Source organism: Paraburkholderia sp. Cpub6 (assembly GCF_014201065.1).
In the GTDB taxonomy this organism is placed as follows: domain Bacteria; phylum Pseudomonadota; class Gammaproteobacteria; order Burkholderiales; family Burkholderiaceae; genus Paraburkholderia; species Paraburkholderia tuberum.
On record NZ_JACHDM010000020.1, the window covers coordinates 1 to 57,671 of the forward strand.

Consider the following 57,671-nt stretch of genomic DNA (forward strand, 5'->3'; position numbering starts at 1 on the left):
GACGAATACTTCGTGTCGCGCAAGCTGTACCCGAACGTCGACTTCTACTCGGGCATCGTGCAGCGCGCGCTGGGCATTCCGACGTCGATGTTCACGTGTATCTTCGCGATGGCGCGTACGGTCGGCTGGATCGCGCAGTGGAACGAAATGATCGCCGATCCCGAGCAGAAGATTGGCCGTCCGCGTCAGCTGTTCATCGGCGAGACGCTGCGTGAAGCGAAGCCGATCGCACAGCGCTGATCGCTGATCGAGCTCGATACGCGCGCTTCGCAGCGGCATTCGTGCCGTGCAAAAAGCGCGAAATCCGAGTGAATAAAACGCCTCGACGGGTTGACCGTTGGGGCGTTTCTGTTTCTGCGGCCGCCGCGGGTCGAGGCATGCGGCGCATTGGCGTCGCCGGTGGCCGATGCTTGCCGGGTAACACCGATACAGGTATCGACACTACCAGCCAACCCCATGTTTTTTATCGGTTTTTTCGCCGTCTATGCAGCCCATCGCGGTGCGCAGCGTGGCATAATCGATCGACACAGTCAGCCCGCAGTCATTACTACCCCGCATACCATGGCACAGACTCTCTACGACAAATTGTGGAACACGCACGTGGTCCACACGGAAGACGACGGCACCACGATTCTCTACATCGACCGTCACCTGCTGCATGAAGTGACCAGCCCGCAGGCGTTCGAAGGCCTGAAGATGGCCGAGCGTCCGGTGTGGCGCATCAGCGCGAACCTGGCCGTGTCCGACCACAACGTGCCGACCACGGACCGCAGCCACGGCATCGCCGATCCGGTGTCGAAGCTGCAGGTCGACACGCTCGACGCCAACTGCGACGCCTTCGGCATCACACAGTTCAAGATGAACGACCTGCGTCAGGGCATCGTTCACATCATCGGGCCGGAACAGGGCGCCACGCTGCCGGGTATGACGATCGTCTGCGGCGACTCGCACACGTCCACGCACGGCGCGTTCGGCGCGCTCGCGCACGGCATCGGCACGTCGGAAGTCGAGCACGTGCTGGCCACGCAAACGCTGCTGCAGAAGAAGAGCAAGAACATGCTCGTGAAGGTCGAGGGCCAATTGCCGCGCGGCTGTACCGCGAAGGACATCGTGCTCGCGATCATCGGCAAGATCGGCACCGCGGGCGGCACCGGCTACGCGATCGAATTCGGCGGCTCGACGATCCGTTCGCTGACAATGGAAGGCCGCATGACGGTCTGCAACATGGCGATCGAAGCCGGCGCGCGCGCCGGCATGGTCGCCGTCGACGACACCACGGTCGAATACCTGAAAGGCCGTCCGTTCTCGCCGCAGGGCGTCGAGTGGGATCACGCGGTCGAGTACTGGAAGCAGTTCAAGTCGGACGACGGAGCGCATTTCGATCGCGTGGTCGAGTTGAACGCCGCCGAAATCGTGCCGCAGGTCACCTGGGGCACGTCGCCGGAAATGGTCACGCCGATCGACGGCCGCGTGCCGGATCCGGAGCGCGAAAAGGACCCGGTCAAGCGCGACGCGATGGAGCGCGCGCTCAAGTACATGGCGCTCGAGCCGAACGCGCCGATCGAGTCGATCAAGCCGGATAAAATCTTCATCGGGTCGTGCACCAACGCGCGCATCGAAGACATTCGCGCCGCGGCTTACGTCGTGAAGAAGCTTGGCCGTCGCGTCGCGCCGAACATCCGTCTGGCGATGGTCGTGCCGGGTTCGGGTCTCGTGAAGGCGCAGGCAGAGCGTGAAGGCCTCGACAAGGTCTTTACCGAGGCCGGTTTCGAATGGCGCGAGCCGGGCTGCTCGATGTGTCTGGCAATGAACGCCGACCGGCTCGAGCCGGGCGAGCGTTGCGCGTCCACGTCGAACCGCAATTTCGAAGGTCGTCAGGGCGCTGGTGGCCGCACGCACCTCGTGAGCCCCGCAATGGCCGCGGCTGCGGCCATCGAAGGGCATTTCGTCGACATTCGCAAGCTCGGATAAATCGCATGATGAAGAACATGAATCGCATCACTCTATTGCGCCGCTTCGCACTCGGCACGTTCGCCGGGCTCCTGCTCGGTCTAGCCGGCTGCAACACGGTGCACGGATTCGGCCAGGACATGTCGCACCTCGGCAATTCGATCAGCAATCACGCTGAGAAATAAGCGGTTTTTGATTTTTGCCGGCGATACGGCGCGGGGGTTCCAGCCGCCAGTCGCATCGCCCGGTCCTGAACAGGCGCAAGCGTCATGGATAAATTCATCGTACACACCGGCGTCGTGGCGCCGCTCGATCGCGAGAACGTCGACACGGACGCGATCATTCCGAAGCAGTTCCTGAAGTCGATCAAGCGCACGGGTTTCGGTCCGAATGCGTTCGACGAATGGCGCTACCTCGACCACGGCGAACCGGGTCAAGACAACTCGAAGCGTCCGCTGAACCCGGATTTCGTGCTGAATCAGCCGCGCTACCAGGGCGCCTCGGTGCTGCTCGCGCGCAAGAATTTTGGCTGCGGCAGCTCGCGCGAACACGCGCCCTGGGCGTTGCAGCAATACGGCTTTCGCGCGCTGATCGCGCCGAGCTTCGCGGACATCTTCTACAACAACTGCTTCAAGAACGGCGTGCTGCCGATCGTGCTGACCGAACAGCAGGTCGATCATCTGTTCAACGAGACGTATGCGTTCAACGGCTTTGAGCTGACGATCGACCTCGAAGCGCAAGTCGTGCGCACGGCCGACGGCGGCACCGAATATCCGTTCGAAGTCGCGGCGTTCCGCAAGTATTGTCTGCTGAACGGTTTCGACGACATCGGCCTCACGCTGCGTCACGCGGACAAGATCCGCCAATTCGAAGCGGAGCGTCTCGCGAAGCAACCGTGGCTGAACAATCGCCTCGTCCGTTAAGCGAAACCGTGAGGGCGTTAGGGGCGTGAAGTCCGCGCGCCAATGTCGGTTTGCGCCAGGAAATCCGAAAAAAATCATCAAGGAATTCGCATGAAGATCGCAGTGTTGCCGGGCGACGGCATCGGTCCCGAAATCGTCAAGGAGGCCGTCAAGGTCCTGAACGTGCTCGGCGAGAAGTTCGAACTCGAAGAAGCGCCGGTCGGCGGCGCGGGCTACGAAGCGAAGGGCCACCCGCTGCCGGACTCGACGCTCGCGCTCGCGAAGGAAGCCGACGCGATCCTGTTCGGCGCGGTCGGCGACTGGAAGTACGACAAGCTCGAACGCGCGCTGCGCCCTGAGCAGGCGATTCTCGGTCTGCGCAAGCACCTGGAACTTTTCGCGAACTTCCGTCCGGCGATCTGCTACCCGCAACTGACGGGCGCGTCGTCGCTGAAGGAAGAGATCGTTTCGGGTCTCGACATCCTGATCGTGCGCGAACTGAACGGCGACATCTACTTCGGCGCGCCGCGCGGCGTGCGTACGTCGCCGGACGGCCTGTTCGCCGGCGCAAAGGAAGGCTTCGACACGATGCGCTATTCGGAACCCGAAGTGCGCCGCATCGCGCACGTCGCATTCCAGGCGGCGCAAAAGCGCGGCAAGAAGCTCACCTCGGTCGATAAAGCCAACGTGCTCGAAACGTCGCAGTTCTGGAAGGACGTGATGATCGACGTGTCGAAGGAATACGCGGACGTCGAACTGTCGCACATGTACGTCGACAACGCCGCGATGCAGCTCGTGAAGGCGCCGAAGTCGTTCGACGTGATCGTGACCGGCAACATGTTCGGCGACATCCTGTCCGACGAGGCGGCCATGCTGACCGGCTCGATCGGCATGCTGCCGTCGGCATCGCTCGACAAGAACAACAAGGGCTTGTACGAGCCGTCGCACGGCTCCGCGCCGGATATCGCCGGCAAGGGCGTTGCCAATCCGCTCGCCACGATCCTGTCGGCCGCGATGATGCTGCGCTATTCGCTGAACAAGGCGGGGCAGGCCGATCGCATCGAAACCGCGGTGAAGAAGGTGCTCGAACAGGGCTATCGCACCGGCGACATTCTCACGCCGGGGTGCAAGCAGGTCGGCACCGCCGCGATGGGCGATGCCGTCGTGGCCGCGCTGTAAAACGCGTGCACCGCATGCGCTCGCAGAGCGAGGGCATGCGGTGGTCAGGTCAACAATACTGGCCTTTTAAAAGCGCGAATCGGGCCTTTAAATAGGCCGATTTGCACGTCATACGGCGAAGAACGCCGCCAGTTTTTCGTTTTCGTGTATATTATTGCGATGGCTCAGATCTCCCAAATCTCCTCGATTTCCAAAATGCACGGCACAACGGCCCGTGCGATCGAGTTCGCCATTACCATCAAAACCATTACCCCGAAAACGATCACGAAGCGCTGATCGTCCGTCGTGCCCGCCCATCTTCCCCGCGCGGTCACTGCGGGCAAAGACGCGGGGAAGTTTCCATTCGAAGGGTATGAAGTCATGAACGTAGGTCTCGTAGGTTGGCGCGGCATGGTCGGCAGCGTCCTGATGCAACGTATGCAGCAGGAAGGCGATTTCGACTTGATCGAACCGGTGTTTTTCAGCACCAGCAACGCGGGCGGCAACGCGCCTTCGTTCGCCAAAAACGAGACCAAGCTCAAAGATGCGACAAGCATCGACGACCTGAAGAAGTGCGACGCGATCATTTCCTGCCAGGGCGGTGACTACACGAACGAAGTGTTCCCGAAGCTGCGCGCGGCGGGCTGGAACGGCTACTGGATCGACGCGGCATCGTCGCTGCGCATGAAGGACGACGCGGTCATCATTCTCGATCCGGTCAACCTCGACGTGATCAAGAACGCGCTCGTCAAAGGCCAGAAGAATTTCATCGGCGGTAACTGCACGGTCAGCCTGATGCTGATGGCATTGGGCGGCCTGTTCCGCGAAAACCTCGTCGACTGGATGACGGCCATGACTTATCAGGCCGCATCCGGCGCGGGCGCGCAGAACATGCGCGAATTGCTGTCGCAAATGGGCACGCTGCACGGCGCGGTGAAGAACGAACTGGCAGACCCGGCTTCGGCGATTCTCGACATCGACCGCCGCGTGCTCGAAGCGATGAACAGCGACAGCATGCCGACCGACCACTTCGGCGTACCGCTCGCGGGCTCGCTGATTCCGTGGATCGACAAGGATCTCGGCAACGGCATGTCGAAGGAAGAGTGGAAGGGCGGCGCGGAAACCAACAAGATCCTCGGCAAGCCGGCCATGGGCACGCCGGGTTCGATTCCCGTCGATGGTCTGTGCGTGCGGATCGGCGCAATGCGCTGCCATTCGCAAGCGCTCACGATCAAGCTGACCAAGGACGTGCCGCTCGACGAAGTGAACAGCATCCTCGCGTCGGGCAACGACTGGGTCAAGGTTGTGCCGAACGAACGCGAAGCGTCGATGCGCGATCTGTCCCCGGCGGTTGTCACCGGTACGCTGACGGTGCCGGTCGGCCGCGTGCGCAAGCTCGCGATGGGCGGCGAGTATCTGTCGGCCTTCACGGTCGGCGATCAGCTGCTGTGGGGCGCGGCTGAACCGCTGCGTCGTATGCTTCGCATTGTGCTCGACAAGTAAAGTAAACTACGCGCTCACGACGCGTAGACAACTCAAGAAGCGTCGCGCTTGCGCGGCGCTTTTTCATTGTGTGCTCCGATCATCTTGTCTCTTTCCACTCGCAAAAAAGGCTGCGCGCTGACGCGCCCAGGAGTCCCGATGAACTTTCGACGCTCCGCTCTTCGGGCTATGTCCATTCGTCACGAGAAGGTGCGATTCAGCAGCCGTCCGGCGGCGATGGCCGCTTGTGCCACTTTCGCCCTTGCGCTGCTCGGCGGTAGCGCGGGCAATGCGCTTGCCGCGCCGGCTAGTGCCACGAGCGCGCCGGATGCCGCTTCCGCTGTCAGTTCCACTACCGCTGTCGTTGCTGTCGCTGCGGGCTCTCAGTACACCGTACACGCAGGGCAGTCGCTGAACGATGTCGCGATCGCTATTACGCAGTCGCATGACCGGGCGGTACTCGCGCGCGCTACGCACGCATTGTTCGACACGAATCCGGCCGCGTTCATGAATCACGATCCGAGCCGGATGCGTGTAGGAGCGGTGTTGATCGTGCCGGCGCTCGATGCGTCGGGGGCCTTGGCGGTTTCGTCGACCGGGGCCGCGGCAGGGGCGTCGGAGTCCACGGCGGCTGCGCCCGCTTCCGCGCCGACTGCCGCGCCGGCCGCGGCGGCTGCCGCCAGCACGGCGAGTGCAGTCGCGCAGGTCAACGCCGCCGCCGCGAGTGCGGCCAGCGCGGCGGCTCAAGCGACGACGCCAGCCGCATCCACGGTTTCCGGCGCGGCCAGCGCGGCGGTATCGACCGGCGCGGCGGCGGGCGGTGCGGTTTCGTCCGCGCCAGTGGCCGGTTCGGCGCCGGTGGCGACGAGTGGCGCGCGGGAATGGGGCGGATCGATTCAATCGGCGGCGAGCGCGCCCGCCGGACAAGCGCCGTCGGCAGCGACCGCGACTGCACCGGCGGCCGCGGCCGCGCAGGCGGCTTCGCAGCCGCATCCGCAGGTGTCGAGTCTGCAGCAATTGCTGGCGCTGAAAAACCGCGTGCTGATGGAGTTGCAGAAGCACGGTATCGGCGGGGCGCCCGTCGCTTCAGGCCCAACGCCGACGAGCGCTGCGCAGCCGGCACCGGCAGGTTCCGCGGCGACTGTGGCCGTGGCGCCGGAGCACGCGAATGTGACGACGTCGCCGTCGAATGAGGGCGGCATCTCTCAGCGCGATTTGAGCATCGCGGCGGCCGTGGGCGCGGCACTGATCGTTCTGCTCGCTGCTCTGCGCATGGGTCGCCGCAAGCGCGATAAAGAGGCCGCGGCACGGGCTGTCGAGGCAACTGATGCAGAAATGGCGAGACCCGCGCGTGAGGCCGATTCGCGCAATGGCAGCGCGGCGGCGGGGCAGGCCGCGGTCACGGAAGGATCGGACGCGCAAGATCAAGAGGTTGCACGGCAGGCCGCAGCAGCAGAGCATGCGGCTGCGGAACGTGCGGCAGCCGAACAGGCAGCGGCCGAAAGCGCGGCTGCGGAGCGGGTAGCAGCGGAGCGCGCGGTGGCCGAGGAGGCGGCGGCCAAGCGCGCCGCAGCGGAACGTGCGGCTGCGGAACGTGCAGCAGCCGAGCAAGCCGCAGCAGAAAGCGCGGCAGCCGAACGTGCAGCAGTCGAGCAAGCCGCAGCGGAAAGTGCAGCAGCCGAACAGGCGGCAGCGGAGCGAGCCGCAGCAGAGCGAGCAGCGGCCGGAGAACACGCCGCGGCGGAACGCGCAGCAGCGGAACAAGCAGCAGCCGAACAAGCAGCAGCCGAACAAGCAGCAGCACGCGTCGCCGCCGAACATGCGGAAGCGGAACGCATCGCAGCAGAACGCAGCGCATCCGAGCGCGCCGCAGAAGAACAGGCGGCACAGCAAGCAGGCACGCCCGAACCTACTGCACCAACGGCGCTACTCGCCAGCATCCCGCTACCCAGCCAAAGCGAACTGTCCAGCGAACCACCGGCGGTCGCACCCGCCCATGACGAGACGCTGCGCTCCGCCGCGACGGCCGCCAATCTCGCCGCCGCGGCAGAACTCGGCGCCGACGCGTTGCAGCTGGGACCGCTCGAACCGGTTGGCGCCGCGGCGCAGGACGAGAACGCGCATCGCCTGCCATGGGACGAGGAACCCACAGAAAGTCCGACCGCAGAGAAAACGACAGGCACGACGACAACCCCGAGCCCAAGCGCCGCGGAACCGCCCTCGACAGCGTCGCACACCGCGACGGCCGAACCGCAGTCCCCCTTGAACGTTCCACCCCCAGTAATCGATTTCACGCAACATCAGATCGAACCGCGCGCCACTACGTCGTTCGGTCAGCCGTTCAGCGACATCCCCGTGCCGACGGAACCCGCGCCGTCCGCATCGACCGAGTTCCCGCGCGACGCCGTCGACGCGTTCGGCAGCCTCAACATGCCGCTGCCGCCGCGCATCGAAGTGCCCACCGTCGGCGAAGCGGAGCCTTCCACGTCGCTTTCGACGCAACCGGTCGCATCGCCCGACACGACCGCGCAGCAGGCCTTCGGCGTCCATGGCGCGGACGACGACGCCCCGCACATCGCCGACCAGATCGCCGCCGGCACAGCCGGCCACGGCGCCGTCGCGGGCCTCGGCGCGGCCGGCTTCGGCGCGCTGAAGCTCGACTTCGACCTCGAGTTGCCGCCGAGCCCGGCTCAGCCATTGCCGGCCTTCACACCGGCCGATCTCGGCCGCATCGCGCGCAACAAGCTGGAGTTGGCCTCCGAGTACATCGAGCTCGGCGATCTGGCGGGCGCCCGCGCGCTCATCAACGAAGTGATCGAAGCAAACGATCCAGCCACGCGCACTGAAGCCCGCGCGTTGCTTTCGACTCTCGCACCGCTGTCGTGAAGCGCATCGCATTAGGCGTGCAATACGACGGCGCCGCGTTCACTGGATGGCAGTCGCAGCCGCATGGCAACACGGTACAGGACGAGCTCGAACGGGCGCTGCGCGAATTCATGCGCACGCCCGTGCAGACGGTGGTCGCCGGCCGCACCGACCGCGGTGTGCATGGCTTGGGTCAGGTCGTGCATTTCGACACCGACCTCGATCGCCTCGACATCTCCTGGGTGCGCGGCCCGAACGCGTTTCTGCCGAAGACGATCGGCGTGCAATGGGCCAAGCCGATGCCCGACGATTTTCACGCGCGGTTTTCGGCATTCGAGCGGACCTATTACTACGTGCTGTACGTAAGTCCGGTTCGCTCGCCGATGCTCACGACGCGCGCCGGCTGGGTGCACACGCCACTCGACGTCGACGCGATGCGCTCGGCCGCCGAGCACCTGATCGGCGAGCATGACTTTTCGGCGTTTCGTTCGTCGCAATGCCAGTCGAAGACGCCGTTCAAGCACCTGTACCAGATCGACGTCAAACGACAGGGTAACTTCGTGCATTTCCGCTTCCGCGCGAACGCGTTCCTGCATCACATGGTGCGCAACGTGATGGGCTGTTTGATCGAAATCGGCAGCGGCCGCCGCCCGGCCGCGTGGATGGCCGACGTGCTCGCGAGCCGTAGCCGCGATTGCGCGGCGCCGACCTTCATGCCCGACGGCTTGTACCTCGCGCAAGTGGGCTATCCTGAGCAATTCGGCGTGCCCGACCCGGCGACGGGCAGCGTGCCGTGGAGCAGCGTATGGACCGAGCAACCGGAAACATGAAAGCGGCAGAGAACCCCGCCATTCAGACCAACGCCACCGCCTTGCAAGGCGTGCCACATCGCACGCGCATCAAGCTGTGCGGACTATCGAAGCCCGTCGACATTGCACACGCGATCGACCTCGGCGCCGACGCGATCGGCCTCGTGTTCTATCCGCCGAGCCCGCGCTCGGTGAGCGTCGCGCAAGCGGTCGAACTCGTGCACGAGGTGCCGCCGTTCGTGTCGGTCGTCGGTCTGTTCGTCAACGCGACGCCGGAATGGGTTCACGAAGTCGCGAGCAACGTGAACCTGACGCTGTTGCAGTTCCACGGCGACGAGACGCCTGAGCGGTGCGAGGCGCTCGCCGGCGTTGCGGGTTTGCCTTGGTTGCGCGCGTTGCGTGTTGCGGCGGATACTCGAGCGGCCGATTTGGTAGAATCGGCATTCAACTATTCAGCAGCCAGTGGTCTTCTGTTCGACACCCATGTCGAAGGCTACGGCGGCGGTGGGAAGGTTTTCGATTGGTCACTTATTCCAGCAGAACTCGCGCATCGGGCCGTTTTGAGTGGTGGGTTGAACGCGCAAAACGTCAGTGATGCGATCCATCGCGTGCGCCCGTACGCGGTCGATGTCTCGAGCGGCATCGAAGTAGCGGGCGCCCGGGGCGTGAAGGATCACGCCCGGATGGAGGCGTTCGTACGCGCGGTGCGCGCTGCGGACGCTGAATGATTCAGGCTCGCGGGCGCTTTCCGATGAAAGCCGCGAGCCATCCTGAGAAGAGTGATCACCATGTACAACTTGCCTGACGAAAGAGGCCACTTCGGCCAATTTGGTGGTGTGTTCGTCGCCGAAACGCTGTTTTCCGCACTCAACGAGTTGCGTGAAGCGTACGAGAAATATCAGAAAGACCCGGAGTTCGTCGCCGAATACGAGCGCGAATTGAAGTATTTCGTGGGTCGCCCGTCCCCGATTTATCACGCCCAGCGCTGGAGCGAATTGCTCGGCGGCGCGCAGGTTTATCTGAAGCGTGAAGACCTGAATCACACGGGGGCGCACAAGATCAACAACGTGATCGGCCAGGCGCTGCTCGCGAAGCGCATGGGCAAGCCGCGCGTGATCGCGGAAACCGGCGCCGGTCAGCACGGCGTGGCCACGGCGACAATCTGCGCGCGCTTCGGTATGGAGTGCGTGGTGTACATGGGCGCCGAGGACGTGCGCCGCCAGGCCGCGAACGTTTATCGCATGAAACTGCTCGGCGCGACGGTCGTGCCGGTCGAATCGGGGTCGCGCACGCTGAAGGACGCGCTGAATGAAGCGATGCGCGACTGGGTCACCAACGTCGAAAACACGTTCTACATCATCGGCACGGTTGCGGGTCCGCATCCGTACCCGATGATGGTGCGCGACTTCCAGCGTGTGATCGGCGACGAATGCCGCGTGCAGATGCCAGAACTCGCTGGCCGTCAGCCGGACGCCGTCATCGCGTGTGTTGGCGGCGGTTCCAATGCGATGGGGATCTTTTACCCGTATATCGACGATAGTTCCGTGCAGTTGATCGGCGTCGAAGCGGCCGGCGACGGCCTCGAAACGGGTCGTCACGCGGCATCGCTCATCGGCGGTAGTCCCGGCGTGCTGCACGGTAACCGCACGTATCTGCTGCAGGACGAAGACGGCCAGATCATCGAGACGCATTCGGTGTCGGCAGGCCTCGACTACCCGGGCGTCGGCCCCGAGCACGCGTGGCTAAAAGAGAGCAATCGCGCCCAATACGTAGGCATCACCGACGAGGAAGCCCTGAAGGCGTTCCACGATTGCTGCCGCATCGAGGGCATTATTCCTGCGCTGGAGTCGAGCCACGCGCTCGCTTACGCTACGAAACTCGCGCCGACCTTGTCGAAAGACAAGATTCTGCTGGTCAACCTGTCGGGCCGCGGCGACAAGGACATGCACACGGTCGCTGAGCGATCGGGTATCCAGTTCTGAGCCGCGACGATGCGCGACGAGTTCGACGAGCCGCAGCCGGCGATTGAATCCACGAATCCGGCCGCCGAAGTCCCGGCGGCCGCGGCATCCGCACCGCTGCTGGCGCAGGTACCGGCCGGCATTCAGCTGTTAAACCGCGATTTTCTAACCGATGTAGCGAACATTCCCGATGAGTCGATCGACCTGATCGTCTGTGATCCGCCTTATGGGTTGGGGAAGGACTATGGCAACGACTCGGACATGCGCACGGGCGAGGAATTTCTCGTCTGGACGCGCGGCTGGCTCGAGCTCGCTGTACCGAAGCTCAAGCCAACAGGGTCGCTCTATATTTTCTGCACCTGGCAATACGCGCCGGAAATCTTCAGTTTCCTGAAGACGAAACTCACGATGGTCAACGAAATCATCTGGGACCGGCGCGTGCCGAGTATGGGCGGCACCACGCGCCGCTTCACGTCAGTGCATGACAACATCGGTTTTTTCGCGGTGTCGAAGGACTACTTCTTCGATCTCGATCCCGTCCGCATCCCGTACGATGCAGTCACGAAGAAGGCGCGTTCGCGAAAGTTGTTCGAAGGAAGCAAGTGGTTGGAGCTTGGCTATAATCCGAAGGATGTCTGGTCGGTATCGCGTCTGCATCGGCAGCATGCCGAGCGCGTTGCGCATCCAACCCAGAAACCTCTGGAAATCGTCGAGCGGATGGTACTGTCCAGCTGCCCGATGGGCGGCCGCGTGCTCGACCCATTCATGGGCAGCGGCACCACCGCAGTCGCTTGCGTCCGTCATCAGCGCGAATTCGTCGGCTATGAGATCAACGAGAGCTATTGTGCGATAGCGCGCGAGCGCGTCAGCGCCGCCGCTACGCCTGCTGCGCCCCGTCGGACCCGAGCCAGGCCAAAAGTGCAGCCGTCGACCGAAGTGCAGTGAAAAGCGCGAGATACGTCGCTAAGTTCGCTGAAAAGCGCGCGGCAATGGGCGCGCAATAGCCCTAATTCGAGAGTACTTCCATGTCCCGTATCAAGAACACGTTTGCCGCGCTGTCCGCCCAAGGTAAGAAAGGCCTGATCCCGTTCATGACCGCTGGCGACCCGGACCCGGCTCGCACGGTCGAGTTCATGCACGCCCTCGCCGCCGGCGGCGCCGATGTGATCGAACTAGGCGTGCCGTTTTCCGACCCAATGGCAGACGGTCCTGTCATTCAGCAGTCGTCTGAACGCGCGCTCGCGAAGGGCGTGTCGCTACGCCATGTGCTGGCCGACGTCAAACGCTTCCGTGAAGCCGACGACAAAACCCCGGTCGTGCTGATGGGCTATGCGAATCCGATCGAGCGAATGGGCGCCGAGGCCTTCGCGAAAGCCGCGAAGGAAGCTGGTGTCGATGGCGTGCTGGTGGTCGACTATCCGCCTGAAGAGTGCGCAAACTTCGCGGAACAGATGCAATCTGCCGGGATCGATCCGATCTTTTTGCTCGCGCCGACTTCAACCGACGAACGTATCGCCGAAGTCGGCCGCATCGCCAGCGGCTACGTCTACTATGTGTCGCTGAAAGGGGTCACCGGCGCCGCAAATCTGGACGTTTCCAGCATCGCGAGTAAAATCCCGGCCATCAAGTCGCGCGTCCCCCTGCCGGTGGGCGTCGGTTTCGGCATTCGCGACGCGCAAACGGCGCGTGCGGTGGGCGAGGTGGCCGATGCCGTCGTGATCGGCAGCCGTATCGTTCAATTGCTCGAACAGGCAGCGCCCGACGCCGCTGCCGAGACGCTCACGCGTTTCGTTGCCGAGGTGCGCGAGGCGCTCGATAGCGTCGCGACTGCCCGATAACAGTTATTTTTTGTCGCGGTAACGTGAGCGGCGGGCTCGTCCCGCCGTTCGCGCGACTGCTGACCCAGAAGGATTCCCTATGAGCTGGCTCGATAAGCTGCTGCCGCCGAAAATCAAACAAACCGACCCGAAAAACCGCAAGGGAATTCCGGAAGGCCTGTGGATCAAGTGCCCGTCGTGCGAAGCCGTGCTGTATCGCAACGACGTCGAGGCCAATCTGCATGTTTGCCCCAAGTGCGACCATCACATGCGCATCGGCGCACGTGAGCGGCTCGACAGCCTGCTCGATCCGGAAGGCCGCTACGAAATCGGCCAGGAAATCGTTCCGGTCGACGCGCTGAAGTTCAAAGATAGCCGCAAGTACCCTGAGCGCATTAAAGAGGCGATGGACGAAACCGACGAGACCGACGCAATGGTCGTGATGGGCGGCGCGATTCACACGCTGCCGGTCGTCGTGGCGAACTTCGAGTTCTCGTTTATGGGCGGCTCGATGGGTTCGGTGGTCGGCGAGCGTTTCGCGCGCGGCGCGCAGAACGCGCTCGAACAGAAAGTGCCGTTCATCTGCTTCACCGCTTCGGGCGGCGCGCGGATGCAGGAAAGCTTGCTGTCGTTGATGCAGATGGCAAAGACCACCGCGATGCTCACGAAGCTGGCGGAAGCCAGGCTGCCATTCATCTCGGTGCTGACCGACCCGACGATGGGCGGCGTGTCCGCGAGTTTCGCATTCCTCGGCGACGTCGTGATCGCCGAACCGAAGGCGCTGATCGGCTTTGCTGGTCCGCGCGTGATCGAACAGACCGTGCGCGAGAAACTGCCGGAAGGCTTCCAACGCGCCGAGTTTCTGCTGCAAAAGGGCGCGATCGACATGATCGTCGATCGTCGCAAGCTGCGCGAAGAGATCGCGCAATTGCTGGCGCTGTTGAGCCATCAGCCGGCGGACGCGGTCGCGTAAAAGCCGGGCAGCACCGCATTTGCCGCTCTTTCGCCGCGCTGTCGAAGACGCCGCGGAGCCAGAGAAGCAATCAAAAAATAGCGCGCCGCGTGAGCAATCAAGCGGCGCGCTGTCATTTCCAGGATAATTACCGTCGCCTGCGATGCGGCAGCGGTCGAAGCAGAAGCTGGCGCGGCTCAAGGCGCGGGTTTGTGCGCATAAACCGCGCAACGGCCTAGGCCCATGACCGGCGCCCGCGACCCTCGACCGCAACCGCCCGACCAGCACCCTTCGCAGCACTGCAGAACCGAACTACCGCGACTCACTCAAGATTCACCCGATGACGACATTCCCCACTCTCGACGCGTGGCTCACGCACCTTGAATCCGCGCATCCGGTCGGCATCGACATGGGTTTGGGCCGAATCTCCCAGGTGCGTGATGCGATGCAGCTATCGTTTGCGTGCCCGATCATCACGGTCGGCGGCACGAACGGCAAAGGCTCGACCTGCGCGATTCTCGAAGCGATCCTGCTGCGCGCGGGCTATACGGTCGGCTGCCACACGTCGCCGCATCTGCTGTCGTTCAACGAGCGCGCGCGCATCAACGGGGCAATGGCAAGCGACGCAGATCTGCTGCCGCACTTCGAAGCCGTCGAGGCCGCGCGCCAGAGCCTCGCCAAACCGGTCACGCTGACCTACTTCGAATTCACGACGCTCGCAATCATGAGCCTGTTCGCGTCGCGCGGCCTCGACGCGGTGATTTTCGAAGTTGGCCTCGGTGGCCGTCTCGACGCGGTCAATATCCTCGACACCGACTGCGCGATCATCACGAGCATCGATATTGACCACACCGACTATCTCGGCGACACGCGCGAAAAAATCGCGTTCGAAAAAGCCGGTATCTTCCGTCCGGGCAAGCCCGCGATTTGCGCGGACCCGGTGCCGCCGCAATCGTTGATCGATCACGCGGAAAAGATCGGGGCGCAATTGTGGTTGTTCGGCCGCGATTTCCGTTACGAAGGCCAGGCCGGCAGCGAGCGACAGCAGTGGAGTTATGTCGGCCCGACGCTGCGGCGCTCGGCGCTCGCGTATCCATCGCTGCGCGGCGCGAATCAGCTGATCAACACGTCGGCGGCGCTGGCTGGGCTCGAAGCTTTGCGCGACCGACTGCCGGTGTCCGCGCAGGACATCCGGCTCGGCATCGCCAACGTGGATCTTCCGGGCCGTTTCCAGGTGCTGCCGGGCAAGCCGTCCATCGTGCTCGACGTCGGCCACAATCCGCATGCCGCCGCGGTGCTCGGGCAGAACCTCGGCAACATGGGCTTTTTCCCGTACACGTACGCGGTGTTCGGCGCGATGCGCGACAAGGACATCGCCGGCGTGCTAAGTCATCTGAAAGGCGAGATCGATCACTGGTGCGTGACCGATCTGCCGACCCCGCGCGCCGCGTCCGCGCAAGAGCTGGAAACCGTGTTGCGCGAGCTCGGTGTGGAAGACGGCGCTGACAGCAGCGTCATGCGTTATGCGACGCCGGCGCAGGCTTTCCAGGACGCGCTAAAACGTGCGTCAGAGAATGATAGAATCGTCGTTTTCGGCAGTTTCTATACGGTAGCGGGTGTGATGGCCTACCGGAAATCGCAGCAACACTGAGCGGGCACCAGGCTCGAACCAAGCGATTCATGGGAATTTTCTCGTTCGGCAAGAAAGACGACGCGCCCAGCCGGCGCGGCGCAAACACCAGTTCCAATCGGGCCACCCGGGGTGAACGCGTCGAGCGGCGCACCCGCCGCACCGAGCGCACCGTCGATGCAGATGCAATGCTGCTCGACCCCACGCTGCCGGAAAAGCAGCGCGCGCGCCGCCGGCTCGTCGGCGCAATCGCACTGGTTGTCGCGGCGGTGATCATCCTGCCGATGGTGTTGGACTCGCACCCCAAGCCCGTCACCGACGACATCTCGATCGACATTCCGAACCGGCCCGCGCCGAAGCTCTCCAGATCCACCGCCAACGAAGACGTGCAGGCCGGCGTCGCGCTGGACAATCCGCCGGCCGCCGACACGGGCGTGGCTGCGTCTGGCCTCGCGCCGGCAACGAGCGCGGCGACCACGGCGGCAGCCTCGGCCTCCGCCGCCAAATCGTCGCAATCGACGCAATCGACGCAATCGACCGCAGCGAAACAAGGCGCGACCCCCTCCGCCGCAACTGGCGCTGTTACCGCCGCGACGCCGAAGTCCGCCGCGAAGCCGCAAACGCAATCGCTCGCAGCCAACACCGCGCCTGCTGTCCCCGCCAAGCAGACGAAGGCACCCGCCACCACACCGTCGGCGTCGACCGACGACGAAGCGAACACGGCCACCGCCAGCGCCGACGCGAACTCCGGCACGCCGGCCTCGCCGCCGGGCAACCGTTTCGCGGTGCAGCTCGGCGCCTTCTCGAACGAAGCGAACGCGCGCAATTGGGCCGCGAAGTTGAAAGCGGCAGGCGTGCCCACATATACGGAACATAGGAAGCAAGCCGACGGCTCGACGCTGACATTGCTGCGTGCAGGCCCGTTCGCCGACCGCGCCGCGGCCACCGCCGCTGTCGCGAAGGTCCGCGAGGCGGGCCTCGTGTCGGGCTCGAACGGCGGCGGAGCACAGTAAGCGAGCGATGTTCACTGCCTTCGACTACGCTGTAATGGCGGTGATCGGTTTGTCGGCGCTGCGAGGCGCCTGGCGCGGTTTGCTGTCGGAAGTGTTTGGTTTGATCGGCTGGGTCGCGGCGTTTTTCATCGCTTGCGAGTTCGTGGGCTACGTGGTCCCGTATATCCCGTCTACCTGGCCGGGCGGCGCGTTGACGCAGTGGCTGCTGGCTTTTTCGCTCGTGGTGATCGGCGTAGTGCTGGTCACGAGCGTGGTGAGCGCGCTGCTCAGCCGCCTCGTGCAGGTCACGGGACTGGGTGGTGCGGACCGCTCGCTCGGTTTGATGTTCGGCCTCGTGCGTGGGGTCGTTCTGGTGCTGATTCTGGTCGCCCTCGCAGGCTTGACCGAACTGCCCAAAGAGGAATTCTGGCGCAACGCGCTGCTTCGTCCGTATGCGGTTGCGGGCGTACGCGCAATGAAACCGCTGCTCCCCGAGGCGCTCGCCGCTTACGTCCATGTGGACGATTCGGGCGCGCCGAGCAATGCGCAACAGGACTCCGGCGCATACCGGCTGCCTTGACGTCGTAGCGCGTGCCGTCGCATGAAAGCGCGGGCGCGGTCGCAGGCACCGGTCGCCATCACGAATTTCGTACCTTTGAAGGACATGCCATGTGCGGCATCGTAGGCGTAGTTTCCCATTCCCCGGTCAACCAGCTGATCTATGACAGCCTGCTGCTTCTGCAGCATCGCGGTCAGGACGCCGCCGGCATCGCGACGGCGAACGGCAGCAATTTCCACATGCACAAGGCCAACGGCATGGTGCGCGACGTGTTCCGCACGCGCAACATGCGCAGCCTGCCGGGCACGACGGGCATCGGCCAGGTCCGTTACCCGACCGCCGGTTCGGCGTCGAGCGAAGAAGAAGCGCAGCCGTTCTACGTGAACGCGCCGTTCGGCATCATCCTCGCGCATAACGGCAACCTCACCAACTGGCAGCAGCTGAAAGATGAGATGTTCCGCATCGATCGCCGCCACGTGAACACCAATTCCGATACCGAAGTGCTGCTCAACGTGCTCGCGCACGAGCTGCAACTGTCGAGCTCGGGTCTGCAGCTCGATCCGGCCGCGCTGTTCAAGGCGGTGTCGGGCGTGCATCGCCGGGTGCGCGGCTCGTATGCGATCGTCGCGTTGATCGCTGGCTACGGCCTGCTTGGTCTCCGCGACCCGTTCGGCATCCGTCCGCTGTGCCTCGGCAAACGGGAAACGGCTGACGGCGTCGAGTGGATGCTGGCGTCGGAATCGGTGGCGATCGAAGGTGTCGGTTTCGAATTCGTGCGCGACGTGCAGCCGGGCGAGGCGATTTTCATCGACGCCGAAGGCCAGCTGCATTCGCAGCAATGCGCGACGACCACGAGCCTGAACCCCTGCATCTTCGAACTCGTGTATCTGGCGCGTCCGGATTCGGTGCTCGACGGCGTGCCGGTCTACAACGTGCGTCTGCGCATGGGCGACTACCTCGCCGAGAAGATCAGGCGCGAGCTGCCCGACGTCGCAATCGACGTGGTGATGCCGATTCCCGATTCGTCGCGCCCGGCCGCGATGCAGGTCGCGAAGAAGCTCGGCGTCGAGTATCGCGAGGGCTTCTTCAAGAACCGCTATGTAGGCCGTACCTTCATCATGCCGGGGCAGGCGGTGCGCAAGAAGTCGGTGCGCCAGAAGCTGAACGCGATGAACATCGAGTTCAAGGGCAAGAACGTGCTGATCGTCGACGACTCAATCGTGCGCGGCACGACGTCGCATGAAATCGTGCAGATGGCGCGCGATGCGGGCGCGAACAAGGTGATTTTCGCGTCGGCGGCGCCGCCGGTGAAATTCCCGAACGTCTACGGCATCGATATGCCGACGCGCGGCGAACTGGTCGCGCACGGCCGCTCGGACGAGGAAGTTGCGCGCATGATCGGCGCGGACCACCTCGTGTATCAGGACGTCGATGCGCTGAAGCAGGCGGTGCGCGATATCAATCCGGCGCTGAAGGAGTTCGAGGCTTCGTGCTTCGACGGCAACTACGTGACCGGCGACATCACGACCGAATACCTCGACCGCATCGAAAGCGCGCGTCTCGCGCCGTCGTCGCAATCGGATCGCGATGCCGCGAGCGAAGCGATCGACGGTGGCGGCCCGGCGCGTTCGCAGCTGCATCTGCAACTGTCGGTGGGTTGAGCGTACACACCGCGCCCCGAGCGCATTAACATGTTGGCTTGCGTCGATTTGATCTCAGCTTGCGGACGCGGGGCCACCCGAAACAGCTAAAGCGAAGGGCGGAACGCGACAGTCGTCCGCCCTGGCTCCAGCCTCCCCGCACATGAAGCCCGCTTATAGCCCGCTTATGCCGACGCAAAAGCGGGCTTTTTTGTTGCTGCCTTATTTAGCCACGGAAGCAGCCACGGAAACCTGGAGACCAGAACCAACATGGAAGACTTCCACAACTTTGACTTCGACACGCTGGCCGTTCGCTCGGGCACCGTGCGCAGCGATTTCAACGAGCACTCGGAAGCGATCTTCCTGACCTCGAGCTTCGTGTTTGCGAGCGCCGCGGACGCCGCCGAACGCTTCAGGAACTCCGAGGACTATTTCACGTACTCGCGCTTCTCGAACCCGACCGTGTCGATGTTCCAGGAGCGTCTGGCCGCGCTCGAACGCGGCGAGGCCTGCATCGCGACGGCTTCAGGCATGGCCGCGATCATGTCGGTCGTGATGTCGACGTTGCAGGCGGGCGATCACCTGGTCAGCTCGCGGGCGCTGTTCGGCTCGACGCTCGGCATGTTCTCGCAGATCTTCAGCAAGTTCGGCATTACGACTACGTTCGTCGATCCGACTGATTCGAACGCGTGGAACGAAGCGGTGCGTCCCGAAACCAAGATGTTCTTCCTCGAAACGCCTTCCAACCCGCTGACGGAAGTGTCGGATATCGAAGCGATCGGCAAGATCGCGAAGGCCGCGAATGCGCTGTTCGTCGTCGATAATTGCTTCTGCAGCCCGGCGTTGCAGCAGCCGCTGAAGCTCGGCGCGGACGTCGTCATGCATTCTGCGACCAAGTTCCTCGACGGCCAGGGCCGTGTGCTCGGCGGCGCGCTGGTCGGTTCGAAGAAAATCATCATGGAAAAGGTGTTTCCGTTCGTACGCAGCGCCGGGCCGACGCTGTCCGCGTTCAACGCGTGGGTACTGTTGAAAGGCATGGAAACGTTGTCGCTGCGCGTCGAGAAGCAGTCGGCGAATGCGCTCGAAATCGCGCGCTGGCTCGACTCGCATCCGGCCGTCAATCGCGTGTTCTATCCGGGGCTCGAATCGCATCCTCAGCACGCGCTCGCGATGCGTCAGCAGAAGTTCGGCGGCGCGATCGTATCGTTCGAATTGAAGGGCGACACGCCCGAGCAGATGCGTACGACAATGTGGGCTCGAAAGCTGACAGGCAGGGCGAAACCTGTGCGCGGCCTACAGGCTTCAAATGGCCTCAAAGGCCTCAAAGGCCTCAAAGCCATCCGCGCCACCTCCGCCGCGCTCAGTGCCGCAACGCGCGCCACTGCCCGGGCGCCAGCCCGAAACGCCGCGTGAACGCGTGCGTGTAAGCGCTCTGATCGCCGAAGCCGATCTCGAGCGCGATATCGGTCAACGAAAGACGCGCGTCCGCAAGCAGCGTGATCGACGTGTCGAGCCGCAGCCGCTGCAAATAGCGATGCGGCGTCTCGCCGAACGCATCGATAAACAGTTGATGAAAACGCCGCATGCCGAAACCGCAGTGCGCGGCGAGGTCCGCGATCTTCAGCGGCTCGGACAGATGCGCGCGCAGCCAGCGGTCGATGCGCGCGAAATCGAGACGAACGCCTTCGCTCTGCACACCGGCAAGCGCCCCGGAATCGGCGACAAGCGCGGCGCCCAGGCGTGCCGCAGCATCCCAATGAAAGCGACGGTGACCGAAGGCATTACCTTGCGCTTCGCCCACGCCGCCCGCAGCATGCGCGGCAATCGCGTGCACGAGCTGTGCGAGCGACGGATCAACGGCCACGGCGCGCGCGCGCTCGAACAACCGCTCGGGCACCGCCAGCGACGCCGCAGGCAAATCGAGCACGAGCTGACGGTTCGTGCCGACACCCGCATAATCGTGCCGCGCGCCGGCCGGGATCAGCCATGCGGAGCCGGCGTCGATCTGCTCGGCGACGCCGTCAACCGCCATCACCATTGCGCCGTCGAGCCCCAGCACGACCTGGTGGAAGTCATGCACGTCCGACGCTTCGATCGCGCCATAGCAGCGCAGCGAAACGTTGGGGGCGGTGACGGCGGCGTGGCTCACGACAATACCCAGGCGTGACTCAGACTTCGAGCAGTTCGACTTCGAACACGAGCGTCGCGTTCGGCGGAATCACCCCGCCCGCGCCGCGCACGCCGTAGCCGAGTTGCGGCGGAATGGTCAGCTTGCGCTTGCCGCCGACCTTCATGCCTTGCACGCCTTCGTCCCAGCCCTTGATGACCATGCCGCCGTCCAGCACGAACGCGAACGGGTCATTGCGGTCCTTGCTCGAATCGAACTTCTGGCCGTCGGTCAGCCAGCCCGTGTAATGCACGGTCACGGTCTTGCCGGCCACGGCTTCGGCGCCGGTGCCTTCCACGAGATCTTCGTACTTCAGGCCGGATTCGGTCGTCACAGTCGACATGCGTTGCTCCTCAGATCAAAACGTAAAACCGACATTGTAGGCGCGTTGACGTCGATCGCGGAGTCGGGTCCGGTTCCGCGCATGGCATGCGGATTGCATCCCGCGTCGCGATTCGGCCTCGACTGGTCGGTCCGAACGGGATGCCTATAATGGGGCTTCCCCCCATCATCCAGCATTGCCTGAGAGGACTCGATCGTGACTACGTCACCCAACGGGACTGCTGGCGCCCAGCCGGCGTCGGCCGGCTTCGTCATCACCGAACGCAGCGCGCTGCTGCGCGCGGAAACCGCGTTGTTCATGCGCGATCACGTGCTGTCGCTGGTGTCGCACGACCTGCGCGGTCCGTTGAATGCGATTCATAGCTGGGCGTACGTGCTCGAGCGCAAGCTCGACGCGAACGATCCCAATTCACAGCGCGCGATCACCGGCATTCGCAGCGGCGTCGATCAGCAGGTGAAGCTGCTCGAGACGATCGTCGATGCGACGCGCGCCGAAACGAAATCGCTCGCGCTCACGTATGAACCCTTTCCGCTGCATCCGCTGCTCGACGAAACCGTCGAGGAAGTCCGCGCCGGCCTCGCCCGCGCGCGCGGCGTCGAAGTGCGGCTCGACTCACAGATCGCCACCGAGCAACTGAACGGCGACCGCGCTCGGCTCGCCGCCGCGGTGTGGCTGATGCTGACGTTCGCCGTCGAAGCGAGCGCGCGGGGCACCGAGGTCGCACTGGCCGCGCGCGCGGACAACGGCACATGGCATGCGAGCGTCACGTACGAGCCGAACGAGGCCGCGTTGAACGACGCCGCGCTGCCGCATGTGCTCGAAGCGTTCGCGCGCAAGCAGGCGGGCGAACCGCGCGAGGCGAAGCGCATCGCGTGGGTGTTCGCGTTGTGCAAACGCGTCGCGGAGGCGCACGGCGGAAGCTTCGAGCAAAGCGATACGACGGAAGCGGACGGCGTCACCGCTACCCGCGCCACGCTCGTGCTGCGCGTGCCGTTCAGCGCGGCGGCGCCGAAATGAGCGTCGCGCGCGAATGCGTTGGCGCACAATCAGGATTTCATCGATCTTTCAGCCCCTATACTGACAACTTTTGTTGCCGGAGCCCGTCGCTTTGATCCAGGTTGTCGCTCTTATCGGTGCAATGTTTCTGGTTGCACTCAACGGCTTTTTCGTCGCCGCCGAATTCGGTCTGGTCAAACTGCGGCAGACCCGCGTGCAGAGCCTTGCCACCCAGCATGGCATGCGCGGACGTCTGCTCGCGAAGGTGCACGGACAGCTCGACGCGTATCTGTCGGCGTGTCAGCTCGGCATCACGCTCGCGTCGCTCGGCCTCGGCTGGATCGGCGAACCGGCGTTCGCGCAACTGCTGATGCCGCTTTTCACCGTGATCGGCGTCGAGTCCGAGAAGCTGATGCATGGCATTTCACTGTTCTTCGCGTTTTCGTGTATTTCGTTCCTGCATATCGTGGTCGGCGAACTCGCGCCGAAGTCGCTCGCGATTCGCGAGGCGGAGAAAATTTCGCTGTGGACCGCGACGCCGCTGTACGGTTTCTACTGGGCCATGTACCCGGCCATCTGGCTGCTCAACACGAGCGCGAACGCGGTGCTGAAGGCCGCGGGGCTCGATACCGACCAGGGTCACGACTCGCGTTACTCGACCGAGGAACTCAAGCTGATCCTGCGCGGCCGCCGCGCGAACGTCGCGAGCGAACTCGGTGCGTCGACCGGCGCGTACAGCCAGGACGAATGGAACACGATCGCGCACTCGCTCGACTTCTCCCGAATGACCGTATCGGACCTGATGCGGCCGTCGCATGAAATGGTGTGCCTGCGGCGCGATCTGCCGCTGCGCGACAACATGCAGGTGGTCGCGCGGCACCGCTTCAGCCGCTATCCGCTATTCGAGGATGCATCAGGCGAACGCGTGGCCGGCATGATCCATCTGAAGGACCTGCTGCTCGCGCGCCAGGCGGGCAGCACGCTCGACGACCTGTCGCGCTATGTCCGCCCCGTGCAGTACGTGAAGCCGGACATGCCTGCGCTCGAACTGTTCCGGCGCTTTCGCAAGGGCGCGCCGCACTTCGCGCTGGTCGGCCACAAGAACGCGAAACCGATCGGCTTCCTGACGCTCGACAACCTGCTCGGCGCGCTGGTCGGGCAGATCCACGATGAATTCCGCCAGGGAGACGCCGACTGGACCCGCATGGACGACGGCACGCTGATGGGCAAGGGCAGCTTGCCGGTGGTGTCGCTCGAACGTGCTCTGGGTATCGACATCGAGGAAGGCAAGGCCGAATCGGTGGGCGGGCTCGTGATCCAGGCGCTCAACGATCTGCCGAGCGAAGGGCAGCGCGTCGAGTTCGAAGACTTCGACGTCGTGGTCAAGAAGATGAAGGGACCGCGCATCGTGCTCGTGCGCGTGTATCCGAAGCTGTTCGACGACGAGGGCGGTTGAGGGCCGAGCCAACCCGAAGCCTCAACCCTTTTTAGCCGCCTCAGCTTCGAGGCACCCCATCCTCCACCAACACCGCAACCGGCATCGCGGCGAGCGCGTCGCGCAGATACAGCAGCCCGTGATCGTCGACTTTCGGCGCGGCGGGGCTCAGCCAATCGAACAGCGCACGCGCCGACAGATCGGGCGGCATTTCGATGGCCGTATCCGCCCATTGCGCCGGCTCGACGAGCGGCAGGCCAGCATCTTCGCCAAGCAGTCGCGCGGCCAACCGGCTGGCAATCACCACGGCCCACGCATTGCCATGCCGCCGCGCGAACGCGATCACACTCGGCGCATGCGCGCCGCGCACCGTGAGCGGCAGATACGCGCCCTGACTCAGTAGCTCCGGCAGATGCGCGCGCAACGCCAGCACGCGCTGGATCACCGCGAGCTTTACGCGCCCGTCGCGCCAGTCCGCCAGAAATTCCGACGGCGGCGTTTGCGTCTGCGGCAGCCATGCCTCGCGTTTCGCGAAATCGACGGGCCGCCGATTGTCCGGATCGACGAGGCTGAAGTCCCACAGCTCGGTGCCTTGATACAGATCTGGGATCCCGGGCGACGCGACACGCAGCACCGTCTGCTGCAGGCTGTTGAGCGCGCCCGCGCGACCAATGCGCTCGACGAACGCCGACAGCTCCTTCAGAAAGGCGTCGCGCCGCTGCGGCGCAAGGATGCCGAACAGGAATTCGCGGCAGCCGGCTTCGTAGGCTTCGTCGGGCGCAAGCCAGCTGGTCTGCAGCTTCGCCTCGCGCAGCGCCTTCAACTGCCATTGCGCGACGCGCTCGGCTAGCTCCTTGATGCCGGCTTCGTCGTTGGCGCGCAGCGGCGGCGGCCAGCAGCCCACCAGCGTTTGATACAGCATCGCCTCGGCGGCGGGGCCGGGAGCCCATGCGTCGCTCTTGTCCTGGCTCACGCTGTTGATCGGCGTGCCGTCGAGCGCTCGACGCTGCGGCGCGTTCAACGTCGACCATGCACGCAACGTCGCGCCCCATTCGTCGGCGATCTCGCTGAGCACCGCGAGCCGCGCGCGCACGTCTTCACCGCGCTTGTGATCGTGCGTGGCGGTCGCAAGCATCGCATGAGGAAAACGTTGCGCGCGCTCGAGATTGCCCGCATGAAACTGCTCCACCGACAGCGCGAACTCGCCCGGGTCCGAGCCGACTTCGTTGCGCGACAGCAGACGGCCGTAGCGATAGCACGCGGTGTCCTCGATCGCCTTGGCGGCGAGCGGCGCGGTCAGCTGCGAAAACAGCGTTTGCGCGCTGCGCCGGGACGAGCCCGCATGCGGCGACGCTCCGCCGCCTTGCGCCTGCTGCTGCGACTGCGCGCCGGGCCGTGCGGGCGGGGCCTCTTCGGCGCTGCCGCCGAGCCACGCATTCACGCGCTCGAGCGCCGCATGGTCCGAGCGCGGCAGCGAAGCGCGCGCGCCCGCGAGCGCCTCCTCGAAATAGACGTTGTCGGCGGCGCTGCGCAGTCCGCCCAGCGGATACATGCGGTACACGGGGAAATGCACGACCAGTTCGGTCAGCACGCGGCGCAGCGCCGGGTACGTGAAGTCGCGCGTGCTCAGCGAATCGCGTGCGATCCGATGCAGCGCGCGCGCCGCGCGGTCCAGTTCCGCCGAGAAGTTTTCCGCGAGAATCTTGCGCCGCGCCGCGTGCGCTTCATCGGCGAAGCGTGCGCTGCGGCCGGTGAGCTCGGCCCACATGCTGGCGAGCGGGTCCGCGCCGGCCGGATCGTGGAGCAGCGCGCCGACGTCGCTCATGAAGTCGTAGCCGGTTGTGCCGTCGACGGGCCAGTCGTCGCGCAACGGCTCGCCACGGCCGAGAATCTTCTCCACCACCACATACGGCGCAGTGTCGCGCAACTCGCTGAGCCGTTGGCGCAAACGCTGGCAGTATTCGCGCGGCTCGGCGAGCCCGTCGATGTGATCGATCCGCAAGCCGTCGACGAGCCCTTCGCGATAGAGGCGAAAGATCAGCGCGTGCACCGCCTCGAACACCTCGGGCCGCTCGACGCGCACGCCGGCGAGCGTCGAGATGTCGAAGAAGCGCCGCCAGTTCACTTCGTCGGAGGCGGTGCGCCACCACGCGAGCCGGAAATGCTGCCGCTCGATCAGCCGATGCAGCCGGTCGCGCGTGACCGGATCCTCAGGCGCGTAAGTCTCCAGCACGAACTCGATCGCCGACTCGCCTTCGCGCGCGACGAACTCGCGCAGCGCGTCACGCGCCTCGGCGGCGCGCGGCTGATCGGCGGGCTGCGTGGTGAGCCCCTGAAAGCGATTCGCGAGCGCGCTCAGATCGGCGCGGTCGGCGCCTTGCAGGATGGCCGCGTAATCGACCGGGCAGATCGGGAACACGTGCGGACCGTAGCCGATATGAAAGCGTCCGCTGTCGGCCGCGAAATGCAGCCCGATGCGGCCCGCCGCCAGTTCTTCGCCGTACGACGCGCCGAGCGTCGGCAGCAGCACCTTGCCGCGCAGCGCGGGATCGGGCGAATGCCAGTCGACATCGAAATGACGCGCATACGCGCTGTGGCGGCCCCATTCGAGGATGTCGAGCCACCACGCGTTGCTCGACCCGCCGACGCCCATATGATTCGGCACCATGTCGACGATGAGCCCCATGTCGTGCGCGCGCAGCGTGTCGACGAGGTGCTTCAGGCCCGACTCGCCGCCGTATTCGGCACTGACCTCGGTGTAGTCGACGGTGTCGTAGCCGTGCATCGAGCCGGGCTCGGCCGTCGTGATCGGCGACGCGTACAGGTGGCTGATGCCGAGCACGGCGAAGTAGTCGATGTGCCGCGCGGCGTCGTCGAACGTGAAGCCTCGATGGAACTGGAGGCGCAGTGTGGAGCGTGGAACGGTCATGGCGTGTCAGGCTCCGCGGAAGTGTTGGATGAACGCGCGGCGGCGCGGCGCGCGCCGTCGACGGCCAGCAGGCGGTCGGTGAACACGGGGTCGTCGAACATCGCGTCGACGGGCAGCGTCATGCGGCGGCGCCAGTTCGGATGTTCGTCGATCGAGCCCGGCAGGTTCGGCTGCTCGTCGAGCGCGAGCAGGTCTTCGAGCGGAAACGTGACGAGCGGCCCGGGTGTCGCGGCGACGAATGCGAGCGCTTCGTCGACCGGCGCGTTGTCGGCGTCCGGCGGCGCGACATCGGGCGCGGCCACGCCCGCTTGCTGGAACGCGCGCCACAAGTCGGCGCGCTGCTGCGCGCGCTCTTCGAGCGCCGCTTCCTCGGGATCGCGCCCGTCGGCGCGCGCCATCGTCTGGCCGATGCGGTTGCGCCACATGATGTCGCTGCCGCGCCACCAGCCGGCGACGGTCGGCAGATCGTGCGTGGTCGTCGTGCCGACCGCGTAGCGGTCCCAATCGGCCGGCGCCTTGAAGCCGTTGCCGTCGCGGGCGCCTTCGAACCACAGCACGCGAATCCCCTCGATGCCGTGCTCGTCGAGCCGCTCCCGAAACCCGGACGGCACGGTGCCGAGGTCCTCGCCGATCACGATCGCGCGATGCCGCCACGATTCGAGCGCGATCAGCCGCAGCAGGTCTTCAAACGGATAGCGCAGATACGCGCCATTGCGCGCGCTTTCGCCTTCGGGCACGAGCCACAGACGCCGCAAGCCGAGGATGTGATCGATGCGGATGCCGCCGGCATGCGCGAACGCCGCGCGCAGCATGTCGATGAACGCGGCGAAGCCTTGTGTGCGCATCGCGCGCGGTGAAAAGGTCGTGAGTCCCCACGACTGGCCGGCCTGGTTGAAGAGATCGGGCGGCGCGCCGACCGACACGCCCTGCAGCATGTCGTCGGGATAGGACCATGCATGACTGCCGGCGCTGTCGCAACCAACCGCGAGATCGGCGATCAGGCCGACCGCCATGCCGGCTTCGCGCGCGGTGTGCTGAGCGTGCAACAGCCCGCGCGATGCCAGCCACTGCAGGAACAGATGAAAGTCGACCTCGTCGCGATGCGCGGCGGCGAACGCCTCGACTTCGGGGCTGCGTGGGTCGCGCAACGCATCGGGCCAGTTGCGCCAATGGCCGTCGCCGCCTTGCGCGAGCTGCGCGGCCTGCAGCGCTTCGAAGCGCGCATGATCTTCGAGCGCGCGCCCCGCGCGTTCGCAGAAGCCGTGAAATTCGAGCGCGCGCGGCGAGTGCTGCGGGCGCTCGTTGGCGCTGAACTGCTCGTACAGCGCGCGCAAAACCGTGAGCTTCAGCGGGGTCGCGTGCGGCCAATCGATCAGCGGCAGCTCTTCATATTTGGACCACGCGTTGCCGGCTTGCGCCGATGCGGACGCGGACGCATCCGCGCCGAACACCGCGGCCGGATCGATATGCGTGACGTTGAGCCATAAACGCGACGACGGCGCGTACGGGCTGAAGCGCTCGGGCTGCGCGCTGAACATCGCGTGGGTCGGACTGACGGCGAGCGCGTGCGCGCCGCGCTGCGCGCCGTGCCGCGCAAGCTGCGCGAGCGCCGTGTAATCGCCGATACCGCCGTCGCCGGTGCGGCGCAAGCCATACAGTTGCGCGGCGATGCCCCACAGTGGCGGCGCGGGCGGCGCGGCTTCGCGTTCGCCTTCTCCGCCGCCGCCGCCGCCGTGCAGCGTGCGCCACGCGTCGGCAACGGTGTAGCTGCGCGGCGGCGCGACCGCGAGCGTCATGCGCTGGTCGTTGATCACGAGCGTGTGATAGCCGGTTTCGTCGATCGGCGCGAGCAGCGCTTCCTCGCCTTTCGGCGCGGTGAAGCGGCCGTCGATGATCGAGCCGCTCTCCAGCTCGATCCGGTAATGGCTGCCCGACCTGACCGCGGCCGCGGGCAGCGCGATGCCGCGCCCGATCACCGCGGTCATCAGCGGCGGCAGCCGGCGGCCCGATAGTTCGGCCTCCAGAGCAGCGGCGCTGTGGCGGATATCCGTGGCGTTGCCGCACGGCAGACCCATGCGTTCGAGCAGCGTGCCAAGTGTCTTTTCGGGCACGTGTTGCGTATTGTGGTGCGCGTCCTGCCACTCCACCTCGAAGCCTGCGCGGGTGGCGAGCGCGGCGAGCCTGTCGTTGGGGCGTCGGGTCGTCACGCGCGCTGCTCCTCGTGCGATGCGATGCGCGCATCGTGGCGGCTCGCGAATTCGTTGATGTCGCCGGTCAGCCACGCAATGCACGCATGCGCGGGCAACACCCGCGCGTCGGCCTGTTCGCGCGCGCGCGGCGGTGTTTCGAAAATGATCTTGCCGTCGGGAATGGCGTCGAACGCGACGTTCTGCTGCGACAGATTCAGCGCGATCGACAGCGTCTCGCCATCGCCGAGTTTCCAGCGCGCGATCAGCGCGTTCGCGTCGCCGCCACCGGCATCGCGCAGCACGGTCGCGCCGCACGCCTTCGTATGTTTCAGGCGCGGCGTGATCAGCTTCGCGCGCACCGCGAGCGCGGACTTGTAGTAATGCATCCAGTCGAGCCGATCCGGCGTCGGCTGTACATCGGGCGCGGGTGGCGACGAGGCGGCGAAGGTCTGGGCATCGTTCGGATCGGGAATCTGCGCGCGGCGTTTCTCATCGCTGAACGCGGCAAAGCGCGCGAATTCACGGCGTCGCCCTTCGCGCACGGCGTCGGCGAGATCGCCGGTGTAATCGGTGAAAAACAGGAACGGTTGCGTCGAACCATGCTCCTCGTCCATGAACAGCAGCGGAATTTGCGGCGACAGCAACAGCAACGCGGTCGCGGCGCGCAGCGCGTCGTCCGAGGTCAGCTTGCGCAGACGTTCGCCGAACGCACGGTTGCCGATCTGATCGTGGTTCTGCAAAAACATCACGAACGAGGTCGGCGGCAGATGCGCGCTCGCTTCGCCACGCGGCGCACCATCGTGCAGCGGCGACGGCTCGCCCTGATACGCGAAGCCTTCGGCCAGCACTCGCGCGAGCCGGCGAATCGATTCGTTTTCATACGCGTGATAATAGCCTTCGGTTTCGCCGGTCAGCAGCACGTGCAGCGTGTTGTGCGCGTCGTCGTTCCATTGCGCGTCGAAATGCGCGTCGAGCAGGCTCGCGCTGTTGTGCTCGTTTTCGATCACCAGATGCACGTGACGGCCCTGCTGCACGCGCGCGCGGATATGGTCCGACAGCTCGCGCAGCCACCCGGGATTGTCGATCGCATGCACCGCATCGAAGCGCAGTCCGTCGAAGCGGTATTCATTGATCCAGTAGACGGCGTTGTCGGTGAAGAAGTCGCTGACTTCGCTGCGCTCGAAGTCGATCGCGGGGCCCCACGGCGTGTTCACGCCTGCGCGGAAAAACGGCTCCGCATAAGTATGCAGATAGTTGCCGTCCGGTCCGAAGTGGTTGTAGACGACGTCGAGAAACACCATCAGGCCCACACCATGCGCGGCGTCGATCAGCGCCTTCAGTTCTTCGGGGCGGCCGTATGCGGAGTCGGGCGCGTACGGCAACACGCCGTCGTAACCCCAGTTGCGACGACCGGGAAAGTCGTTCAACGGCATCAGTTCGATGGCGGTGACGCCGAGCGCGGCAAGCTCGGGCAGGCGCTTTTGCACGCCCGCATACCCGCCCATCGCACCGACGTGCAATTCGTACAGCACCGTTTCTTCCCAGGGCCGGCCGTGCCATTCGGTGTGTTCCCAATGGTAGGCGCGCGGATCGATGACCTCGCTCGGGCCGTGCACGTCCCGCGGCTGGAACCGCGAGGCCGGATCGGGCACCACCTGCCCGTCGTCAAGCTGGAACCGATACAGCGTGCCCGCGCCGCTCTCGACGGTGGTCTCGAACCAGCCGTTGCCGGTCGGAGCCATGTCGTGCGCGCCTTGCGCGGGGCCGTTTTCGACGACCACCTGCACGCTGCTGCACGACGGTGCCCAAAAACGGAACCGCGTGCGCGGTCGCGGGCCGCTCGCGCCGATCAACTGCGCGCTGAACGGCAGGCAGTGCGCGTGATGATGCGTGTGAGGATCAATCGGACTTTCAGACATGTCTTCACCATTCGAATCTGCTAACGAGCCTGGACGGCAATGCGACGCAACGCAAGCAGGCATTGCGACGCAACATTCTTGCCACCCCGGCTGCAGTGCGATTTGTCCACGCTCGAACCAGGTCGCCGCAGTGCATCGTTCATTGCGAACCATCGTCGTTTGCGGTCTGCGCGCCCGGATCGGGAGGCAGCGCGGTCAACAGCCGCGGCCCGTGCTGCGCGCCAGCCACCCAACCGGCTTGCCAATCCGCTTCACCGGTCGGTTGCGCGGCGAGTATCACGAGGCCGTGCGCGGCGACCTCGAGTTCGGCCGTGGCGAGCCGCTGCGGCGCGCGTTCCGGATCGGCCGTGTCTAACAGCACATGCCATTCCAGGTGCGGCGCGGGAGGCGCGAACTGCAGCGGTTCCTCGTTAGCGTTGAGCATCAGTAACAATACTTCGGTTTCGCCATTCAGGCCCGGACCCGCGCGACGCAACGTGAACGCGCGTCCCTCGGGGTCCTGCCACGCTTCGATCGTCAGCGGATCGCCGTGTTCGTCGAACCAGCCGACGTCGAACAGGCCGGGCAGCACTTCGCGGTCGCCGAACAGAAAGCGCGTTTCACGCAGCAGCGGATGGCGCTTGCGCAACCCGATCACGCGCGCGACGAACTCGGTCATGCGCTGACCATCCGGCGAATCCGCGAGGTCCCAGTCGATCCAGGATAGGTCGTTATCCTGACAGTACGCATTGTTGTTGCCGCGCTGCGTGCGCAGCGCTTCGTCGCCGGCCAGCAGCATCGGCGTGCCGAGTGCGATCATCAGTGTCGCGATCAGCGAGCGCGACACCCGACGGCGGGTCGCGAGGATCGCGGGGTCGTCGGTCGCGCCTTCGAGACCCCAATTGCGGCTGCAGTTCTCGTTGTGGCCGTCGTTGTTGTCTTCCAGGTTGGCTTCGTTGTGCTTCTGCTCGTACGCGGTGACATCGGCCAAGGTGAAGCCGTCATGCGACGTGACGAAGTTGATCGACGCCCACGGCTTGCGATGCCGCCGGTTGAACAGATCGGCCGAACCGGTCATGCGCGCGGCGAGGTCGGGCCGCAGGCCGGCATCGCCACGCCAGAAACGTCGCACCGTGTCACGGAAACGGTCGTTCCATTCGCTGAATCCCGGCGGATGATTGCCGAGCTGATAGCCGCCGGGGCCGAGATCCCATGGCTCGGAAATCAGCTTGCGTTGCGATAGCACCGGGTCCTGGCGCAACGCGTCGAACAGGCCCGAGCCCGGATCGAAGCCGTGGCTTTCGCGCCCGAGCGTCACGCCGAGATCGAAACGGAAGCCGTCGATATTGAACGCGGTCGACCAGTAGCGCAGTGAATCCATCACCATCTGCAGCACGCGCGGATGCGGCAGATTGACCGTGTTGCCGCAGCCCGTGTCGTTGATATGGTGACGCTCGTCGCCGGGAATCAGCCGGTAATAGCTGGCATTGTCGAGGCCGCGCCATGAAATGGTCGGGCCCATCTCATTGCTTTCGCAAGTGTGGTTGTAGACCACGTCGAGAATCACCTCGATGCCGGCCGCGTGCAGCTGGCGCACGGCGATGCGCATTTCGTCGAGCCGGTGCGTGCTCAGATAGGTCGGCTCCGGCGCGAAGAACGCTGCCGTGTTGTAGCCCCAGTAATTGCGCAGGCCGCGCTCCACGAGGAAGCGGTCGTTCAGAAACGCGTGCACGGGCAGCAGCTCGACCGCGGTCACGCCGAGCTTCAGCAAATGCTCGACGAACTCCGGCGACGCGAGCGCCGCGAACGTGCCGCGTTCATGCTGGCGCAGATCAGAGCGCAGCATCGACGCGCCGCGCAAGTGCGTTTCGTAGATCACGGTCTCGCCCCACGGCACGTCGGGCCGCCTGTCGTGCGACGAGTCGAACGCCTCGTCGATCACGACGCACTTGGGCATCGCGGGCGCGGAATCGCGCCGGTCGATCGAAAGGTCCGCGCGATTCGAATGCACGCGATAGCCGAACAGCGCGTCGGACCAGCGAAACTGCCCGACGAGCTTGCGCGCATACGGGTCGAGCAGCAGCTTGTGCGGATTGAAACGATGCCCGAAATGCGGCTGATACGGCCCATGCGCGCGAAAGCCGTACGCGGTGCCCGGATGCGCGTTCGGCAGATAGCCGTGCCAGATCTCGTCGGTGCATTCGGGCATGGTGAAGCGGCGAATCTCCTTGCGGCCGGTTGAGTCGAACAGGCATAGCTCGATTTTCTGCGCATTGGCCGAGAACACCGCGAAGTTGACGCCCAGCCCATCCCAGTTCGCGCCGAGCGGATACGGCGAGCCGGGCAGCAACCGCTCGGGCAACGCATGCGACATGATTTCCCTTTCCTGTTCTGATTGTCGAGCTGGAGCTCGGGTCTGCCTGGGTCTTCATGCAACGGGCGCGCGGCGGCTGCCTGTGCGCCGCGCGCCCGGGTTACGGCACGTTTCCTCAGTCCGCGCGCAATACGATCGTCGCGAGCGGAGGCAAGATCAGCGCGGCGGAATGTGGCCTGCCGTGGCTCGATACATGGTCGGAATGAATCAGCCCGCCGTTGCCCATGTTCGAGCCGCCGTACACGCCTGCATCGGTATTCAGCACTTCCACCCAGCGTCCGCCGCGCGGCATGCCGAGCCGATAGCCGAGCCGCGGCACCGGCGTCATGTTGCACACCACGACGAACTCCTGGCCCGCGCCGTCGGTGCGCCGATAGGCGAACACGCTGTTGCCGCTGTCGTCGCCGATCAACCATTCGAAGCCGCCCGGTTCGCTGTCGAGCAGATGCAGCGCGGGCTCGTTGCGATACAGATGGTTCAGGTCGCGCACCAGTAATTGCACGCCGTGGTGGTTCGAATCGTCGAGAAGATGCCAATGCGGCGAGCCGTCATGGTCGAACTCCGCCATCTGGCCGAATTCGCCGCCCATGAACAGCAGCTTCTTGCCTGGGTGCGTCCACATGAAACCGAAGTACGCGCGCAGATTTGCGAAACGCTGCCAGCGGTCGCCGGGCATCTTGCCGAGCAGCGAGCCCTTGCCGTGCACCACCTCGTCGTGCGAAAGCGGCAGCACGAAGCGCTCGGAATATGCGTACACCATGCCGAACGTCATGTTGTGGTGGTGATACTGGCGATACATCGGGTCTTCGTGCATGTAGTGCAGGGTGTCGTGCATCCAGCCCATGTTCCACTTGAAGTCGAAGCCGAGGCCGCCGTCCGCGAGGCGCGCAGTCACGCCCGGCCATGCGGTCGATTCCTCGGCGACCGTGATCGCGCCGGGGGCGCCCGGCACATAGCGGACCTCGTGATTCAACCGCTTCAGGAACGCGATCGATTCGAGATTCTCGCGGCCGCCATAGACGTTCGGCACCCACTCGCCGGCCGCGCGGGAGTAGTCGCGATACAGCATCGACGCGACCGCATCGACGCGCAGGCCGTCGACGTGATAGCGCTTCAACCACGCGAGCCCCGACGCGATCAGGAACGCGCTGACCTCGTTGCGGCCGAGGTTGTAGATCATCGTGTTCCAGTCCTGGTGATAGCCTTCGCGCGGATCGGCATGCTCGTAGAGCGGCGTGCCGTCGAAATCGATCAGGCCATGCGCGTCGTTCGGGAAATGCGCGGGCACCCAGTCGAGAATCACGCCGAGCCCTGCTTCGTGCGCGCGATCGACGAAACGCGCGAACTGCTCGGGCTTGCCGAAGCGCGCGGACGGCGCGAACTGCCCGAGCGGCTGATAGCCCCACGAACCGCCGAACGGATGCTCGGCGATCGGCAGAAATTCGATGTGCGTGAAGCCCATGCTCTTCGCATAGGGGATCAGCCGCTCGGCGAGCTCTTCCCAGACGAGACCACGCTGGCCTTCCTCGGCCACGCGCAGCCATGACTCCGCGTGCACTTCGTAGATCGTGATCGGCGTGCGCGCGGTCTGCTTGTCGGCGCGCGACTGGATCCACTCGTGATCGCTCCACGGAAACTGCTCGATCTCGTCGACGTGTGCGACGATCGATGCGGTGCCCGGCGGCTTTTCCGTCTGCATCGCGCACGGGTCGGCCTTCAGCGGCAGCGGATGGCCGTCGCGCGACAGCAGCTCGTATTTGTAGCGCGTGCCGGCGCCGACGCGCGGCACGAACAGCTCCCACACGCCCGCCTGGTGACGCAGCCGCATCGGATGGCGGCGGCCGTCCCACGCATTGAAGTCGCCGACCACCGACACGCGCCGCGCATTCGGCGCCCACACCGCAAAGCGCACACCCGGCACACCGTCGACGTCGACCGGCCGCGCGCCCAGACATTCGAGCACCGCGTACGGATCGCCGCGCGCGAGACGTTCGAGCGGCTCGTCGCCGAGCACCGGAGCAAACGAATAGGTATCCTCCACTTCCTGCACCACACCATGCCAGTCGATGCGCAAGCGATACGGCATCGCCGACGTGATGCGGCCCGCGAACAGGCCAGGGCGCAGCTGTTCGAGTTCGCCGAGCGTCGCGCCCTCAGCGCGCGAAATTACGGTGACGTGCGCGGCGTTCGGCAGCAGCGCGCGCACAATCGGCCCCGCGTCCGTCTGATGCAGCCCGAGCTGCGAAAACGGATCGGGGTGACGCGCTTCGACGAGCGCGTCGATATCGACAGGTTGAAGGCCTGCGGCCGGATCATGCTCACTCATAGTCGCCCTCGGCCGGGTTAGGCGGCGTGGCCGCGCCAGGCGCCTGGGTTGACGGAACGCTGTGCGGCGGCGCACCGGTGTCGCCGAGCAGACGGCTCACGAGCGCCGCGAGGCCGCGCACCGGCAAGCCGAGCCACGCCGGCCGATTGGCCGCTTCGTAGCGGATTTCGTAGGCGGCCTTCTCGATCAGGAACAGATCGAGCAGCGCCTCTTCGGATTCGGGCGCGACGAGCGGCGTCGGCGACTGCGCGGCGGCCGCGCGATATTCCGCGAGGAACGCGCTGGTCGCGTGCGCGCGGAAGCGCTCGAACAGCGCGCGCTTGCGATCGGCGGTCTGTTGCGGCGCGCTTTCGGTGGTCGATTGCGCGGCCGCGCTCGCATACGAGAGCGAGCGCATCAGACCCGCCACGTCACGCAACGGGCTCGATTTCTGGCGACGCTCGTCGAGCGAACGCGCGGGCTCGCCCTCGAAGTCGATCAGGTACGCGTCGCCGTGCGCGACCAGCACCTGGCCGAGATGGAAGTCGCCATGGATGCGGATGCGCAACGCGCCCGCGTCGCCCGGCACCAGCTTGTCGACGGCCTCGACGAGCGCGGCGCGGCGATCGATCAGACTTTGCGCAAGCCCCTTCGTGTCCGCGTCGCTCATGTCCGCGATGCGCGTCGCGAGCAGATCGAGCGCGGCCGCGAGCATCGTCTGCGTCGCGTCGACCCACGCCTTCACCTGGTCGGCGTTGGCCGGTTCCGGCGCGAACGCGGGGTCGTCGCTCGGCGTGGCGAGCGCGACGTGCAACTCACCGAGCCGGCGGCCGATGATGCCCGCGAGTTCGCCGTAACCGTCCAGCAGATTCGACTCGTTCGTGCGATCGGATACGGTCTGCGTGTCGGTGTCGACCGCGATCGCGAGTTCGTCGACCGAGCGGCGCAGATAATCGAGCGACCAGTTCCACGCATCGCCCTGATTGTCGATAAAGCCCTGCAGGATCGCGAGCGTATGCGGCACGCCCTCGGGATCGACGCGCACCACTTCGCCATACAGCGGCGCGGTGTTCGCATAGCCGAGCTGCGTCAGATAGCGGCTGATTTCCGCTTCCGGATGGATGCCGCTGACGAGCCGCCGCACCAGCTTCAGCACCGCGGCATCGGCGACGATCAGCGAGCTGTTGCTCTGTTCGGCCGCGAGCCAGCGAATCTCGGGCCGCTCGCCGAGAGCGTCGAGTTCGGCGAAGCGCTCGGTCGGCAGGAACTTGATCTCGCTCTTCTGCACGGTCGGCACGACCGCGCGCTCGCGCAGCTTGCGCAGCACGTTGTGCGCGAAGATCGGCAGCGAGAACGCGTCGGTCAGATGGCCGACGGTGCGGCCGCGCCGCACGCGCGCAAGCGCCAATTGCAGGAACAGCGGCGTGGTGGTTTCGCCGCCCCATGTGAGCGCGATCGGCACCACGTAGCGTTCGGTGTGGTTGCCGACGTCCACTTCGATTTCGGTGAACGCGAAGCCGCCGTTCGGGATCGTGGTCAGCGCGGCGAGCCGCACCGCGTGCATCTTCTGATCTTTCGACGCGAACCAGCGGCGCCGGCTCAGCCACGACGGCAGCACTTCGGATTCGAGCAGCCGCACGTTTTCGGGAGTCGGCCCGGTCTGCCCCTCGCGGATCACGATCGTGACGAACTCGGGCAGCGGCTCGGAATGCGCCTGCGCCCATGTCGGACGCCCGCCGCCTTCGCACAGCATGAACCACAGGAAGCCGTAGGGCGGGAACGTCAGCAGATAGGTCAACTGGCCGATCGCGGGGAACACCGAATCGGCGGTCATCTCGATCGGCACGAAGCCGTTGAATTCTGACAGTTCGAGCTCGACCGCCTGCGGCGCGCGCGACAGATTCGCGACGCACAGGATCGGCGCCTCGCCGGGCATCTCGCGCAGATACGCGAGAATCTTGCGGTTTTCAGGCTTCAAAAAGCGGATCGTGCCGCGTCCGAAGGTCTGCTTCGCGCGCCGCGTCGCAAGCATGCGGCGGGTCCAGTTCAGCAGCGAATGCGGGTCGCGGCTCTGCGCTTCGACGTTGACCGCGTCGAAACCGTACAGCGTACCCATCACGGGCGGCAGCACCAGTTGCTCAGGGTCGGCGCGCGAGAAGCCGCCGTTGCGATCCGACGACCACTGCATCGGCGTGCGCACGCCGTCGCGGTCGCCGAGGTGGATGTTGTCGCCCATGCCGAGTTCGTCGCCGTAGTAGATGACCGGCGTGCCGGGCATCGACAGCAGCAGCGAGTTGATCAGCTCGATGCGGCGGCGGTCGCGCTCCATCAGCGGCGCGAGACGGCGGCGAATGCCGAGATTCAAACGTGCGCGGCGATCGCTCGCATAGGTGTTCCACAAATAGTCACGCTCGGAATCGGTGACCATTTCGAGCGTCAGCTCGTCGTGATTGCGCAGGAAGATCGCCCACTGGTTCGATTCGGGGAGTTCCGGTGTCTGCTTCATGATGTCGGTGATCGGGAAGCGGTCTTCGCTCGCGATCGACATGTAGATGCGCGGCATCAGCGGGAAGTGGAACGCCATATGGCATTCGTCTTCGTTGCCGAAATACTCCTTCACGTCCTCGGGCCACTGGTTCGCCTCGGCGAGCAGCATCCGGTTCGGGTACTCGGCGTCGATGGTCGCGCGAATCCGCTTCAGGACCTCGTGCGTCTCAGGCAGGTTCTCGTTGTTGGTGCCTTCACGTTCGACGAGGTATGGCACCGCATCGAGCCGCAGCCCGTCGATGCCCATGTCGAGCCAGAAACGCATCACCTGCAGCACCTCTTTCAACACCGCCGGATTGTCGAAGTTCAGATCGGGCTGGTGCGAGTAGAAGCGGTGCCAGTAGTACGCGCCAGCAACCGGATCGTGCGTCCAGTTCGACGGCTCCGAGTCGATGAAGATGATGCGAGTCTCCGGGTACTTCTGATCGGTATCGGACCACACGTAGTAGTTGCGATAGTTCGAGCCGGGCTTCGCGCGCCGCGCGCGCTGGAACCACGGGTGCTGATCCGACGTGTGGTTGATGACGAGCTCGGTGATCACGCGGATGCCGCGCGCGTGCGCTTCCTGGATGAAGCGCCGCACGTCCGCGAGCTGACCGTAGTCGGGATGCACGTTGCGGTAGTCGGCGATGTCGTAGCCGTCGTCACGGCGTGGCGACGGATAGAACGGCAGCAGCCAGATCGCGTTGACGCCGAGCTCGGCGATGTAGTCGAGCTTGGCAATCAGACCGGGGAAATCGCCGACGCCGTCGTTGTTCCCATCGAAGAACGACTTGATGTGCACCTGATAGATGATCGCGTCCTTGTACCACAGCGGATCGTCGCTGAGGGCCGCGGGTTTGCCGCGGCGGCGCGTGCGTACCTTCGCCGCGGAGCCGACGGCCACGGCCGTTTGCGCCTCGTGCGCGGTTTGGGCTGGATCGTCGCGCTTCATGTTCCACCTTCCATCCAGGTTGGGTTGACAGCGTCTGCGTGAGGAGCGCTGTCGGGATCGTGGTCGCTGTCCTCGGGGCGATCGGCGGGCAGGCCGCCTAGCGGCGCGATTCGCCAGATCGAGAAGGGCTGGCCCGAGCCGAGCCGCACGTGTTGCCAGCGTCCGTGCCATTCGAAGCGTGCGCCGGTCATCTGGTCGATCACTTCGAGCGTGGCGTGATCGTGTAGATGCCAGCGCTGGAACGTGTCCCACGACAACTCGATGTCCGCGCCCTGTTCGTTGAACGGATCGAGATTGATCGCGACGACGATCACGTTGTCGCGCGATTCGGTCGCTTTCTCGAAGCACAGGATGTGGTCGTTGTGCGCGGCGAGGAACGTGAGACCGAGATGCGTTTGCAGCGCCGGATTCGCGCGACGGATGCGGTTCAGCGCGGTGATCTCGCCGACGATATTGCCGGGCCGGTGCCAGTCCCACGCCCGCAACTGATACTTTTCGGAGTCCAGATACTCTTCGCTGTTCGGCAGCGCGGTGGCCTCGCACAGTTCGAAGCCGCTATACACGCCCCACAGGCCGGCGAGTGTCGCGGCCAGCGCCGCGCGGATCAGAAAGCCCGTGCGTCCCTGCGATTGCAGATGGCGCGGGTTGATGTCCGGCGTATTGACGAAGAAGTTCGGCCGATAGAAATCGCGCGCGCCGGTCTGCGTGAGCTCGCCCATGTACTCGGTGAAATCGCGCTTCGACTCGCGCCACGTGAAGTAGGTGTACGACTGCGAGAAGCCGATCTTGCCGAGCCGGTTCATCATGCGCGGCCGCGTGAAGGCTTCGGCGAGAAAGATCGTGTCGGGGTGGCGCGCACGCACGTCGGCGATCATCCATTCCCAGAACGGCAGCGGCTTGGTGTGCGGATTGTCGACGCGGAAGATGCGCACGCCTGCGTCGACCCAGAACAGGATCACGTCGCGCAATGCGAGCCACAGGCCGGGCTTGGCGTCGTGCGCGTAGAAGTCCGGGTTGACGATGTCCTGATACTTCTTCGGCGGATTCTCGGCGTAGCGCAGCGTACCGTCGGGGCGCCACGCGAACCACGTCGGATGCTCCTTCAGCCACGGGTGATCGGGCGAGCACTGGATCGCGAAGTCGAGCGCGATCTCGAGGCCATGCGCATGCGCGGCGGCGAGCATCGCCTTGAAATCGTCGAGCGTGCCGAGTTGCGGATGCACGGCGGTGTGACCGCCCTCGGCGGCGCCGATCGCATAGGGACTGCCCACATCGCCCGGCTGCGTGGTCAGCGTGTTGTTGCGGCCCTTGCGGTTCGCGAGGCCGATCGGGTGGATCGGCGGGAAGTACAGCACGTCGAAGCCCATGTCGCGGATGCGCGGCAGCTTCGCGGTCACGTCCGCGAACGTGCCGTGGCGCGACTCGTCGTCGCTCATCGAGCGCGGGAAGATCTCGTACCAGCTCGCGAAACAGGCGGCCGTGCGTTCCGCGTCGATCTTGTAGGTCACCTGGTCGCGGCTCAGAAACGGGCGATGGCGCGCAGCGGTCATTGCCTTCGCTGTGGCGGGCGCGAGAATCACTGCGAGCTTCTGTTCGGCGTCGGCCTTCTGGAAGTCGCGCACGATGTGTTCGAGCGGCTCCTTGTCGGCGCCTTCGGTCGTCTCGACTTCGACGAGCACGAGCGCGAACAGATGCGTGGCTTCGTCGAGTTCTATCTCGACGGTCTGGTTCGCCTTCAGCTTCTTCTGGATGTGCTCGACGAGCGACGCGAAGTCGTCGCGCCACGCGATCACGGTGAACTCGTAGCGGCCGATCCGCTCGAGCGGAATGCGCGCGCTCCACAAGTCGAGCCCGGCCGGCGGCGCGGGCGACATCAGTTGTTCGTGCCACGCGGTTTCGTCGGCCGCACGCCACAGCACGGCAGCCGCGATCTTGTCGTGACCTTCGGCGAAGATCGCCGCGCGAATTTCCGCGCGCTCGCCGACGCTGCGCTTGGCCGCGAAGCGACCGTTCTCCACCGACGGCGACACGCTCTCGATCGCGACGCGCGGCGCTTCGATCGCGTCGAGCACGGTCTTGCGGCCGCTGCGCTTGCTGTTCGCCTTGTCGATCGGCGGCGCGAGGCAGATCGGCTGTTCCGCGAACGCGCGCAGCAGCCGCACTGCACCGGGCGCGAGCGCGAACGGCGCGAGTGCCGCGGGTTCGGTTCGGCCGCGCGCGTCGAGCGGCGCGAAGCGCGTAAAGCTGCCCGGCACGCCCGCGAGGAAGCGCGCGGGATCGACGCGCACTGGCGCGCCGAGTTCGGGATTCACGACGATCAGGACTGCTTCGCTGGCGTCGCGCAGATCGGCTGCGTCGCCGCGCAGCAGAACCGCGGCCGATGCGCCGGGGCCGCTCAATGGGCGCAATTCACCGTTCGCGTGCAGCGTCGGCGTGTTGCGCGCGAAGTCGTTGGCCTGGGTGACGGCGGCGCTCAGATCGAAGCGGCGCGACTGCGCGGCGCGGGCGAACTGCGCGGCGTCGCCGCGCGTTTGCGACATCGGTTCGGCGATGCCGTATTCGAAGCCCATCGGCATCATCCAGCCGCTGCCCAATGCAACCGACGTGAACAGCGCGCGTCGATACGCCCGCTCGACGATCGCCGCATCATGGACGTCGCTCAGCTCGGCGGCGAGGCGCGTACCGTACGGCGCTTCGGGAAAGGCGATCGGCGCACCAACGCGCGCGAGCGCCGCATGCTCCTCGGCCATCCAGCTCGAACGGAAATCCCACCAGCGCACCGACGAAAACGCGCTGTCGAAGCCGGCTGCTTCGAGACCGGGCAGATCGCCGCGCGACAGGCCCGGCGTTGCTGCGAGAAAGCGCACGCGCGGATGCTGCGCGCGCACTTCATCGCCGAGGTGCCGCCATACGGCAGCCGGCACGCGATGCGGCGAATCGAAACGGAAGCCGCCGACACCCGCCTCGGCGAGCGCGAGCAGTTGCTGGGTCCACCAGACGCTCAGCGAGGCACTCGTCGCGGGGTCGTCGAAATTCGCGTAGGCAACGTTGTCTTCGCGATGCACGTGGCGCGGATCGAGCCGTGCGAGCTCGGACTCACGCGCGTGAAACCAGTCCGAATGCTCGCTGTACAGCACGCCGTCGGCGGCCATGCGGTCGATCACGAGATCGACCAGCAGCGTCAGGTTGTTGCGGCGCGCGGCATCGGCGAGCATGCGCACGGCGTCGTGCACCGAATGCTGCGCCTCGAACACGGGATGCAGCCGTGCGTGATTGCCGACCACCTGGCCATGGCCGGCCTGGCCGGGCTCGAACAGCCCGCCGATCAACGCATGATCGAAGCCGAGCCCGGCCGCATGAGCGAACTGCGCGGGCCAGGCATCGAGGGGCCCGACGAGAAGAGAATGAAAAAAGTAAATCCGCGGCGCGTACCCGTTTGGAGATTCCATCGGTCGTTTCCAGAGTTGTCCTGCTGCGGTGTGGATGCACTTGGCATGCGATCACAGCGCTCATTGGGCTTCCCGAGCCGGATACCGCGCGATGCGTCAGCGGGGGCACCTACTGGTCAATGTAGTGCAAAGATCGTCGCGCCGCTGGCCAGTCGCGGGTGCTTTGACGCCAGACGCCGGTCTCGCGGGACTGGTCGTCACTCGTCGCGGAAAGGAGCAAACCGTGTGCCAACGCGCGGGCAGCCGGGCACCGCGCTAGCGCGGAAACGGCGAGGTTACGGTGAGATGGCGGGTGCCGAAGGTGCGCGCGCGCACGGAGCGCGCGCAAAAATGCGGGCATTGTTACGCACGCCGCGGGTGGGCGGCATGTAAAACGGGGTGGTGCGGGGCCGGTTTTACACGGGCGGCCCCGCGTTGCACGGAATGCGGTTCAAGCGGACGCGTGAAGCCTGGGTGCCGCTCGCGTGGCAGCCATGTGGCACGCGCGTGGCACTCGCATGAAATTCATCCGAACGCCGCGCAGCGGCCTTGTCACGAACCCAGCAGCCCCGCCGCGATGTTCACGCACAGGCCGAGCACCGCGACGTTGAAGTAGAACGACAGGACCGATTGGGCGAGCGTCGCGCGGCGAATTTCGCGTGAGCGCAACACGACATCGGAAGTCTGCGACGCGACCGCGATCGTGAACGAGTAGTACAGGAAGTCCCAGTAGTCCGGCAGCAAATGGTGATCGGGAAACTTCAACGCGGTCTCTTGCGCGTCCGTGTCGTAGTAGAGGCGCGCGTAGTGCAGCGTGAAGATCGTCGGAATCAGAAACCATGCGCCGATCAGCGTCAGACCGGTCAGCAGGTAGTGCCAGACGGTCGTTGCGCCGCCCGCGCCCTTGGCCGACGCGAGTTCGAGCACGATCGCGGCGACGCTCGCGATCGTCGCGACGCAGATGACGACCAGCACGACGCCCGCGTTTTCGTCGTCGCGCATCGCGTATTCGCGCACGCGGTGCTCGTCGGCAAGAGCCATATGCACCCAGATCATCAGCAGGTAGCTCCAGATGGCTGCGTCCCAGCCGATCAGTGTGCGGGCGATCGGACTCGTATGACCGGGCACGAGGAACGCGACGACGATCCCGATCACGAGGCCGATCACCGTGCGGGGCCGATTGCGAAGAAGCTGGGGATAGTAGTTGATGGACATGGACTCGATGAACGACGAAGTGTAGGGCAGTCGGTGTCGCGGATTCTACGCGTGCAACGCGGACCGATTGTCGAATGGTGGGTCACAGGCTATAGTCTTTCGCGGCGGCCTTGCGCGCCGCTTTCAGTTGAAAGGCGATTGGTAGATAACGGCAGCAATCGTTGCGGTCATGCATGCAACACCGCACATGCGGCGTGCGTGAATCACGCGCACGGATACGAGACCGCTGAAGCGGCGTAAGACCAGGTTTGGGGAAGAGCAAACGAAGCGGCAGGCGAACGGCATCATGCCCTCGCCGCGCTGCTCGTCGAGAACGACTCATCATCTGGAGCCCCCATGACAGATGTTCCTGAGGATAACGATGCGCATCCCCACGTGACGCATCGGCAAGGAGCGAAGTCTTATCGCAATGCCACACGTTTCACCGGCTTGCCGCCGTCGTTTTCCGCTTCGCGCCGGGCCTGGGTGCTCGGCTCGTGCGCGACGGCCGCGGCGCTCGCGTTCGCCGGCGCGAGCCGTTCGCTGTCGTGGATCGCGCCCGCCTTCGCCGATACGCGGCCAGCCGGGGGCGGACTCGATGCCTTCCTCGCGCTTTCGCAACACCTCACCGGTCGTAGCAGTTTCGATACCGTGCTTGGCCAACGTGTCTACGATGCGCTGTCGCGTGCCGATAACCAGTTCGCGCAGAACGTCGCGGCGCTCAACACGTGGCTGCAAGGCCACGGCGGCGTGCCGTCCGATACGGTCACGCAGGCGCTGCAGACCGACCAGCCCGCGCTCGCCAAAACTGTCGGCGCGATCATGCGCGCGTGGTATCTGGGCCTCGTCGGCGAGATGCCGCACGTCCAGGTGATCGCGTATGAAAAGGCGCTGATGTTCGAGCCCGTGCAAGACGTGCTCACGATTCCCTCCTATTGCCGCGACGTGCCGTTCTACTGGACGCAGAAGCCGACGCCCGCGTGAGCCGCGCGAGCCCGCGAGCGGGCCACGCCAGCAGCGCAACCAGCACGCCGGACCCGCAAGCGTCGCACGAACAAAGCCCGCAACAGGCAGGGCATCGAAGAGAGAAACGATGGCAAACACACAATCCGCCGATATCGTCGTGGTCGGCTCCGGCGTCGCCGGCAGTCTGGTTGCGCATCAGCTGGCGCTGGCGGGCGCGTCGGTGATCCTGCTCGAAGCGGGGCCGCGCATTCCGCGCTGGCAGATCGTCGAGAACTTCCGCAACTCGCCGGCCAAATCCGACTTCGCGACGCCGTATCCGTCGACGCCTTACGCGCCGCATCCCGAGTACGCGCCCGCGAACAACTACCTGATCCAGAAGGGCGATTATCCGTACAACTCACAATACGTGCGGCTCGTCGGCGGCACGACCTGGCACTGGGCGGCCGCCGCGTGGCGGCTGCTGCCGTCGGACTTCCAGTTGCGCAAGCTGTATGGCGTCGGGCGCGACTGGCCGTATCCGTACGAAACGCTCGAGCCGTGGTACGTGGCCGCCGAAGTGCAGCTCGGCGTGTCCGGTCCCGATAGTTCGATCGATCTCGGTTCGCCGCGCTCGAAGCCCTATCCGATGCAGCAGCTGCCACTGTCGTACATGGATCAGCGGTTCAGCGACGTGCTCAACGCGCAGGGCTTCAAGGTCGTGCCCGAACCGGTCGCGCGCAACAGCCGTCCGTACGATGCGCGGCCCACCTGCTGCGGCAACAACAACTGCATGCCGATCTGCCCGATCGCCGCGATGTACAACGGCGTGATTCACGCGGAGAAGGCCGAGCAGGCCGGCGCGAAACTGATTCCCGAAGCGGTCGTGTATCGCATCGAAGCGGACGACAAAGGGCTCATCACCGCGGTCCACTACAAGGACCCGAACGGCAATAGCACACGCGTCGCCGGCAAGCTGTTCGTGCTCGCGGCGAACGGCATCGAAACGCCGAAGCTGATGTTGATGTCGACCTCCGACAAATTCCCGCACGGCGTCGGCAACAGCTCCGATCAGGTGGGCCGCAACCTGATGGACCATCCCGGCACCGGCGTCACGTTTCTCGCCAACGAACCGCTGTGGCCCGGCCGTGGCCCGATGGAGATGACCTCGATCGTCAACTTCCGCGACGGCGCGTTCCGCTCCGATCACGCGGCGAAGAAGCTGCATTTGTCGAACGGCGTGCCGACGATGGGCGTCACCGCCGACCTGCTGAAAAAAGGCCTGACCGGCGCCGAGCTCGACCGGCAGATTCGCGACCGCGCGGCGCGCACGCTGAACATCAACAGCTTTCACGAACATCTGCCGGAGCCGCAGAACCGCATCGTGCCGTCGGCAGATCACAAGGACGCGCTCGGGATTCCTCAGCCCGAGATCTACTACTCGATCAACGACTACGTGAAGAAGAGCGCCGCCAATACGCGCGAACTGTATGCGCAGATCGCGACGCTATTCGGCGGCACCGAGGTCTCGTTCGACGACAGCTTCGCGCCCAACAATCACATCATGGGCACGACGATCATGGGCAGCGATGCGGCGAGTTCGGTCGTCGACGCGGACTGCCGCACGCACGATCATTCGAACCTGTTCATCGCGAGTAGCGGCGTGATGCCCACCGCCGCGTCGGTGAACTGCACGCTGACGATAGCTGCACTGTCGCTGAAACTGGGCGACACGCTGAAGCGCGAAATCTGAGCGCCGACCGGAGAGCCACAATGACGAAGAACACCTGTCGCGCGCAGCCGGACCCTGTGCTGATGCACGTCAACCAGCGCCGCCGCTTCGGCGGCGCGGCGCTCGCGGCCGCGTTTTCGCTGTTTGCGCTGTCGATGGCGTGGCACGAGTCGCACGGCCCGGACGCAAACTCGACCGACGAAATGCCGATCACCCGGGCGCGCGCCGACGACGCGGCGCAGGCTTCGGTCGGCGGCCCGGCCATGCTCGCCGGCAAGGCCGCGAATGGCGAACTCGTGAAGCGCGGCCAATACCTGACCCGTGCTGCCGATTGCGCGGCCTGCCATACGGCGGACAAGTCGCGCCCATTCGCGGGCGGCCTGCCGATCACCACACCGTTCGGCACGATCGTGACGCCGAACATCACGCCCGATCCCGACACCGGCATCGGCCAATGGAGCGACGCCGATTTCATGCGCGCGATGCACGAAGGCATCGGCAAAGGCGGCGAGCGGCTCTATCCGGCGTTCCCATACACCGCCTACACACGCGTGACCGAACAGGACGTGCTCGCGATTCGCGCGTATCTGAACACGCTCGCGCCGATTCACTACACGCCGCCCTCGAACAGCCTCAAGTTCCCGTTCAATCAGCGCTGGCTAATGGTGTTCTGGAACCTGTTCAACTTCACCGAGGGGCGCTTCGTGCCGGACCCGAAACAGAGCCCCGAATGGAACCGAGGCGCGTATCTGGTCGAAGGGCTCGCGCATTGCGAGGAATGCCATACACCGCGCAATTTCATGCAGGGGCTGAAGTCGAGCGCGCGTTTCTCCGGTGCGGTGCAGGCCGGCTGGCATGCGTTCAATATCACGCCGGACAAGCTGAGCGGCGTCGGCGACTGGCGCGACGACGAACTCAAGTCGTATTTGTCGACCGGCGCGGCGCCGAGCCGCGCAAACGCGGCCGGCCCGATGGGCGAAGTGGTCGCGAACAGCACGCAGTACCTGACGCCGGTGGATCTGCGCTCGATCGTCGTGTTCTTGCGCTCGGTGCCGGCCGTGAGCGGCGGCGAGGCGCGTCCCCGTCATCAATGGGGCAAGCCGGCCAGCGACGTCACCGCCATGCGCGGCACCGCGATCACCGGCGTGAACGGCGCGCAGCTGTTCGTCGCCAATTGCGCGACCTGTCATGGCTGGACCGGGCAGGGCGTGGGCACGAGCGCGCCGGGCGCGTATCCGTCGCTGATCCACAACTCGACGGTCGGCGCGAACGACGCGAACAATCTCGCGTTGGTCATTCTGCACGGCGTGAATCGCACGACCGCGCACGCGGACGTGCTGATGCCCGGGTTCGGCGGCCATCTCGACGACGAGCAGATCGCGGCGATCACCAACTACGTGACGAAACAGTTCGGCAATCCGCAGGCGACGATCGCGGCCGACCAGGTGGCGAAGCTGCGCACGCTGCAATAGCGCGCGGGACGACTCGGGCGCGCGCCAGGAGTGACTCGCGCAAACGTGCATTTCCGGTAACGCATACCGCAAATGTGCCGTTTCAGCGTCATTTTTGCGTCGTTCGATGTCTTTCTTGCTCGATGAAGCGTGCGGATACGATAGGCACCCCGCATACGCGTGCGCGTCGGCCGCATTATCATGGTGGGATGAATTCCATCCCCGCCAACTTCGTTCAGCATCACGACGCCAACGAGGCCGGCCGCGATTTCGTGGTCGGCGATCTGCACGGCTGCGTCGACGCTTTGCGCTACCTGCTGCGTCAGATCGCGTTCGATCCGACGTGCGACCGGCTGTTTTCGGTCGGCGATCTGGTCGATCGGGGCGAGCACTCGGAGCAGGCGCTCGCGCTGCTCGCGAAGCCGTGGTTTCATGCGGTGCTCGGCAATCACGAGGACGCGCTGTGCGCGGTCGCCGACGGCCGCTTGCGGCGGCAGTGGTGGTACGGCATCGGCGGCGCGTGGGCGGCCGACGTGCCCGACGAGCGCCTGCGCCATTACGCCGAGCATCTGCGCACGCTGCCGCTCGTGCGCGTGATCGGCAGCGGCAAGGCGCGCTTCAACGTTCTGCACGCCGAATTTTTCGGCTCCGACGCCGAGCTCGACGCGGGCAATTATTCGGCCGAAACGCGCCAGCAATTGCTGTGGGGTCGCGAGCTCGCGCTGGGCAACGGCGATCCGCTGCGGCAGCGCGGGCTGTCGCTGACTTATTGCGGCCATACGCCGGTGCGCGACATCACGCAGATCGGCTCGCAAGTGTTCATCGATACGGGCGCGTTCGGGCCGGACGGCACGTTGACGATCGTGCAGCCGCAGGCGTTGCGTCGTTGGTCGATCTCGGTCGAGGCCGCGCGCGCGGAAGGGGCGGCGGAATTGGCCTTGCCTTGAACGGCTGAAGTCCCCGCGCTGCTTCGCCGCTCTTCTGTCACCCGACCTGATTCAACTCGAACACCATATCGACGCTCCTGCCGTTCCAGTTGTATTCGAGGTATGCCGCGTGATGGCAGTCGCGCAGCAGCATCGTGCGGAATGCCGCGAGGCATTCGCCAGCGCTGTCGCGCACCGACGGATACACGATGCCCGGCGCGCCCGACGCGCGTACCGCGCGCCCGAGCGCCTGTCCGGGAAGGTAGTCGTCGGGCGACAGCACGGCGGGATCGAACTCGGGGTCGCGACGCAAGTCGACCACGCTGCCTTGTGCGACTACCGTGTAGAGACGCATCTGTTGACGCATCGGCGGCTCGGCGGTCGCCTGGAGAAACTGACCCGTGTGATAGCGTGTTTCCGCGATCGCAGTCGCGCGTGAACGCGCGCAATAGAACACGCCGTAGGTGCCGTCGGAAAAGCGGCTGCCGAGCGGATTCAGATGCGTGAGCGCGGCCATGATCGGCCCGTAGCCGGGCCCGAAACGGCGCTCCTCGCGCGGCACCAGATCGAGTTCGCCGATTTCGGTGCGCAGCCGGTCGTTGGTCATCGCTTCGAGCGCGTACAGTGCGTCGAAATCCTCCGGCGATGCGACCCGATCGAACAGGTTGATGGCCGGAAAGCGCGTCGGAATCACGCGATACGCGGGCGACCAATCGAGCGCTGCGCTGGTCCAGCGGTCCTGCCATTGCGGTTGCGTCACGCCCAGCCGCCTCGCATTGCGTCGAGATACTGGCGCACGGCCACGAGATCGCTGATGTTGCCTGCCAGCATACGGTCCAGCGCGCGTTTGCCGCCGAACGGCGGCGCGCTGTTGGGGCGTTTGACCCAGGTGTCGGCGGCGCTCGGCTGCGGCAGCAGAATCTGCAGCGCCTTGTAGATGCCGAGCAGCAGCGACAGTCGCTCCAGCGTGTCGTGGCTGAGGCGCGCGGTCTCGGGCGTCGCCCTCCACTTGAAGAACGTCGAGCGGCCCGGCTTGCCGAGCAGCACGATCTGCTCGTCGGCGCTCAGGTCCCAGTCGTGCGCGATGTTGAAGAACGCACGCAGACCGGCCGCGGACATCTGCGTCAGCGTGGGTTCCGAAAGCGATCGTCGCGGCGATGCCTCGGGCGAGGAAATTCGGGCAGCGTGAGCCATTGCGGGTAAGTCCCTATGTGTACTTTTTAAGAATATTAGTCCAAAAGTGGATTTTTGCAAGAGAATATAATCCCGGCTCGTTTTGGCAGTCGTCGATCAGGAGAAGCAGCAGATGCGGGTTCGAGCAGTAGCAGCGGCGCTGGCCGTGTGGTGTGTGTCGGAGGTGGCGTTGGCTGCCGGCTATGCGGAAGTGTGGAATCCGCCGGAGACGAGCGGGCATATCGCAAGCGGACACGTTACCCGGCAGGCGCACGCGCGGAAAAAACCCGAGGCGGTGAAAGTGAAGGCGGGCGCCAAGGGCGGAATCAAGACCAAAGCTGGTGCGCATGCGCGGCAGACGGCGAGCGCCCGGCACGCGGCAACCCATGTCGCGTCGGCCGGCGCGGCCCACCGCGGCAAACTCGCGGCGCATGGGAACGGCGAGAAACATCTCGTGGCGGGCGGGAACGTGAAAGGCGGTACGAAAGTCGCGGCGTCGGGCCCGAACCGGTCGCACGCCACCGTGACCGCGCAGACCGCGAAGCACGCGCAGCCACATGTGCAACTGGCGCACGCGAAGCCGGCTCAGGGCAAGGTCGTGCACGCCGATTTCGCGGCGGCTCACACCGCGCGTCCGCATGTGGACAAGGTCGCGGCGAAGCCCGCGATTTCCCGTGCGAATCTGATCAAACCGCCCGTGCGGACTTCGTCGGACGCGTCCGCAAACGTTAGCGACATCGCGCCAATGGGCTCCGTGCCCAATCCGGCGACCGCCAGCAGCGGTTCGCTGCCGCCGATCATCCACTAAGGCTGCTTCGAGCGGCGCGGTGTGGCATCGGTCGTGGCGTCACGCCGTGGCGAGGCCGTTTGCAAGCAGCCGCAGCGTTTCCGCCGAGCGGGCCTCGCGCACGCGCGAATGCAGCGTCACACGCGATTCCGGCAGCGCCGGCAAGCTGAGCCGCGCGCCGACGTCGATCAGACCGCGCGGCGCAACCCGACGCGCGAGCGGCGACACGGCGAGCCCAGCGGCCACAGCCGCGCCCACCGCCGCGACGCCACCACCCACAAACACCTCCTGCCAGGCGATCCCCGCCGCCGTCAGCGTGCGCAACGCGACGTCACGCACGTTGCACGGCGGGCTCAATAGCGCGAGCGCTAGCGGCTCACCGACTCGCGGCAGCCATGTCGGCGTCGCGAGCCAACCGAGCGATTCGCTGAATAGCGTCTGCGCGTCATCGCGCGGCGGTTCGTCGGCGCCGTAGCGGACGATCGCCGCATCGAGCCGGCGTTCGTCGAACTGCGCGAGCAACGCCGCCGATGTGCCCATATGCAACTCGACCACGAGGCCCGGATCGTGTGCGTTGAGCCGGCCGAGCAGGTGCGGCAGATCGGAGCCCGCAACGTGCTCGCTGAGCCCGAGCACGAGCCGCCGCCGCCGCTCCGCCGACAGCGCGCCGAGCGCGCGCTCGTGCGCGTTCAGCAACTCGCGCGCGGCGCCGAGAAACGCGTGGCCGTCGGCGGACAGACGCACGATGCGCGGCGTGCGCTCCAGCAACTGCTTGCCCAGGTGCGCCTCCAGTCGCTTCAGCTTCAGGCTGACGGCCGATTGCGTGGTGTCGAGCGCGTCCGCGGCGCGCGTGAAGCTGCGCAGATCGGCGACCAGCACGAAGGCGCGCACCGCATCGAGATCGAGGACTTTCATTTCGGATGGAAATGGATGAAATAGACAGGGATATCTGTTTATTATGACCGAGCGCGCCTAAGCTGTGTTCAACCCAACACCGCAAACAAGGAGCCCATCATGCCGCTCACCCGGATCTCACTGCGCGCCGGCAAGCCGGCCGATTACCGCCAGGCGCTGAGCGCCGGCATCCAGCGCTCGCTGGTGGACACGTTCAACGTGCCGAAGGACGACATGTTCATGCTGATCACCGAGCACACGGCCGGCAACATGATCTATGACCGGCAGTACCAGAATATCGAGCGCGGCGACGATCTCGTCGTGATCCAACTGACCGTCAGCAACACGCGCTCGGTCGAGCAGAAGAAGGCGCTGTACCGGCGCATCGTCAATGAACTCGGGAAGTCGCCGGGCGTGCGGCCCGAGGATGTGTTTATCAATCTCGTCGAGGTCGAGAAGGAGAACTGGTCGTTTGGGAATGGGATTGCGCAGTACGCAAGCCGTCCCGACTAGCGCCATCCGTCATCAAAGAGCGAATCACCGACCAAATTGCGATATTTCAACAAATATTGAAATATAGCAGTGAAGTGGATATAGTGTCTTTATGGACACGATCAATGCCGTACGCGCGCTCGGCGCGCTCGCTCACGAATCCCGTCTCGCGATCTTTCGCCAGCTCGTCGTTGCCGGCCCCGAAGGCATGGCGGCTGGCGAAATAGCGCAGCAGTTAGGCATTTCGCCTTCCGGCCTTTCATTCCACCTGAAAGACCTGACACACGCCGGACTGGTGAGTCCGCGACAGGAAGGGCGCTTCGTCATCTACACCGCAAACTTCGACGCGATGACGTCGCTGATCGGCTTCCTCACAGAGAACTGCTGCTCCGGTGCATCGTGCGCCGCGAGCGACCTTTCCAACTGCTGCCGAGACGAAACATGAAACGCATGCACATTCACGTGGCTGTGGACAATCTTGCCGACAGCATCCGCTTCTACAGCGCGATGTTTGGCAACGTCGAGCCGACGGTCATCAAGAGCGATTACTGCAAGTGGGAGTTGAGCGATCCCGTCGTGAACTTCGCGATCTCGCAACGCGGGGCGAAACCTGGCGTCGATCACATTGGCATCCAGGTCGAAACCGATGAGGAACTGGCAGAGATGAACGGGCGCTTCGCCGCCGCCGAAGTTCCCGTGCAGCACCAGAGCGGCACGACATGCTGTTACGCGAAGTCGGACAAGGCGTGGACCGTCGATCCGCAAGGCGTGGCCTGGGAAACCTTTCTGACGCTCGAATCGGCTCCCATCTATGGGCAATCTCATACCCAGGAGGCATTGGCAGCAAACGAATCCGCGGCAGCCTGCTGCGCTCCGTCCCAGGCAAGCATTTCATTTCGGAGCCGCACGTGAGCGGCAAACCGTATTCCGTACTGATTCTCTGCACCGGCAACAGCGCACGCAGCATCATGGCCGAGGCGCTGTTCAACGTGCTCGGCAAAGGACAGTTTCGCGCGTACAGCGCGGGCAGCCATCCATCCGGCGCAGTCAATCCATTCGCGATCGAGAAATGCGCGGCACTGGGCTACGACACCGCGAAGATGCGCAGTAAGAGCTGGGACGAGTTCGCAACGCCCGACGCGCCGCAGATGGACTTCGTCATTACCGTATGCGATCAGGCCGCGGGCGAGGTCTGCCCGATCTGGCCCGGCAAGCCGATCAGCGCGCACTGGGGCTTTGAAGATCCCGCAGCCTGCCAGGGAACCGACGACGAGAAGCGCGAAGTTTTCGACAAGGTCTATCGACAGATCATGAATCGCGTGAGCCAGTTCGTGAACCTGCCGCTGCACGCGCTCAACCACGACGCAATCCAGCGCGAAATGCGTGCCATTGGCGAGCGTCCGGCAGAGGAAACCAATGAGTCGCGCTGAGGCTCGTGCAGCCGCGCGCCCGGCTATCGGCTTCTTCGAGCGCTATCTGACGGTGTGGGTCGCGCTGTGCATCGTGGCAGGCGTGATACTCGGCCAGTTGTTGCCGGGCGCATTTCAGGCGCTCGGGCGTATGGAACTCGCGCACGTCAACCTGCCCGTCGGCGTGCTGATCTGGGTGATGATCATCCCGATGCTCATCAAGATCGACTTCTCGGCGATGAAGCAGGTCGGCAGCCAATGGCGCGGCATCGGCGTGACGCTCGCGGTCAACTGGCTCGTCAAACCGTTCTCGATGGCCGTGTTGGGCTGGGTGTTCATTCGTCACGTGTTCAGGCCGTGGCTGCCCGTCGAGCAACTCGACAGCTACCTCGCAGGTCTCATCCTGCTCGCCGCCGCGCCGTGCACGGCAATGGTCTTCGTGTGGTCGCAACTGTGCAAGGGCGACCCGTATTTCACTCTGTCGCAGGTCGCGCTGAACGACTCGATCATGGTCGTGGCGTTCGCGCCACTCGTCGCGTTGCTGCTCGGGCTGTCCGCGATTACAGTGCCTTGGGACACACTGATCGCTTCGGTTGGCCTTTACATAGTGATCCCGGTCATCCTCGCGCAACTGCTGCGCCAACGCTTTCTTCGAAAGGGCGAAGAGCATTTCCGTAGCGTCGTTGCCCGTCTCGGTCCCTGGTCCATCTGCGCCTTGCTCGTGACGCTGGTCCTGCTGTTTGCGTTTCAGGGTCAGCAGATCGTTGAGCAGCCGCTGGTGATCGCGATGCTCGCCGTGCCAATCCTCATTCAGGTGTTTCTGAACTCGGGACTGGCCTACCTGCTCAACCGCCAGTTGGGCGTCGCACATTGCGTCGCTGGCCCGTCGAGTCTGATTGGCGCAAGCAACTTCTTCGAACTCGCCGTGGCCACGGCAATCAGCCTGTTCGGTTTTCATTCGGGTGCCGCACTGGCGACGGTGGTTGGGGTTCTGATCGAGGTCCCCGTGATGCTGCTCGTCGTGGGGGTCGTGAACCGTTCGCAAGCATGGTACGAATCAGGGCAGCGGAAAGTCGCGCCCAACCTGGGGAGAAACGGATCGTGATGAGTGATCTGCCGAACGTCAGCCCTATTCACCTCGATATACCGGACGTGGACAAGCTGGCACCCGTGACCACTTCAACGCATCCGCCACGCATCCTGCTGCTTTACGGGTCGCTGCGAGCAACGTCGTATAGCCGGCTGCTGACGCTCGAAGCCGAGCGCATCCTCCGTCATTTCGGAGCGCAAACGCGGGTATTCGACCCGCACGGCCTGCCGCTCGCCGATAGCGTCCCGGCAGATCATCCGAAGGTCGTCGAACTGCGCAAGCTATCCGAGTGGTCGGAGGGGCAGGTTTGGTGCAGCCCGGAGCGCCACGGCAATCTCACGGCCGTATTCAAGAATCAGATCGACTGGCTGCCGCTCGAAAGCGCGGGAATACGGCCGACCCAGGGGCGCACGCTGGCTGTGATGCAGGTGTGCGGAGGCTCGCAATCGTTCAATGCGGTAAATGCGCTGCGCGTGCTTGGCCGCTGGATGCGGATGGTGACCATCCCCAATCAGTCGTCAGTCGCGAAGGCATACCTGGAATTCGATTCCGATGGCCGTATGAAGCCCTCGTCCTACTATGATCGCGTGGTCGACGTGATGGAAGAACTGATCAAGTTCACGCTGCTCGTGCGGGACCGTTCGGACTATCTGACCGATCGATACAGCGAGCGCAAGGAGGCCGCGCCCCTGCAAGCGAGCGTACTTGCAGGCTCGGCGATGCGACACGAAATCAACTCCAATGCCGACACCGACGACAGCGAAACCGAATGAACCCGACCACCTGCAAACCCGGCTAGAGACGTGGGTGCTGGCGTGGCTGAGCGGACTTGCTAGTCCTTACCCCACCGCCAGCGCGGCGGCTCGCCCTTCAGCCAGCACACGACCACGAGAGCCACGGTAAATAGAGCGACCAGCAAGGCGAACGTGAGCGGATGACCCGCGGGTTGAAACCGGAAAACGACCACCCCGAGCAATACGAAATACGCGAGCAGCGTCAGCCATCCTTGCCAGCGCACGGGAAGGCCCCAACCCCAGCCATAGCGTTTGGCTGGGAACCAGTATTCACGAGAGGGTGACATCGCGCGGTCTCCTGATTCGTGCGCTTGCTCATTGTCGACGATTCACGGTCGGTAAGTGCAAGCATTGCATCTTCCGCGCTGTATCACGCGGGACTATATTTCCTGGACCGGCTTTAACCCGAGTCCATCGACAGGAAACGTTCCATGCAACCCGCAAACCAGCAAAAAACCGTGCTTCTGATCGGCGCCTCGCGCGGTCTCGGCTTCGCGATGGTCGAGGAGTATCTGAAGCGCGGCTGGCGAGTCATCGCGACCGGCAGGCAAAATTCCACGACCAGGCTCCTTCAGCTTGCGACGGCGTCACATGACGCACTCGAAGTCGAAACGGTCGACATCACGATGCCCGAACAGGTCGCCGCGTTGCGGGGCCGCCTCGAAGGACGTCCGATCGACCTGCTGTTCGTCAACGCCGGCGTCAAGAACGACGATAGTGAAACGATCGCGGATGTATCGACCGACGAATTCGTGCGCGTGATGGTGACGAACGCGTTGAGTCCGATGCGGGTCGTCGAGGCCTTGCAGGATCTCGTTCGGCCGACTGGCACGATCGGCGTGATGTCGTCGGGGCAGGGCAGCGTCGCCAACAACGAGAACGGCAACTACGAGGTCTATCGCGGCAGCAAGGCCGCGCTCAACATGTTCATGCGAAGCTTTGCCGCGCGTCACCGAAGCGATACCAGAACCCTGCTGCTGATGGCGCCCGGCTGGGTGCGAACCGATATGGGCGGCCCGGACGCGCGTCTGAGCATCGACGAAAGCATCCCGAACCTGGTCAGCACGATCGACGCTTACGAGGGCCGTGCCGGTTTGCATTATCTCGACTACCTCGGCAGAGTCGTGCCATGGTGAGCGGCAAGCGGCGGAAGAGCGCGTCGCTATAATGATTCGCCGCCCTGCCACGTACCCTCAACCACTCTCTGCCAATGACCATCGATCGCCCCGATCCTCCCCGCGATGCCCTCGAACTCGGCGGCTCCGTCTGGTTTCAGGCGGGCACGCAGACGCTCGGCGGCGCGGCCCGCATCGCGCTGCTTGCGGCGATTGGCGAGACCGGCTCGATCACGAGCGCGGCGAAGGCGGTCGGCATCAGCTACAAAGGCGCGTGGGATGCCATCGACACGATGAACAACCTCGCCGGCGAGCCGCTCGTCGTGCGTCTGACCGGCGGCAAGGGCGGCGGCGGCACGACGCTGACGCCGCGCGCGGTGAAGCTGATCGAGACGTTTCGCGCGGTCGAGCGCGAGCATCGGCGCTTTCTCGAACGCGCCGGCGCGGCGATCGGCGAAGGCTTCGCGACGGACTGGGACCTGATCGGCCGCATCGGCGTGAAGACGAGCGCGCGCAATCAGTTCTACGGCACGGTGTCGGCGATCGAGCGCGGCACCGTCAACGACGAAGTGTCGCTCGCGCTGCCCGGCGGCCACACGATCGTCGCCGTGCTCACGCACGAGAGCACTGAAGCCCTCGGGCTCGCGGTCGGCGTGGCGGCGTTTGCGTTGATCAAGGCGTCGTGGGTCGTTTTGCTCGTACCGGGTGATGGCGATCGCGATGCGCCGTTGAACCTGTCGGCGCGCAATCAGTTGCGTGGCACCGTGCACAGCGTGAAGCGCGGCGCGGTGAACGCGGAACTGTCGCTCGGGCTCGAAGGCGGCGCGGTGGTCACGGCGGTCGTCACCAATGGCAGCGTCGACATGCTCGGTTTGCAGGAAGGCGCGAGCGCGGTCGCGGTGTTCAAGGCGTCGAGCGTGATACTTGGCGTGAAGGATTGAGGTTGCCGGGGCGTAACCAAGGCGCAATGCCACCCGCTCAACGAGGTGACGCCTCGCTGCGCGCATATCCTGCGAACGGATGATCCTCGCGCACGCGGCCGTCGCTGACCTGCACGACCTGATCGCCGAATGCGGCGACGTCGTCCGGATCGTGCGTGATCAGCACCATCGGAATATCGAGCCGCGTTTGCAGGTCCGATAGCTCGCGTCGCATGCGCTGGCGCAACTCACTATCCAGTGCGGAAAACGGCTCGTCGAGCAGCAGCAGGCGCGGCTGCGAAACCAGCGCGCGCGCGAGCGCCACACGCTGCTTCTGCCCGCCCGACAGCTGCGCCGGGTGATTGCCCGCCACGCCCCTCAATTCGAGCGCATCGAGCCAGTAATCGACCTGCGCATGCGCGCCGCGCGCACGCGGATTGAGCCAGCCCCGGTGCAGCCCGAAGCCGATGTTCTGCCGCACGTTCAGATG

General features: G+C 65.1%; 47 protein-coding genes and 1 pseudogene (1 of these 48 running past the window's edge). 33 read left to right on the forward strand and 15 right to left on the reverse strand.

Annotated features, from left to right (window positions below; translation table 11 throughout):
* The 18 genes and pseudogenes from HDG33_RS26690 to HDG33_RS26775 form a co-directional block, all read left to right on the forward strand.
* Positions 1-240 (forward strand): citrate/2-methylcitrate synthase (locus HDG33_RS26690; protein ID WP_311548384.1); only part of this gene is annotated, 240 nt, incomplete at its 5' end.
* A 321-nt stretch (positions 241-561) separates the two neighbouring features.
* Positions 562-1,971 carry a 3-isopropylmalate dehydratase large subunit gene (leuC, locus tag HDG33_RS26695; RefSeq protein ID WP_184036019.1) on the forward strand — a complete coding sequence of 470 codons (1,410 nt, stop codon included), beginning with the start codon at positions 562-564 and terminating at the stop codon, positions 1,969-1,971.
* Between the two features lie 5 nt (positions 1,972-1,976).
* On the forward strand, positions 1,977-2,135 hold the full coding sequence (locus HDG33_RS26700; RefSeq protein ID WP_018424119.1) for an entericidin A/B family lipoprotein: 159 nt from the start codon (positions 1,977-1,979) through the stop codon (positions 2,133-2,135).
* A gap of 84 nt (positions 2,136-2,219) precedes the next feature.
* Positions 2,220-2,873 (forward strand): 3-isopropylmalate dehydratase small subunit, encoded by a 654-nt coding sequence (gene leuD / locus HDG33_RS26705; protein ID WP_018424120.1) that lies wholly within the window; start codon positions 2,220-2,222, stop codon positions 2,871-2,873.
* A 90-nt stretch (positions 2,874-2,963) separates the two neighbouring features.
* On the forward strand, positions 2,964-4,031 hold the full coding sequence (leuB, locus tag HDG33_RS26710; RefSeq protein ID WP_184036022.1) for a 3-isopropylmalate dehydrogenase: 1,068 nt from the start codon (positions 2,964-2,966) through the stop codon (positions 4,029-4,031).
* A 360-nt stretch (positions 4,032-4,391) separates the two neighbouring features.
* Positions 4,392-5,513, forward strand: a complete 1,122-nt coding sequence (gene asd, locus HDG33_RS26715; protein WP_184036025.1) for an aspartate-semialdehyde dehydrogenase — start codon at positions 4,392-4,394, stop codon at positions 5,511-5,513.
* 138 nt (positions 5,514-5,651) lie between these two features.
* Positions 5,652-8,378 (forward strand): FimV/HubP family polar landmark protein, encoded by a 2,727-nt coding sequence (locus HDG33_RS26720; protein WP_184036028.1) that lies wholly within the window; start codon positions 5,652-5,654, stop codon positions 8,376-8,378.
* Positions 8,375-9,187 carry a tRNA pseudouridine(38-40) synthase TruA gene (gene truA / locus HDG33_RS26725; RefSeq protein WP_184036031.1) on the forward strand — a complete coding sequence of 271 codons (813 nt, stop codon included), beginning with the start codon at positions 8,375-8,377 and terminating at the stop codon, positions 9,185-9,187. Before HDG33_RS26720 ends, truA begins: the two co-directional genes overlap by 4 nt.
* Complete coding sequence (locus HDG33_RS26730) at positions 9,184-9,894, forward strand: phosphoribosylanthranilate isomerase (RefSeq protein WP_184036344.1); 711 nt, start codon at positions 9,184-9,186, stop codon at positions 9,892-9,894. Before truA ends, HDG33_RS26730 begins: the two co-directional genes overlap by 4 nt.
* Positions 9,895-9,954: 60 nt before the next feature.
* Positions 9,955-11,148, forward strand: coding sequence for a tryptophan synthase subunit beta (gene trpB / locus HDG33_RS26735; RefSeq protein WP_184036034.1), 1,194 nt, complete (start codon positions 9,955-9,957; stop codon positions 11,146-11,148).
* Between the two features lie 9 nt (positions 11,149-11,157).
* Positions 11,158-12,072 (forward strand): site-specific DNA-methyltransferase, encoded by a 915-nt coding sequence (locus HDG33_RS26740; RefSeq protein ID WP_184036037.1) that lies wholly within the window; start codon positions 11,158-11,160, stop codon positions 12,070-12,072.
* 80 nt (positions 12,073-12,152) lie between these two features.
* A complete protein-coding gene (trpA, locus tag HDG33_RS26745) occupies positions 12,153-12,965 on the forward strand; it encodes a tryptophan synthase subunit alpha (RefSeq protein ID WP_184036040.1) in 813 nt (270 codons plus the stop codon).
* A gap of 79 nt (positions 12,966-13,044) precedes the next feature.
* Positions 13,045-13,917, forward strand: a complete 873-nt coding sequence (gene accD / locus HDG33_RS26750) for an acetyl-CoA carboxylase, carboxyltransferase subunit beta (RefSeq protein WP_090808311.1) — start codon at positions 13,045-13,047, stop codon at positions 13,915-13,917.
* 319 nt (positions 13,918-14,236) lie between these two features.
* A complete protein-coding gene (gene folC / locus HDG33_RS26755) occupies positions 14,237-15,547 on the forward strand; it encodes a bifunctional tetrahydrofolate synthase/dihydrofolate synthase (RefSeq protein WP_090808313.1) in 1,311 nt (436 codons plus the stop codon).
* Between the two features lie 29 nt (positions 15,548-15,576).
* On the forward strand, positions 15,577-16,539 hold the full coding sequence (locus tag HDG33_RS26760) for an SPOR domain-containing protein (protein WP_184036043.1): 963 nt from the start codon (positions 15,577-15,579) through the stop codon (positions 16,537-16,539).
* 7 nt (positions 16,540-16,546) lie between these two features.
* Positions 16,547-17,098 carry a CvpA family protein gene (locus tag HDG33_RS26765; RefSeq protein ID WP_090808318.1) on the forward strand — a complete coding sequence of 184 codons (552 nt, stop codon included), beginning with the start codon at positions 16,547-16,549 and terminating at the stop codon, positions 17,096-17,098.
* Positions 17,099-17,187: 89 nt separating this feature from the next.
* The gene (gene purF, locus HDG33_RS26770; protein WP_090810350.1) at positions 17,188-18,738 is read left to right on the forward strand and encodes an amidophosphoribosyltransferase; all 1,551 of its coding nucleotides are present in this window, start codon (positions 17,188-17,190) and stop codon (positions 18,736-18,738) included.
* 249 nt (positions 18,739-18,987) lie between these two features.
* Positions 18,988-19,971: pseudogene (locus HDG33_RS26775) on the forward strand (O-succinylhomoserine sulfhydrylase); the annotation flags it as partial.
* A gap of 106 nt (positions 19,972-20,077) precedes the next feature.
* On the opposite strand, the gene HDG33_RS26780 reads toward HDG33_RS26775, so the two are convergent.
* Together HDG33_RS26780 and HDG33_RS26785 are read right to left on the reverse strand one after the other, a co-directional pair.
* Positions 20,078-20,866 (reverse strand): AraC family transcriptional regulator, encoded by a 789-nt coding sequence (locus tag HDG33_RS26780; protein ID WP_090808320.1) that lies wholly within the window; start codon positions 20,864-20,866, stop codon positions 20,078-20,080.
* Positions 20,867-20,885: 19 nt separating this feature from the next.
* Positions 20,886-21,227: an FKBP-type peptidyl-prolyl cis-trans isomerase gene (locus HDG33_RS26785; RefSeq protein ID WP_090808322.1), complete on the reverse strand. Its 342-nt coding sequence runs from the start codon at positions 21,225-21,227 to the stop codon at positions 20,886-20,888.
* A 195-nt stretch (positions 21,228-21,422) separates the two neighbouring features.
* Here HDG33_RS26785 and HDG33_RS26790 point away from each other — a divergent pair, with 195 nt between their 5' ends.
* A complete protein-coding gene (locus tag HDG33_RS26790; protein WP_184036046.1) occupies positions 21,423-22,244 on the forward strand; it encodes a sensor histidine kinase KdpD in 822 nt (273 codons plus the stop codon).
* A 91-nt stretch (positions 22,245-22,335) separates the two neighbouring features.
* Complete coding sequence (locus tag HDG33_RS26795) at positions 22,336-23,679, forward strand: hemolysin family protein (RefSeq protein WP_184036049.1); 1,344 nt, start codon at positions 22,336-22,338, stop codon at positions 23,677-23,679.
* 40 nt (positions 23,680-23,719) lie between these two features.
* Here HDG33_RS26795 and treY read toward each other — a convergent pair whose 3' ends face one another.
* The 8 genes from treY to HDG33_RS26835 form a co-directional block, all read right to left on the reverse strand.
* On the reverse strand, positions 23,720-26,587 hold the full coding sequence (gene treY / locus HDG33_RS26800; protein WP_184036052.1) for a malto-oligosyltrehalose synthase: 2,868 nt from the start codon (positions 26,585-26,587) through the stop codon (positions 23,720-23,722).
* Positions 26,584-28,794 (reverse strand): 4-alpha-glucanotransferase, encoded by a 2,211-nt coding sequence (malQ, locus tag HDG33_RS26805; RefSeq protein WP_184036055.1) that lies wholly within the window; start codon positions 28,792-28,794, stop codon positions 26,584-26,586. Before malQ ends, treY begins: the two co-directional genes overlap by 4 nt.
* Positions 28,791-30,695 (reverse strand): malto-oligosyltrehalose trehalohydrolase, encoded by a 1,905-nt coding sequence (treZ, locus tag HDG33_RS26810; protein WP_184036058.1) that lies wholly within the window; start codon positions 30,693-30,695, stop codon positions 28,791-28,793. The genes malQ and treZ overlap by 4 nt, the downstream gene beginning before the upstream one ends.
* Positions 30,696-30,834: 139 nt before the next feature.
* Positions 30,835-33,048, reverse strand: coding sequence for a glycogen debranching protein GlgX (gene glgX / locus HDG33_RS26815; RefSeq protein WP_184036060.1), 2,214 nt, complete (start codon positions 33,046-33,048; stop codon positions 30,835-30,837).
* 115 nt (positions 33,049-33,163) lie between these two features.
* Positions 33,164-35,374, reverse strand: coding sequence for a 1,4-alpha-glucan branching protein GlgB (glgB, locus tag HDG33_RS26820; RefSeq protein WP_184036062.1), 2,211 nt, complete (start codon positions 35,372-35,374; stop codon positions 33,164-33,166).
* Complete coding sequence (gene treS / locus HDG33_RS26825; protein WP_184036064.1) at positions 35,367-38,834, reverse strand: maltose alpha-D-glucosyltransferase; 3,468 nt, start codon at positions 38,832-38,834, stop codon at positions 35,367-35,369. Before treS ends, glgB begins: the two co-directional genes overlap by 8 nt.
* The gene (locus tag HDG33_RS26830) at positions 38,831-42,283 is read right to left on the reverse strand and encodes a maltotransferase domain-containing protein (protein ID WP_184036066.1); all 3,453 of its coding nucleotides are present in this window, start codon (positions 42,281-42,283) and stop codon (positions 38,831-38,833) included. The genes treS and HDG33_RS26830 overlap by 4 nt, the downstream gene beginning before the upstream one ends.
* A gap of 531 nt (positions 42,284-42,814) precedes the next feature.
* Positions 42,815-43,477 carry a DUF1345 domain-containing protein gene (locus tag HDG33_RS26835; RefSeq protein ID WP_184036068.1) on the reverse strand — a complete coding sequence of 221 codons (663 nt, stop codon included), beginning with the start codon at positions 43,475-43,477 and terminating at the stop codon, positions 42,815-42,817.
* Positions 43,478-43,813: 336 nt separating this feature from the next.
* Between HDG33_RS26835 and HDG33_RS26840 the strand changes: the two genes are divergently transcribed.
* From HDG33_RS26840 to HDG33_RS26855, 4 genes are all read left to right on the forward strand, one after another.
* On the forward strand, positions 43,814-44,440 hold the full coding sequence (locus tag HDG33_RS26840; RefSeq protein ID WP_184036070.1) for a sugar dehydrogenase complex small subunit: 627 nt from the start codon (positions 43,814-43,816) through the stop codon (positions 44,438-44,440).
* A gap of 109 nt (positions 44,441-44,549) precedes the next feature.
* Positions 44,550-46,151, forward strand: a complete 1,602-nt coding sequence (locus tag HDG33_RS26845) for a GMC family oxidoreductase (RefSeq protein WP_184036072.1) — start codon at positions 44,550-44,552, stop codon at positions 46,149-46,151.
* 20 nt (positions 46,152-46,171) lie between these two features.
* Positions 46,172-47,602 (forward strand): cytochrome c, encoded by a 1,431-nt coding sequence (locus HDG33_RS26850; RefSeq protein ID WP_184036074.1) that lies wholly within the window; start codon positions 46,172-46,174, stop codon positions 47,600-47,602.
* Positions 47,603-47,790: 188 nt separating this feature from the next.
* A complete protein-coding gene (locus tag HDG33_RS26855) occupies positions 47,791-48,528 on the forward strand; it encodes a metallophosphoesterase (RefSeq protein WP_409259074.1) in 738 nt (245 codons plus the stop codon).
* A gap of 37 nt (positions 48,529-48,565) precedes the next feature.
* On the opposite strand, the gene HDG33_RS26860 is transcribed toward HDG33_RS26855, so the two are convergent.
* Both HDG33_RS26860 and HDG33_RS26865 read right to left on the reverse strand, forming a co-directional pair.
* Positions 48,566-49,267, reverse strand: coding sequence for an RES family NAD+ phosphorylase (locus HDG33_RS26860; RefSeq protein WP_184036080.1), 702 nt, complete (start codon positions 49,265-49,267; stop codon positions 48,566-48,568).
* On the reverse strand, positions 49,264-49,626 hold the full coding sequence (locus tag HDG33_RS26865) for an MbcA/ParS/Xre antitoxin family protein (protein WP_083788730.1): 363 nt from the start codon (positions 49,624-49,626) through the stop codon (positions 49,264-49,266). Before HDG33_RS26865 ends, HDG33_RS26860 begins: the two co-directional genes overlap by 4 nt.
* A gap of 187 nt (positions 49,627-49,813) precedes the next feature.
* Here HDG33_RS26865 and HDG33_RS26870 point away from each other — a divergent pair, with 187 nt between their 5' ends.
* Entirely contained in the window at positions 49,814-50,488 is a 675-nt protein-coding gene (locus HDG33_RS26870) for a hypothetical protein (protein WP_184036083.1), read from the forward strand.
* A 39-nt stretch (positions 50,489-50,527) separates the two neighbouring features.
* Here the strand turns inward: HDG33_RS26870 and HDG33_RS26875 are convergent, their stop codons facing one another.
* Entirely contained in the window at positions 50,528-51,382 is an 855-nt protein-coding gene (locus tag HDG33_RS26875) for a LysR substrate-binding domain-containing protein (RefSeq protein WP_184036086.1), read from the reverse strand.
* A gap of 99 nt (positions 51,383-51,481) precedes the next feature.
* Here HDG33_RS26875 and HDG33_RS26880 point away from each other — a divergent pair, with 99 nt between their 5' ends.
* From HDG33_RS26880 to arsH, 6 genes are all read left to right on the forward strand, one after another.
* Positions 51,482-51,874, forward strand: a complete 393-nt coding sequence (locus tag HDG33_RS26880; RefSeq protein WP_184036091.1) for a tautomerase family protein — start codon at positions 51,482-51,484, stop codon at positions 51,872-51,874.
* 91 nt (positions 51,875-51,965) lie between these two features.
* Positions 51,966-52,298, forward strand: coding sequence for a helix-turn-helix transcriptional regulator (locus tag HDG33_RS26885; protein ID WP_018424160.1), 333 nt, complete (start codon positions 51,966-51,968; stop codon positions 52,296-52,298).
* On the forward strand, positions 52,295-52,765 hold the full coding sequence (locus tag HDG33_RS26890; RefSeq protein ID WP_184036094.1) for an ArsI/CadI family heavy metal resistance metalloenzyme: 471 nt from the start codon (positions 52,295-52,297) through the stop codon (positions 52,763-52,765). Before HDG33_RS26885 ends, HDG33_RS26890 begins: the two co-directional genes overlap by 4 nt.
* Positions 52,762-53,283, forward strand: coding sequence for an arsenate reductase ArsC (locus HDG33_RS26895; RefSeq protein WP_184036097.1), 522 nt, complete (start codon positions 52,762-52,764; stop codon positions 53,281-53,283). The genes HDG33_RS26890 and HDG33_RS26895 overlap by 4 nt, the downstream gene beginning before the upstream one ends.
* The gene (arsB, locus tag HDG33_RS26900; protein ID WP_184036100.1) at positions 53,270-54,367 is read left to right on the forward strand and encodes an ACR3 family arsenite efflux transporter; all 1,098 of its coding nucleotides are present in this window, start codon (positions 53,270-53,272) and stop codon (positions 54,365-54,367) included. Before HDG33_RS26895 ends, arsB begins: the two co-directional genes overlap by 14 nt.
* Positions 54,364-55,125: an arsenical resistance protein ArsH gene (gene arsH / locus HDG33_RS26905; protein ID WP_184036116.1), complete on the forward strand. Its 762-nt coding sequence runs from the start codon at positions 54,364-54,366 to the stop codon at positions 55,123-55,125. Before arsB ends, arsH begins: the two co-directional genes overlap by 4 nt.
* A gap of 59 nt (positions 55,126-55,184) precedes the next feature.
* On the opposite strand, the gene HDG33_RS26910 is transcribed toward arsH, so the two are convergent.
* A complete protein-coding gene (locus HDG33_RS26910; protein ID WP_184036119.1) occupies positions 55,185-55,433 on the reverse strand; it encodes a hypothetical protein in 249 nt (82 codons plus the stop codon).
* Between the two features lie 144 nt (positions 55,434-55,577).
* On the opposite strand from HDG33_RS26910, the gene HDG33_RS26915 reads away from it, so the two are divergent.
* Together HDG33_RS26915 and HDG33_RS26920 are read left to right on the forward strand one after the other, a co-directional pair.
* Positions 55,578-56,282, forward strand: a complete 705-nt coding sequence (locus HDG33_RS26915) for an SDR family NAD(P)-dependent oxidoreductase (RefSeq protein ID WP_184036122.1) — start codon at positions 55,578-55,580, stop codon at positions 56,280-56,282.
* Between the two features lie 74 nt (positions 56,283-56,356).
* Complete coding sequence (locus HDG33_RS26920) at positions 56,357-57,202, forward strand: TOBE domain-containing protein (RefSeq protein ID WP_184036125.1); 846 nt, start codon at positions 56,357-56,359, stop codon at positions 57,200-57,202.
* Positions 57,203-57,239: 37 nt separating this feature from the next.
* On the opposite strand, the gene HDG33_RS26925 is transcribed toward HDG33_RS26920, so the two are convergent.
* Positions 57,240-57,671, reverse strand: partial view of a sulfate/molybdate ABC transporter ATP-binding protein gene (locus HDG33_RS26925; RefSeq protein ID WP_184036143.1) — the 3' portion only. Its footprint extends 279 nt past the window's final position; only the last 432 of its 711 coding nucleotides appear in the window; its start codon lies off the right edge, out of view; the stop codon is at positions 57,240-57,242.

Excerpts from the sequence above, each read along its gene's own strand:
- leuC (WP_184036019.1), top strand. The coding sequence starts at position 562 with ATGGCACAGACTCTCTACGACAAATTGTGGAACACGCACGTGGTCCAC.
- HDG33_RS26700 (WP_018424119.1), top strand. The coding sequence starts at position 1,977 with ATGATGAAGAACATGAATCGCATCACTCTATTGCGCCGCTTCGCACTC.
- leuD (WP_018424120.1), top strand. The coding sequence starts at position 2,220 with ATGGATAAATTCATCGTACACACCGGCGTCGTGGCGCCGCTCGATCGC.
- leuB (WP_184036022.1), top strand. The coding sequence starts at position 2,964 with ATGAAGATCGCAGTGTTGCCGGGCGACGGCATCGGTCCCGAAATCGTC.
- asd (WP_184036025.1), top strand. The coding sequence starts at position 4,392 with ATGAACGTAGGTCTCGTAGGTTGGCGCGGCATGGTCGGCAGCGTCCTG.
- HDG33_RS26720 (WP_184036028.1), top strand. The coding sequence starts at position 5,652 with ATGAACTTTCGACGCTCCGCTCTTCGGGCTATGTCCATTCGTCACGAG.
- HDG33_RS26730 (WP_184036344.1), top strand. The coding sequence starts at position 9,184 with ATGAAAGCGGCAGAGAACCCCGCCATTCAGACCAACGCCACCGCCTTG.
- trpB (WP_184036034.1), top strand. The coding sequence starts at position 9,955 with ATGTACAACTTGCCTGACGAAAGAGGCCACTTCGGCCAATTTGGTGGT.
- HDG33_RS26740 (WP_184036037.1), top strand. The coding sequence starts at position 11,158 with ATGCGCGACGAGTTCGACGAGCCGCAGCCGGCGATTGAATCCACGAAT.
- trpA (WP_184036040.1), top strand. The coding sequence starts at position 12,153 with ATGTCCCGTATCAAGAACACGTTTGCCGCGCTGTCCGCCCAAGGTAAG.
- accD (WP_090808311.1), top strand. The coding sequence starts at position 13,045 with ATGAGCTGGCTCGATAAGCTGCTGCCGCCGAAAATCAAACAAACCGAC.
- folC (WP_090808313.1), top strand. The coding sequence starts at position 14,237 with ATGACGACATTCCCCACTCTCGACGCGTGGCTCACGCACCTTGAATCC.
- HDG33_RS26760 (WP_184036043.1), top strand. The coding sequence starts at position 15,577 with ATGGGAATTTTCTCGTTCGGCAAGAAAGACGACGCGCCCAGCCGGCGC.
- HDG33_RS26765 (WP_090808318.1), top strand. The coding sequence starts at position 16,547 with ATGTTCACTGCCTTCGACTACGCTGTAATGGCGGTGATCGGTTTGTCG.
- purF (WP_090810350.1), top strand. The coding sequence starts at position 17,188 with ATGTGCGGCATCGTAGGCGTAGTTTCCCATTCCCCGGTCAACCAGCTG.
- HDG33_RS26785 (WP_090808322.1), bottom strand. The coding sequence starts at position 21,227 with ATGTCGACTGTGACGACCGAATCCGGCCTGAAGTACGAAGATCTCGTG.
- treY (WP_184036052.1), bottom strand. The coding sequence starts at position 26,587 with ATGACCGTTCCACGCTCCACACTGCGCCTCCAGTTCCATCGAGGCTTC.
- treZ (WP_184036058.1), bottom strand. The coding sequence starts at position 30,695 with ATGTCTGAAAGTCCGATTGATCCTCACACGCATCATCACGCGCACTGC.
- glgX (WP_184036060.1), bottom strand. The coding sequence starts at position 33,048 with ATGTCGCATGCGTTGCCCGAGCGGTTGCTGCCCGGCTCGCCGTATCCG.
- glgB (WP_184036062.1), bottom strand. The coding sequence starts at position 35,374 with ATGAGTGAGCATGATCCGGCCGCAGGCCTTCAACCTGTCGATATCGAC.
- treS (WP_184036064.1), bottom strand. The coding sequence starts at position 38,834 with ATGAAGCGCGACGATCCAGCCCAAACCGCGCACGAGGCGCAAACGGCC.
- HDG33_RS26830 (WP_184036066.1), bottom strand. The coding sequence starts at position 42,283 with ATGGAATCTCCAAACGGGTACGCGCCGCGGATTTACTTTTTTCATTCT.
- HDG33_RS26835 (WP_184036068.1), bottom strand. The coding sequence starts at position 43,477 with ATGTCCATCAACTACTATCCCCAGCTTCTTCGCAATCGGCCCCGCACG.
- HDG33_RS26840 (WP_184036070.1), top strand. The coding sequence starts at position 43,814 with ATGACAGATGTTCCTGAGGATAACGATGCGCATCCCCACGTGACGCAT.
- HDG33_RS26845 (WP_184036072.1), top strand. The coding sequence starts at position 44,550 with ATGGCAAACACACAATCCGCCGATATCGTCGTGGTCGGCTCCGGCGTC.
- HDG33_RS26850 (WP_184036074.1), top strand. The coding sequence starts at position 46,172 with ATGACGAAGAACACCTGTCGCGCGCAGCCGGACCCTGTGCTGATGCAC.
- HDG33_RS26855 (WP_409259074.1), top strand. The coding sequence starts at position 47,791 with ATGAATTCCATCCCCGCCAACTTCGTTCAGCATCACGACGCCAACGAG.
- HDG33_RS26865 (WP_083788730.1), bottom strand. The coding sequence starts at position 49,626 with ATGTCCGCGGCCGGTCTGCGTGCGTTCTTCAACATCGCGCACGACTGG.
- HDG33_RS26870 (WP_184036083.1), top strand. The coding sequence starts at position 49,814 with ATGCGGGTTCGAGCAGTAGCAGCGGCGCTGGCCGTGTGGTGTGTGTCG.
- HDG33_RS26875 (WP_184036086.1), bottom strand. The coding sequence starts at position 51,382 with ATGAAAGTCCTCGATCTCGATGCGGTGCGCGCCTTCGTGCTGGTCGCC.
- HDG33_RS26880 (WP_184036091.1), top strand. The coding sequence starts at position 51,482 with ATGCCGCTCACCCGGATCTCACTGCGCGCCGGCAAGCCGGCCGATTAC.
- HDG33_RS26885 (WP_018424160.1), top strand. The coding sequence starts at position 51,966 with ATGGACACGATCAATGCCGTACGCGCGCTCGGCGCGCTCGCTCACGAA.
- HDG33_RS26890 (WP_184036094.1), top strand. The coding sequence starts at position 52,295 with ATGAAACGCATGCACATTCACGTGGCTGTGGACAATCTTGCCGACAGC.
- arsB (WP_184036100.1), top strand. The coding sequence starts at position 53,270 with ATGAGTCGCGCTGAGGCTCGTGCAGCCGCGCGCCCGGCTATCGGCTTC.
- HDG33_RS26910 (WP_184036119.1), bottom strand. The coding sequence starts at position 55,433 with ATGTCACCCTCTCGTGAATACTGGTTCCCAGCCAAACGCTATGGCTGG.
- HDG33_RS26915 (WP_184036122.1), top strand. The coding sequence starts at position 55,578 with ATGCAACCCGCAAACCAGCAAAAAACCGTGCTTCTGATCGGCGCCTCG.
- HDG33_RS26920 (WP_184036125.1), top strand. The coding sequence starts at position 56,357 with ATGACCATCGATCGCCCCGATCCTCCCCGCGATGCCCTCGAACTCGGC.